The sequence below is a fragment of the Onishia taeanensis genome (genome assembly GCF_013349955.1).
Classification (GTDB): Bacteria; Pseudomonadota; Gammaproteobacteria; order Pseudomonadales; family Halomonadaceae; genus Onishia; species Onishia taeanensis_B.
In genome coordinates this window covers 114,581-168,840 of sequence record NZ_JABVXC010000006.1, presented here as the reverse complement: position 1 = coordinate 168,840, position 54,260 = coordinate 114,581, and the positions used below count along the sequence as shown (strand labels likewise).

Here is a 54,260-nt window from a genome sequence, read left to right as displayed (position 1 = left end):
GTGACGGATCGCCTGCCACTGCGTCATGCCGCAGGCGCGGGCAGCCACTATCTGGCCCTTTGGCACCGAGAGTACCGAGCCACGGAAGTACTCGGCCTGGTAGGCGGCACTGTTGAGGGTGATGGCGATCACTGCCGCTGTGAAGGCGTCGAAGACGATGCCCACCTGAGGGAGCCCCAAATAGATGAAGAACATCTGAACCAGCATCGGCGTGCCGCGAAAAAGCTCTACATAGACGGTACTGATCCAGTAAAAGAGCCGATTGCCGTAGACCCTTGCCCAGCACAGCGCCAAGCCGAGAAAGAAGCCCAGCGTGATGGCGATGATCCATAGCGACAAGGTGATGGGCACGCCCTTGAGCAGCTCAGGCAGCCACTGGATACCGAAGGAGATAAATTCCTGCATGGCTTAGCCGTGCTCCGCGATGACGTTGAGGAAGGCCCTTGTCCGCTCGTGGACGGAGTCGGTGAACATTGCGTCCGGTGTCCCCTGCTCGACGATATGGCCGTTCTCCATGAAGATGATTTCGTCGGCGGCCTGGCGGGCAAAGCTCATTTCGTGGGTCACCACCACCATGGTCATGCCCTCGGCTGCCAGCTGCTGCATCACTCGCACGACCTCGCCGGTCAGCTCGGGGTCCAGCGCCGAGGTCGGTTCGTCGAACAGCAGCACATCGGGATCCATGGCCAGGGCGCGGGCAATGGAGACCCGCTGTTGCTGGCCGCCGGAAAGCTCCGCCGGATAGGCGTCGGCCTTATCACCAAGGCCCACCCGTTCCAGCTCGCGCTTGGCGCGCTGGGTCGCGGCTTCCTTTGTGGCGCCGTTGACCTTGATCTGGCAGATACGCACGTTGTCGAGCACGGACAGATGCGAGAAGAGGTTGAAGTCCTGGAAGACGAAGCCCATACGCGCCCGCATCGCATCGATGTTGTCATCCAGCACCTCATGGCCGTTGAGGTAGATGCGCCCGGCATCCGGCACCGTGAGGTGGTTAATGCAACGCAGCAGGGTGCTTTTCCCCGAGCCGGAGGGCCCAATCAAGACCTTGGTGTCGCCCTTGCGTAGCCCGAAGCTGATGCCCTTGAGCACCTCCAGGCCGTCATAGGCTTTTTTCACATCCTGCACGTCCAGAATCAGATCGTCGGCCATTCTTGGCGTTCCTCTCGCGTTATTTTTCGAAGCCCGGCACGGCCAGCTTGCGTTCGAAGGCGTACAGCAGGCTGTTGCCCGCTCGATTGAGGATGAAATACAAAAGCGCCACGACGGCAAACACGGTCAGCACGTTGCCCTGGGTGCTGGTGATGATGTAGTGCGCCTGGCGGGTCAGCTCGACAACCCCGATGACATAGGCCAGGGAGGTCTCCTTGATTTCCGAGGAGAACTCGTTGGTCCAGGGCCCAATCGCATGCCGTGCCGCCTGGGGAAAGATAATATGGCGAATCGCCTTGACCTTGGACATGCCCATGGCCCTGGCCGCCATCATCTGGCCGGCGGGCACGGACTGGAAGGCGCTGCGAAATATCTGTGACTGGTAGGCCGCGGAACGCAGGCCCATGGCCAGTATCGCGGCGGTAAAGGCCGGGATATCGGCGATGCCGGAGAGACCGTAGAAGAAGATGAACAGCATGATGATAATGGGAACGCCACGGAAGACGCGCTCGTACACTACCAGCGGCCATTGCACCAAGCGTGTCTTGGGGCCATAGAGTGTTATCAGGCAGATCGCCATGCCCAGCAGGAAGCCAATCGCCAAGAGGGCGGCCAACAGCACGATGGCGACGCCCAACCCCTTCAGTAGGAAGGGGAAATCGCGAAGCAGTACGTCGTAGATATCCATGCCGATTTCCCTTGCGTGGCGGGCACCCTCCCTTGGCTGGAAGGTGCCCGCCGTCAGATCGGTTTATTCGTTGCCGAGCTCGGGAAGGCCAGCGACCGGTTTCTGGTAGGTGTCGACGAAATCTGGCATGTGGCCCGGGATGGCAGGCACCGTGACGCCAGGGATGTACTCTCCGACAATCTTCCCCCACTCTCCGGAGTCGTAGATGGCCATGATGCCCTGGTTCAGGTCGCCTAGGATGCCCTGAGGATCGTCCTTGGCCACGGCCAGCGCGAGCGGAGCGCGGATGTAGATCTTGCCGGCCATCTTCACGGCCTTGCCGGCGTTGATGTACTCCTGAGCGGACGTATCGTCGACGATAACCGAAGAGATGCGGCCGATCGCCATATCGTCCACTGCCGTGACGTAGTTGTCGTATTTGGCCAATTCAACGTCGATGTCACTGGAGTTCAGCACGTTCTCTTCCATCCACGCCTGCTGGGAGGAGCCACCCTGCACGCCGACCTTGGCGCCACAGCACACGGCGGTAAAGACGTTGAGGTCGGAATCCTCGGGTACCAGCACGACGTCGTTGGTTTCCCACCAAGGGATGGTGAAGTCGATGTTTTGACTACGTTCTTCGGTGACGGTAAGGCCGGTGGCGAGTATATCGATCTTCTCCGCTGCCAGAGCGGGGATCAGCGAGGGGAAGGGCATGTCCTGGAATTCAATCTCGATGCCCGCTTGCTCGGCAATCGCCTCCATCGCGTCGATGGCAATGCCCTTGAATTCTCCGCCTTCCACGTAAGCCCAGGGGGGGAAAGAGGCTTCGACGCCAACGGTGTAAGGGTCTTGTGCGTATGCAGTGGCCGCCAGACTGCTGCCGAGTACCATGGTGCCCACCATGACAGCAGGCAGGATTGATGTTGTTATTCCTTTCATGATCATCTCGCTTGGTGGTGAGTTTTTATTATTCCGCCGAGACAATATGAGCGCCCCGTTTCTAGGCTGTCAAATAAGAATGGGCCGCCCTTTGCGTGACTTTATCGTGAAATTCCCACCTCCCCTATACATAAGTAGATAAAATGACATAGCAAGTAATGCGCTTATTTCTAAGGGTAAGGTGTTGATTCATCTTGGCGAATGAGTTTTTCTATGTGTTTTATAAGATGCAGTTAATGTTGTTTTGCGCTGCTGTTATGCGCGAAGAGTCGGCCTCGAATGTCTCTCGCCTAATTGATACTGAGGTACCAGTCGGCAGCCATGTGAGGCATTATCATGCGTAGCAATACTGTCAGCACTCGTCGCTTTATCGATGTGTCATTATGGGCCGTTAAGGACTTGGCATGCTCCCTGATTACTCCGTTGTCGCCTGGCTATTGATCGTTTTTTCCGTTTATCTGACAGGCGTCTCGAAAGGGGGATTTGCCGGGGGCTTCGGCACGCTCTCGGTACCGCTGATGGCACTCGCCATCAGCCCGACTCATGCGGCAGGCCTGCTGCTACCGCTGCTGCTGGTCATGGATGTCTTTGCGGTGAAGGCCTGGTGGGGAAAGCAGGCAACGGCGGAAGTGTGGCGCTTCGTGCCGGGGCTGTTTGTCGGTGTGGGAGTAGGAGCGCTGCTATTTGGCAGCCTGAGTGAGCAGGGCGTGCGTCTGGTGCTCGGCGTAATCACCCTACTGTTCGCCGCTTATATGCTGTTAAAGCCCGTTGCCAAAAAGCCCATTTCTAGCCGCTGGGCCCTGCCTGCAGCGAGCGTCTGCGGTTTTACCAGCTTTATGGCTCATTCCGGCGCGCCGCCGATCAACGTCTACCTGCTGCCGCGCAAGTATCCTAAAAAGACCTTTATTGCCACTTGCGCCGTGTCGTTCGCGGTGGTCAACGTGATCAAACTAGGTCCCTACATATGGCTTGGCGAGGTGAACGTAACGAGCGCCTGGGCGTCGCTGTTGCTGGTACCTGTCGCCTGGGCCGGCGTACGCAGCGGTCTGTGGCTCCAGAGTCGCGTCAATGAAACGCTGTTCTTTCGGCTGGTCATTGTGGCGATGTTCATCGTCGGCCTTAACTTGCTGTGGCAGGCGCTGACCTAGTCGCCTGCCTGGCGATTAGCCAAACCGCGACTGCGTCGCTAGGCCGGTCTATTTAGCCATCCAGCGCGTGGCGACGCAGATCCTCGATCGTTACCACGTCCAGCGCTCGCTGATCGGTCGACGCCAGAAGGACAGGTGGAGCAAGTCCGACGGCAAGCGCTTCCTGCCAGCGACCGGCGCACAGGCACCAGCGATCGCCGGGCGTGAGGCCCGGAAAGCCGACATCCGGGCGCGGCGTGACCAGGTCGTTGCCCCGGGCGCGGCTGAAGACCAGAAATTGCTCGGTGACCTCGGCGCAGATAGCGTGCACGCCGATGTCCTCGGGGCCCACCCGGCAGAAGCCGTCACGGTAAAAGCCGCTGGCGTTCTCGTGGCAGCAGGGAGCCAGCGGTTCACCCAGTACGTTGCGCGGGCGCTGAGGTGTCGTCGGTGCGGTCATGGCATGTCCTCGGCGGGTAGCTCTCTTAAGTAGCTCTTTTAACAGGTCTCTCAAAAAGGCGCACCCAATGGCTTCGAGCAGGCTTCACCTGGGCGACGGGCTATCCTGTGCAACCTTACGGCATCTTCGCTCGAGACGTCACACCGCCCTTATACCTCCACCCACATTCGCAGCAGGTTGGCGTAGCTCTTGGAGAGCGTCTTGAAGGCATCGGTGTTGCCGCTCTCGTCGAAGAGCTGGCGACGGGTGGTGTCCAGGTCGAACAGCACTTCGCGCTGGCGTGGATCGCGCACCTGACTCTGCGCCCAACCCACCGCGGCGAGCCGCTCCCCGCGGGTGACTTCCTCGACCCGATGCAGGCTCGATGAGGGATAGAGCACCAGCGAGCCCGCCGGCAGCTTGAAGGTCTGCTCGCCGGCGGTGGACTCGATCAGCAGCTCACCGCCGTCATAGCTGGCGGGGTCTCCCAGAAACAGGGTATAGGAGATGTCGGTGCGCAGGGCGCCGCCGGGGCTGCCCATCACGGCATCATCGACGTGATTGCCGTAAGCCATGCCGACATCATAGCGGCTGAACATCAGCGGTTTCATGCGCGCCGGGCGCACCGCCATCTGGAAGAGTGGATGGCGAGTGAGCGCCTTGGTGAGCTCCTCGCGCAGCGCCGCCACCTCGGGGTTGCGGCCATCGGCCTGCTGGTTGCGCTTGACCGTGCGGGCATGCCAGCCGGCCGTCTCGCGACCATCCTTGAAGGGTACCTCGGCCAGGGTGGCGCGGGTCCGTTCAAGCAGCTCGGGCGTTAGGATGTCGGCGATACAGAGGATCACGGTGGGCTCCGGTGAGATGAGAAATCAGGACCAAATGTTAATCGTTTGTATTTCAGGATAATGGCCGGCATCCTACCAGCCTGGGCAAGGCAGGCGCACGTCACTCGTTGCTGCGGGCTGGCTGCCGCTTCTCACACAATACGATAGCGCAACAGCATGGAGATCATCATGTCCAACACGCGGACGAAGTTATGGGTCGGAATCGGAGCTAGTGTCTTTCTGGGCGCCAGCAGCGCCGCTTGGGCGAGCGGCGACGAAGAGGCCGTCGGCAATAGCGACGCCCAGCTGATGGAAAGCGCGGGAGAAGGCGGCGAAGGCCACGGTTCCCATCACGGCGGCGAGTCGGGAGAAGGCGGTGAAGGCCACGGCTCTCATCACGGCGGTGAGTCCGGCGAAGGCGGTGAAGGCCACGGCTCCCACCATGGTGGCGAGTCGGGTGAAGGTGGTGAAGGACATGGCTCCCACCATGGTGGCGAGTCGGGTGAAGGCGGTGAAGGGCATGGCAGCCACCACGGCGGCGAGTCGGGTGAAGGTGGTGAGTCAGGCGCCCATCACGGTGGTGAGAGCGGCGAAGGTGGAGAAGGCGGCGAAGGCGGTGAAGGTGGCGGCAACAGTGCCTTTAGTGTCTTCGATTACCTGAGTGCCGATGCCGGCGGTGAAGGTGGCGAAGGCGGTGAAGGTGGTGAAGGCGGTGAAGGCGGTGAAGGTGGTGAAGGCGGTGAAGGTGGTGAAGGCGGCAGCAGCTATTCCTCCACCAACCCGGGCGTCTACGTCACTACCCTGGCGCTGATGGAAGGCCACCTGCGGGTTGCCAGCGAGCTGTATCGTGACGGTGCCAAGGACAACGCCCTGGCGCACTTTTATCATCCCGTGGCCGAGTACTACACCTCGCTTGAAGCGGGTCTGGATGCCCGTGGCGTCGAGGGCCTCAAGCCGGTCTTGATGAAGGTGGCCGAAGAAGCTTCTGAAGGCGGCGCTTGGTCCGGTCTGGAAGACGACTATGAAGCGGCGCGCCAGGCGATCCACGACGCCCAGGCCGCGATCGACCCGTCTCTCAAGCAGGACGCTACCTTCCAGAGCCGGGTACTGCTGGCGCTGACCAACACCGCCCTGGCCGAGTACATCGAGGCCATCGATGGTGAGCAGTTCGTCAACGGTCCCGAATATCAGGACGGCCACGGCTTCATGCTGGTCGGTCGTGAGATGCTCACGGCTCAGGAAGCGACGCTGAGTGCCGCGAACGGCCCGGCCTACCCGGAAGTGGTCGAGGCCTACGAGGACATGATGACTGCCTGGCCTAGCGCTGCCGTGCCTGAAACCCCAGCGGTCAGCTTCGGCGAGCTGTCAGGCAACGCCTTTGCCCTCGAAGTACTGCTCAAGGACTACTGAGCCGGCACGCGACAACGACGGCAAAGCGAGTCCGGCATAAACTGCCCGGACAAACAGAAAGGCCCGCAACGCTAGACGTTGCGGGCCTTGTGCTGTCTGGGGTCAGGCATTCGAAGGAGGTAGGCCCCTCGCCCTCACCTCCAGGATCGTCGGTCAGGCGACCGTGGAGTTGGTGGCCTCCTGGGCACGGTGTGGTTGAGCAGGCGCTTCGATCCCTAGCCGGCGCAATTCGGCACGCCAGGCAAGCTTGAGACCGTAGTCGCTGTCGTTCCACTTGTCGTACTGGTTCGCTACGTGATCGCACAGCTCGAGGCTTGCCTGGCGCAGCGTCTGCCCGGTGGCCTGAGCCGCCAGTTGGGTCTGGCAGCTACGCTCGAGGTCGCGCATGCGCAGGAAAGCATCGCCCACCGAGTTGCCGCAGGTAAGCAGGCCGTGCTGGCGCATGATCATGGCGCTGTGCGCCCCTAGGTGAGCGACCAGCCGGCGCCGCTCATCCAGGTCCAGGGCAATGCCCTCGTAGTCGTGATAGCCGATGCGCTGGTGGAACTGCATGGCCCACTGGTTGAGCGGCAGCAGGCCCTCCTCCAGGCAGGATACCGCCACTCCGGCCACAGTGTGGGCATGCAGTACGCAGCCAACGTCCGGTCGTGCCGCGTGAATGGCACTGTGGATGGTGAAGCCGGCAGGGTTGATGCCAAGCCCGGTGGGGTCATCCAGCACCTCACCCTCGGCGTCCACCGTCACCAGGCTATCGGCGGTGACTTCCTCGAAGCGCAGCCCGAAGGCATTGAGCAGGAAGCGCTCGCCGGGCAGGCGTGCCGAGATATGGGTCGAGATACCGTCGTCCATGCCATCCCGCGCCATCAGCCGGTAGGCGGCGGCCAGGTCACGGCGGATGGTCTGCTCCTCGGCGGTGCGGGTCGATGCGCTCATTACAGGCTGGCCTCCACGGCGGGTAGGGCGGGCTTGCCGTCGCGCGTCGTCACGCCTTCGAGGAACTCGGCCACCTTCTCGGGATGTGCGACCAGCCAGTCATGGGCCACGGCTTCCAGTTCACGTTCTTTCAGGCTGTATTCGCGGATGAAGTCGCTTTGGTCGTCGGCGGAGAACGCAAACTGATCGAGCAGCCGGCGCATGTTGGGGTTGGCATCGCTGTAGGCCTTGGAAACGATGGTCTTGACGTCGTTGCGGCCGTTATTGGCGCCGTAGACGCTTTCCGGGTCGTCGAGGATGCGGCTGTCGTATTCGGGCACCATCCAGTGCGGCGTCCAGCCATAGAACACGATCCAGCGCTCGTCTCTCGCTGCGGCGTCGACTTCGCTGAGCATGCCGGGCGTCGAGGAGGACATGCCTTCCCAGTCGCCGAGGCCGTAGGTGTTGGCCTCAATGGCGCTGTTCAGCATGTCGGTCACGTTGGAGCCGCTCTCGATGCTGTAGACGGTATAACCGAAACGCTCGGCGACTTCAGGGTCCGCCAGCTGCTCGGCGCTGGTGATACCGGCCTCATAGACATAGCCCGGTACGGCGAAGCCCATGCGTGCGCCGCTGATATTGCTGCCCAGATCGACGATGTTGCCCTTGGCCATGGCGGCGTCGTAGATGGTGGTCTGAGACGGCATCCAGCCGGCCAGGAAGACATCGCTCTCGTTGGTTCCGAGCGTCTGATAAGCCACCGTCGAGCTGAGTTCCTGCTTGTCGGCGGTATACCCCAGCGGCTCGATGAGCTGGGAGAGCATCTCGCTCTTGACGGTGACACCGGGCCAGGGCGGCACGACGATCCGCAGGGTGTCGTCACGGTCGCCGGCGGCGGCCAGGGCCTGTCCGGCCAGGCTAAGCCCTGCTAGCAGGGTCAGGCTGAGGGCGGTCAATCGGAACATTTTCATATCGTTGAGTCCTTTTCGGTTGGCCGGCCGCCGGCTGGCGGTCACGGTGTCATCGGTTTTGCGAAGCCGGCCCTGGCCTCGCAAGACCGGGTTGGAGGTTATGCGCGTCTGGGGATCCACCCGTTAATCCACCAATTAATCCACCAGTTCGGGCAGGCCATCGAAGGGCGTCCGGGCCAGCACGCGCTCGACCATCGGCACGAAGGCATCGAGTGGCAGGGTGTCGTAGTCCTTATCGAAACTGGTCTGATCCCACTCGTCACAGAAGCGCACGGTGCGCTCGAACGCCGGGTGGTCGCGGTAGGCGTCGCGGGCGTGTGGGTCGAGCCCGAAGAAGTGGCGATAGTGATAGCCCTGGAAGAGCTCGTGGTGGCGAATCATCCAGGTGTTCAGCGGGTCGATGAACGGTTCGAGGATGCCGGCCGCGATCTCGGCATGATTGGCCGGCGACAGGTCGTCGCCGATGTCATGCAGCAGGGCACAGACCACCATTTCCTCGTCGGCGCCGGCCCGCAGGGCGCGGGTCGCGGTCTGCAGGCAGTGTTCAAAGCGGTCCACCGGGTAGCCATGGTGGTCGCCACGCAGGCGTTCCAGGTGCACAAGCACCCGGCGGCTGGCATCGGCCTGATAGGCCCTGAAGTGTGAATCGATCAGGGCCCATTCCTCGCGACGGCTCTCATCGAAGCGCCGAAAGCGGGCTTGAGCCATCGTGGCTGAGTGGTCGGCGGTATGGCTCATGCAGTGGCTCCTCGCGATGTGGACAGCTGGTCACGCAGCACCAGGCGACGGCTCGCGGTGCTGTCCTGGTCGACGTAGCCCTGGCGCATGTGACGGACGCCGTTTTCCAGATGGAAAGACGTGCGCCCGTGGAGCAGGCGGTAGTTGTCCATGATCAGCATCTGGCCGGCTTCGAGCTTGATGTTCAGGGTCAGGTCTTCGGACGTGATCAGCCGGTAGAAGGCCTGGCGCGCGGCGTAATAGCGGCGCAGTTCCGCGCCCGGCCTGGCCGAGACGCGCTCGGTACGGTTCGAGAAGCGTACTCGCATCAGGTGGTCCTGGCCGTCGAGCTCGATCAGCGGGCCTTCGCTTTCGAGGCGAGTGGTCTCGTCGTGATAGCAAAACTCCGGCGTCACGCGGGTCAGGCAGGCGAAGGCCTCCGGGTCTTCCTCGCGCAGGCGCTGCGCCGCGCTGAAACCGTCGACCAGGGTGTTATCCCCGCCGCCAGCGGCATTGGCCAGGCAGTGCAGCCAGACAAATCCCGGGATGGGATCGCGATACGGGTTATCGGTATGGGGTTCGAGCCCGCGCTGGGTCATGGTCAGGTCATAGGCATTGGCGACCGATTTGACGTCGGCGACGCCGCCCCAGTTGGTCCGCCGCAGCGGGCCGATACGCGCCATCAGAGTCTGCATGCCTTCCGCTTCGTCAGGCACCCCATCTACCCGCACGAAGCCGAAGCGATGTAGGTTTTCCAGCAGCTCGAGCAAGGCACCGTCATCGTTTACCGCTGCAGAAAAAGCGCTGTGGGGGATATCACTCAAGCGTGAATCCCACAGACGCCGCTCGGCGAATTCGTCGCTGGGCGTAACTTCTTCGTTCAGGGTCGTGAGAGAAAAGCAGCTTTGGTGACCGTCGCTGAAACGAATGTCGAGCCGGTCGCCTTCGGCGGTGGCTGTAAGGATCGCTAGGTCCAGCGGCAAGTCGGCGGCCTCGATCAGGCGCTGGCCTGTCTGTGGGTCGAGCGTGTCGGCATCAGGGGCGCGCTCTCGCAGCCACAGCGCGTCCAACTCGAGATCCTTCCCGTCGTAGTGGAGGTGAAGCTGCTGACCGTCGGCTGACTGGCTGAGGTGACCGCTGATGCTCATGACACTGGGTTCTCCGTTGTGGGCCCACTGGCCCCGTTGCTTGAGAGCGAGAGCCTTACCCTAACGCCGGCTGACGACGGCTATTTGATTTTTTTCGCCTTATTCATGATATAAATGGCCCCATGCCCGATAGCACTTGGCCCTATGTAAGGCCCGATTCGCCCCCGTTGCTGGCACCTGATGATGCTGAGCTCACCCTTAATGTGTGGCTGGTGCCCAAGTTCTCGATGCTGACGCTGTTCTGTCTGCTCGAGCCCCTGCGGGTCGCCAACCGGTTCGGTCGTGACCTCTTCGCCTGGCGGCTGCTGTCCTCTGACGGGCAGGCGGTGGTGGCCAGCAACGGCGTGCGTATCGATGTGGATGGGCGGCTCGATAGCTTGTGCCAGGATGCTCGGCGAGATCACCTGGCCTCGGAGAGTCGTTTGATGGTGGTGGCCTCCTATGAGCCGGAAGCCACCGTCGAGGCCGAGGATCGGGCGGTGCTGAGGCGGCTCGCGGCCCATGGGGCCTGGCTGGGAGGGCTCGACACGGCGCCCTTCATTCTGGCCCGGGCCGGGGTGCTGAATGGCTATCGGGTGGCCATGCACTGGGAGAGTGTGCCGGCCTTTCGTCAGGAGTTTCCCGAGCTTGCGGCAAGCTCGGCGCTCTACGAATGGGAGTATGACCGTCTCACGGGATCGGGGGGCGCGGCCGGCATCGACCTGATGCTGTCATGGGTCGAGCGGCGCTATGGGCCGTCACTGGCCGATGCCGTGGGGCGACAGATCGGCTACCAGCGAGGCGAGGGCATTGCGGCGAGCCGCGAGCGCCGCGGTGATCCGTCGCTGCCGCGCAGCGTGGTGCGCGCCCTGGCGGTAATGGAGGCAAACCTGGCGCAGGCGCTGGACATTCCTGAGATCTGTCGGCTGGCGGGCCAGTCTCAGCGTCAATTGACGCGCCAGTTCGCCGCCCACTTCGGTGAGACCCTCAAACAGTGCTATCTCGGCATGCGCCTGGACCTCGCCCAGCGCATCCTCGCCGATAGCTATTCCAGCGTGACCGAGGCGGCCTATGCGGCTGGCTTTTCGCATCAGGCCCATTTCTCGAGAGCTTACCGGCAGCGCTTCGGTGAGCCGCCCCGTGCCACGGCGCTGCGGGGACACAGGCTTGAACGTCAGGCCGATGGGGAAAGTCAATGATCTCGCGTCCAGCGTGTCCGGAGGCTGAGTAGAGCGATAGGTTAGGCTCATTCAATGACGGCGAGCGCAGAGGCTGAGCAGGTCGTCAGCGAGGTCGTCGGCAAGCTCATGGAGCTCGGCGGCGCTGATCGGCCGCTCGGCGTGGGCACGCAGGCCCATGACCATCGTCTGGTAGCGTCGCGCCAGGCGGGCCGGCTGCTGGGCTGAATGATCGTTCGCCTTGTGCTCGTTCAGTTCGCCGGCTTCGCGGGCGGCCTTAAAGGCTTGGGTGAATCGTGCCTCCATGGCGTCCAGCAGCTCTTGGGCGAGACGGGCGTTGGCGTCCTGTGCTCCGAGTTCCAGCAGCGTCTTCACCAGTAGGCAGGCATGGCAGGGCCGTGGCGTGTCACGAAGCCCGCCGAGGGCGCGCAGGTAGTCGGCCAGACCGCCCAGCGGCGAGGGATTGGCGGCCAGCGTGCGCTCGAGCTCCACCAGTCCCTGGCGGCCATAGCGCGCGAGCACCTCGCCAAACAGCCGCTCCTTGCTGCCGAAACTCGCATAGATGCTGCCTGGGCGCATGTCGAGGGCGCCTTCGAGGTCCTTGAGCGAGGCGGCGTGATAGCCCTTACGCCAGAACAGGGCAAGGGCCTGATCCAGGGAATGCTGGCGGTCGTGGCGAGTCTGGCGTGGCATGAAGCGTCCTTTCGACCGTGAGACGGCCGGATGAATCTTGAGTGAGCGCTCAAATTTTAACTTGAGTGATCACTCAAGGCCAGTTAGCCTGAGGGCACATCTACGGCAGGTAGTGCCATGCCTTGATTTGAGTGATCGCTCAAAAATGAGCTCGGCGCTTATTTGCTCCATCGATTCGTGACCCAAGGCAACGAGGTAATACATGAGTTCCTATACCCTGCATGACAAGACCACGGCCCCCGCGGAAAGCCAGCCGCTGCTCGAGAACTCCTTCAATGCCTTCGGCATGATCCCCAATCTGCACGCGGTGATGGCCGAGGCGCCGGGCCTGCTCGAGGGCTATCAGCAGCTACATCAGCTGTTTATCGACTCGAGCTTCGATGCCGACGAGCTGACCGTGGTCTGGCAGACCATCAACGTCGAGCATGAGTGCCACTATTGCGTACCGGCCCATACCGCCATCGCCAAGTCCATGAAGGTCGACGATGCCATCACCGAGGCCCTGCGCAACGAGACGCCGCTGCCCACCGACAAGCTCGAGGCTCTGCGGGTCTTTACCCTGGCCATGGTGCGCAATCGTGGTGAAGTCGATGCCTCCGCGGTCAATGACTTCCTGGCCGCCGGCTACACCCAGCGCCAGGTGCTGGAAGTGGTGCTGGGCCTCGCCCAGAAGGTGATGAGCAACTACACCAACCACCTGGCCGAGACGCCGGTCGACCAGCCTTTCAAGGCCTTCGAATGGCACAAGGTGAGCTGATCTGCGCCTGGGCGAAAACGTAACGCTCTGGATCAGGAACAAGAAAGGCCCGCTTCTTTAAGCGGGCCTTCTTTTATGGGCCGCCTTTTTCAGGAGTGGGCCTTTTGCGTGGGCGGGCCCTGGTCGGCCGCCCTTCAGCCACGGTCAGCCCGTTGGCTTGGCCCGGCTCAGGAAGCGTAGGCCCCTGCGGCATAGGTCAGCTCGTAGCTGTGGCTGTAGATCTCGAGGATATTGCCGAACGGGTCTTCCATGTAGACCATGCGGAACGGTTTCTCCCCCGGAAAGTACTCGCGTACCGGCATGCGCTGCTTGCCGCCGGCGGCGACGATGCGCTCGGCGAGACCTTCCACGTCCGGGTCCTGGACACAGAAGTGGAAGACCCCAGTCTTCCAGTACTCGAAGTTGTTCTCCGGGTTTTCCTGGCCCTTGAACTCAAAAAGTTCGACCCCGACCCGGTCGCCGGTGGACATGTGGGCGATGCGAAACGAGCCCCAGCCTGGGCCGAAGACGTCTGTGCACATCACGCCGATGGCGGAGTCGTCTTCAACGATAGTGGTGGGCTCCATGATCACGTACCAGCCGAGTACCTCGGTGTAGAACTTAAGGGCGGCCTCGACGTCGGGAACCGAGATACCGATGTGGGAAAAGGTGCGAGGGTAGACTTGGCTCATGGCTGGCGCTCCTGTTGTGTTGAGTGAACGCCTTGCATGCTAGGCCTCTACCGCCATAATCAGAACCACCATGCGATTATGATCACGATAAGAGATGCTTATGCTTCAGCCCCAGTGGTTGCGCACCTTCGAGGCGCTGGTGGAGCTTGGCAACTTCACCCGCGCCGCCGAGCGCCTGGACCTGACCCAGGCCGCGGTCAGCCAGCACATCAAGCACCTGGAGGCCCGGCTCGGGCCGCTGCTGCTGCGCCAGCCGCGCAGTCTGGAACTGACCCCGGCAGGGCATGCCCTGCTCGACTATCAGCGGGAAATGCAGGCCGCCGACCAGCGCCTCCGGCAGCGTCTGGCCGGTGATGATGCCAGTCAGGGCGAGCTATCCCTGATCACCCCGGGCAGTATCGGTCTGGCCATCTATCCCCATCTGTTGGCGCTGCAGCACGAGGCGCCGGGGCTCGCCATTCGCCATCGCTTCGCTCCCACTGCCGAGGTCATCGACGCCGTGTTGGATAATCGCGCGGAACTGGGGCTCGCCACCCAGCGCCCGGAGGACCCGCGTCTGGCGGTGTCGCTGTTTGCCAAGGAGGCGCTGGAGCTGGTGGTGCCGGCGGGCGCCGAGGTCGCAGGCTGGGATGATCTGGTCGGGCTCGGCTTCATCGACCACCCCGATGGCCATGACATGGCCACCCGGCTGTTGAGCCGGCGCTTTCCCGGCAACCCAGGCGTTGGGCGTCTGCCCCGTCACGGCTTCACCAACCAGATCGGCCTGATTCTCGAGCCGGTGGCCCGAGGGCTAGGCTTCAGCGTGCTGCCGCGCTTCGCCCGGGAGGCCTACCCGCATCCCGAAACGATCCGCGTCGTCGAGGGGGCGCCTGGCGTGGTCGATACCCTGTGGCTCCTGCACCGGGCCGAGTGGCCGCTGTCGGCGCGGGCCCAGCGTGCCGTCGAACGGCTCAAGGCCCGGCTAGTCAGCGCGCCATCAGCCTAGCGGCGAGAAGTCGATGCCTTCGACCAGGCCCTCGAGGGCATGGCGGCCAGCAATCGAGTTGCCGTAGCCGTCCAGGCGCGGTGACCATACGCAGATGCTCATGCGCCCGGGCAGAATGGCGATGATGCCGCCGCCCACACCGCTCTTGCCGGGCAGTCCGACCCGCCAGGCGAAGTCGCCAGCGGCATCATAGAGACCGCAAGTCAGCAGCAGGGCATTGAGCTGGCGCGTCTCTACCGGTGAGACCACCCGGCTGCCGTCCAGTGGATTGACACCTCGGTTGGCCAGGAAGGCCACGCTGCGGGCCATTTCCACGCAGTTCATGGCCACCGAGCAGCCATGGAAGTAGGTGTCGAGCACCGTCTCGACATCGGCATGCAGGTTGCCGTAGGCCTTCATCAGATAGGCCAGCGCCGCGTTGCGGGCCTTGTGATCCATCTCCGAGCGGGCGACCCGTTCGTCGAAGCCGACGTCGTCGCTGCCCGAAAGCCGCCGCAGATGCTCGCGCAGGGTGTACTGGGTCGACACGATGCGCGATACCAGCAGATCGGTGACCAACAGCGCACCGGCGTTGATAAAGGGGTTGCGCGGCACGCCCCGTTCGACCTCGAGCTGCACCATCGAGTTGAAGGCCTGGCCTGAGGGCTCGCGGCCGACCCGCGACCAGATCTCCTCTGGGGCCAGGCGCTGCATGGCCAGTACCAGCGCATGTACTTTGACGATCGACTGGATCGAGAAGCGCGTGTGGGCGTCACCTGCGACCTGTACCCGGCCGTCGACATGACAGACGGCGATGCCGAAGTGATCCGGGTCGACCTCGCCGAGGGCAGGAATATAGTCGGCGACCTTGCCCTCGTTGAAGCAGCGGGGGGCGTCCGTGCTGAGGCGGTCGAGCAGTGCCTGTAGAGCATCGTGATCGAGGTCGGCGGTCATGTGGCCAGGGCTCCATTGGTGACTAAAGCAGTGACAAGAAGATGCGTGAAACGCAGCACAAGGCCGCGCAGTCTAGCCGATCCGGCAAGGCTCCGACATTGAGCGGGCGTTCAGTGATGTTTGAAGACCGACCGACGCGTCGTTATACTGCGCGGTTTTTTCCAATCGGCTACCCGATTCCCGCTGGCCCTTGCAGGCCACTTCATCCGCCCCCTCGCCACGTCAGGAGGCTCCGTGAACGAAAGCCCCCTCTCGCTCGCGAACACGTAACACTGCTCTGACATCGTCATCCCCGATCGTCTATCTGTGATCGCCCTTCTGACGTCGTCGGCGTTGAAATGCTCGCGCATCCTGAATGCCATGCTTGCGGCTCCCGCTCGCCGGCCGACGTGATGACATCCCAACTAAAGGCTTCCCATGACCCAACCTGATCATTCCTCTCCATCAGAGACCAGCACCACCGGTTCGCGCCTGGGCGACCCGGTGGTGCTGGTCCTGAGCGTCGGCTTCATCGTCGCTTTCGTTGCCCTGTCGCTGTATGACATCGACATGGTCGCCAACGGCATCAGCGCCGGTTTTGCCTGGACCGCTCGTACCCTGGGCTCCTATTTCCAGCTGCTGCTGCTGCTGACATTCTTCATCGGCATTGGCGTTGCCATGTCGCCGGCCGGTGCCGCCAAGGTAGGCAACCTCCAGACCCCTGAGATCAGCACCTTCAAGTGGCTGTCGATGATCATGTGCACCTTGCTCGCGGGCGGTGGCGTATTCTTCGCCGCCGGTGAGCCGGTCTATCACTTCGTGGTCACGCCGCCGGCCTTCGACACCGAGGCGGGTACCGTCGATGCCGTCGCCGGCGCCCTGGCCCAGTCCTTCATGCACTGGGGCTTTCTGGCCTGGGCGGTGCTCGGCACCTTGACCGCCGTGGTGATGGCGCATGCTCACTACGTGAAAGGCCAGCCGATGCAGCCGCGCACCCTGCTCACGCCGGTACTCGGCGAGCGTCTGATGAGCGGCCCGCTGGGTGGGCTGGTCGACGCCCTGTGCGTGATCGCCGTGGTTGCCGGTACCGTGGGCCCCATCGGCTTCCTGGCCACTCAGGTCAGCTTCGGCCTGCATGAGCTGTTCGGCCTGCCGCAAGGTTATGGCTCTCAGCTGGCCGTGCTGGCCGTGCTTGGCGCGATCTACGTCACCTCCGCGATGACCGGCATCCATCGCGGCATCCAGATGCTCAGCCGCTTCAACGTCTTCCTGGCGCTGGCCATTGCCGCGGTGATCTTCGTCTTTGGTCCGACCCTGTTCCTGACCGATGCCTTCACCCAGGGCTTTGGCACCTACCTGACCTCCTTCTTCTCGATGGCCACCATGACCGCCGAGACGGCACCGGCTTGGTGGATGAAGTGGTGGACGGTGTTCTTCTTCGCCTGGTTCATCGGCTACGGCCCGCTGATGGCGATCTTCGTTGCCCGCATCTCGCGCGGCCGCACCATCCGCCAGATGATTCTCGCCGTGGCGGTGATGGCCCCGGTGGCCACGACCGTGTGGTTCACCCTGCTGGGTGGCTCGGGCATCTTCTACCAGCTCAACGGCGTGATCGACCTGACCGAAGCACTGAACAACTTCCAGTTCGACGTCGCGACCCTGACCGTGGCGCAGGCGCTGCCGGGTGGCTCGCTGATGGCGCTGGCGATCCTGTTGCTGACCACCATCTTCGTCGCCACCACCGGCGACTCGATGAGCTATGCGATCTCCGTGGTGGGGGCCGGCCATGATGCGCCGAACCCGCTGATCCGCGCCTTCTGGGGCATCGCCATGGCGATCATGGCGGCGATCCTGCTGTACATGGGCGCCGGCCAGATCAGCGCGCTGCAGCAGTTCATCGTGATCACCGCCATCCCGGTGTCGCTGGTGCTGCTGCCCTCGCTGTGGACTGGCCCGAAGGCCGCCTACGCGATGGCTCGCGAGCAGGGGCTGATCGACCAGCCGCGCAAGCGCGAGGCCTGAAGGCGGGCGCGTCGCTACTTAGACGCTGCTGTTTACCACGGCGTTTGTCAGCGAAGCGTGAACAAAAGCCGGCCCCACGGGGGCCGGCTTTTTTATGGCCGCCATTCGGGGCCTTGGCCTGTGTAACGGTCACTGGGGGCAGGGACTTAAGAGAGGGGCTCGAGAGGGACTTAAGAGGGAGGGCTGAAGAGAGGCTTCCGGCGCTAGGGTAGCGGCTGGCAGTGAGTCGCAGCGGCGGGTCTTGGTATAGTGGTTAGCCTCTTTAGCCACCGGACGGCGACCATGCCCTTGCTAGACCTGCTCTCTCCCTTGCCTGGCGGGCTCAACCTGAGCCTGGTGGCACTGTCTGTTCTGACCTCGATGATCTCGGCGAGCGCCGGCATCGGCGGCGGCACCCTGCTGATTAGCGCCATGGCGCAGGTGATGCCGGCGGCGGCACTGATTCCGGTTCATGGCATGGTGCAACTGGGCTCCAATGCCGGCCGCGCCAGCATGACGTGGCGGCATATCGACCGCCGGGTAATCGCCGCCTTTCTGCCTGGAGTGCTGCTTGGCGCCTTGCTGGCCGCCTGGCTGCTGGTGCGCCTGCCCTCGGGCGTGCTGGAGCTCACCATCGCCGGCTTCGTGCTGTTCTCTTGCTGGGGACCGGCGCCATCGGCCCGGGCGCTGGGGCGCGTTGGCACCATGCTGGCTGGCGCCCTGACGACCCTGCTGTCGAGTCTGGTGGGCGCCAGTGGCCCACTGGTCGGCTCCTTCATCAAGCATTCTCAGTCCGAGCGAATGGCGCGGGTGGCGACCTTTTCCGCCTGCATGAGCCTTCAGCATCTCACCAAGGCGTTCGTGTTCGGGGTGGCCGGCTTCGTCTTCCACGACTGGCTGGGGCTGATGGCGGCCATGATCGCCGCGGGGCTCGCCGGCACCTGGCTGGGCCTGCGCCTGCTCAAGCGGCTCAGCGATGCGCGCTTCGATGGGCTCTTCAAGTGGGTGCTGACCCTGCTGGCGCTACGCCTGGCTTGGCTCGGTATCGACCGGCTGCTGGGGTGAAGCGTCTTGCGCTCGGGGGGCTGGCTTCGATGTATAGCTTGGATGTCTAGACCGGGACGTCCAGGTGTTAGCTGCCCCGGGCATAGACACAGCGGCCTGCCACATAGGTCTGCTGTGGGGTGAGGGTGGGATCGATCAGGGTCACATCGGCATCGAAACCTACGGCCAGCCGGCCCTTGTGACCGTCGAGCCCCAGCACCCTGGCCACGTTGCCCGAGATCAGCCCCAGCGCCCGATCCAACGTCAGAACCTGCTCCTGTACCAGGCGCTGCCAGTCGGCGATCAGGGTGGCGTTGCCCGCCACTCGCATGCCGATATAGCCGCCCTGGGCGTCGAACTCGGGCAGGCTACCGTTGCAGTCGGAGCTCATGGTGATGCGCTCGACCGGCACGCCACGCTGCAGCAGTCGCGCCACCGCGCCGAAGCCGGTGAGGTCGTCTTCATCGGCATCGTCGAAGGCGGTGACATCCACGCAGGCCTTGAAGGTCAGCGCATAGTCGGCGGCCTCTTCTAAGAGGTCGCGATGGCGATTTACATGGGTGGGAATTACCTGCTCGGCGGGAATTTCGGTCTCGCTGAGCAGCCGGCGCAGTGGCTCGAGCCCTCGCGCGCCGTCGCCGATATGGAAGTGGCAGATGCCGCGCTTGCCGGCCAGCATGGCGCCGACTCTCACCTCGCTGACCAGCCGTTCGAGCTCATCCTGCCGGGGCTGACTCGAGCGGTGATCCGAGATCGCGATTTCACCCAGGCCGATGATCTCGGGTATCCAGGCCAGGTCGCGCTGCAGGTCGCCGGTGAGGGTCGGCGGCGGCACGCGATAGGACCCGGTGTACATGTAGGCGGCGATACCCTCGGCGCGCAGCCCACGCACCTTGGCCAGCAGGTCCGCCGGCGAACGGCTGATGCCGTCGGTGCCGAGCACTCCCACCACGGTGCCGATGCCCCGGGCGGCGATCGCGTGAGCGGTGATTTCTGGGCAGCGCGACCCGCAGCCGCCTTCGCCGCCCCCGCCGGTCACGTGCACATGCTGATCGATGAAGGCGGGTACGGCGATCAGTCCCGGCGCCTCCACGACCTGCACTGGCCAGCCCGCCGGCACGTCCAGGTCACGTCCCAGCGCAGCGATGCGGCCGCCGGCGATCAGGATCTTATTGGCTTCGAGCAGCTCAGGGGCCTGGATGCTGTCCACGCGCAACAGGGTCAACAGCCCCGCTTGCGGGGAAGGGCGGGTCAGCATGGGCGGTTGCCGGTAGGGAGGGTATGGGGTTTCGGGCCATCCGCTGGGCTGACGCTTTGCTCTGAGGGGGCCTTGGAAGGTGGGGGCTGTGAAGGGGCCTTGGAATAGTCCTTTGAAGGCCCCTTGAGACGTTCCTTGAGCCGCTCCAGTGTCCCGTCGATATCGTCGATCAGCAGCACCAACAGGTCGCCTTCGCTGGCTTCCTCGAAGGCTCGGCCGATGGCCTGCTCTTCGTCCATGATGAGTTCGGTATGACATGCCCTCGGCACTGAAGCAGCGCCGTCGCGCATCAGTGCGCCGACCTCACCCTGAGGACGGCCGCGGGCGTCGGTCTCGCAGAGGATGACGACATCGAGCATGGCGGCCAGCCGTGCGCCCAGCTCGAAGAGATCCTCATCGCGGCGATTGCCCGGGGCGCTGGCCACGCCGATGCGTCGCTTGGCGGGTAGTGCGCTGACCAGCTCGGCCAGGGCATCGAGAGCCGGCACGTTGTGGCCGTAGTCGATCAGCACCTTGAGGCCGGCGGCCTCGATCAGGTTGGTACGCCCGGGGTTCTGGCCGGGCGTGGGGTGAAAGGTGGCCAAGCCCTGGCGGATATCGGCAAGCGACACCCCCAGGGCGAAGGCGGCGGCACTGGCGGCCAGGGCGTTGGCGACGTTGAAGCGGGCGTGGCCCGCGAAGGTGATTGGCACGTCGGAGACGGGGATGATCTCGACTTCGACCCGGCCCTGACGCATCACCAGGTTGCCTTGGTGAACGGTGAAGGCCACACCCTGGTTGTGAACATGCTGGCGAATGGCCCGGGAATCCGGGCTCAGGGTAAAGAGAATGCTGTCGCCCCGGGCCCATTCCTGAGCGGCCAGTACCCTTGGATCATCGGCATTGATCACGGCGGTGCCCTCCGGGCGTATGGCATCGATCACCACCGACTTGCAACGCGCCAGTTCGTCGAGAGTATGAAGGTCATGCTCGCCGAGATGGTCGCTTGCGATGTTGAGCAGAACGCCCACGTCGCAGGCATCGAAACCGAGCCCGCGGCGCATGATGCCGCCCCGCGCCACTTCGAGCACCGCACACTCCACCGTGGGCTCGCGCAGCACGGTCGCGGCGGCCAGGGGGCCGCTGTAGTCGCCGCGCATGATGACGTGGCTGTCGATCTCGATGGCGCCGGTGCAGGCCATGCCCACCTTGCGGCCCACCTGGCGCAGCAGATGCGAGAGCAGGCGTACCGTGGTCGTCTTGCCGTTGGTGCCGGTGACCGCGACGATAGGAATGCGCGCATCGCTGCCGCTATCCGGGAACAGCATGTCGATGACCGGCTGGCCGACATCCCGGCCCTGGCCGTGGGTGGGCGACAGGTGCATGCGAAAGCCGGGCCCGGCGTTGACTTCGACCACGGCGGCAGACTGCTCATCCAGCGGGCGGGTCAGGGTCTCGGCGAGCAGGTCGATGCCGATGATGTCGAGCCCGACCAGTCGCGCGATGCGCTCCGCCGCATAGCGCACTTCCGGGTGCACGTCGTCGGTCACGTCGGTGGCGGTACCGCCGGTGCTCAGGTTGGCGGTAGGCTTGAGGAAGACGATGTCGTCTGCGGCAATCACGCTCTCAAGGGTCAGGTGTTGCTGACCGATCATCCGCTGCGACTGCTCGTCGAGCTCGATCTGGGTAAGCAGGTTCTCGTGGCCGACGCCGCGTCTCGGGTCGGCGTTCTCCCGGTCGATCAACTCCTTGAGCGTGGCCTTGCCATCGCCGATCACATGGGCCGGGCGGCGCCGGGCGGCGGCCACCAGCTGGCCGTTGATGACCAGCAGGCGGTGATCCTCGCCGCTGATGCACTGCTCGACGATCACCGAAGAATGGCGGCGAGCGGCGATGTCGAAGGCGTCGCACAGCGCTTGGTCGTCCTCGACGCTGGTGCTCACGCCGCGACCATGGTTGCCGACCAGCGGCTTCACCGCCAGGGGATAACCGATGCGCCGTGACACCTCCAGCGCCTCATCGATGGTGGAGCACACCTCGCCTCTGGGTACCGGGATACCGGCATCGCCGAGCAGCTGCTTGGTCCATTGCTTGTCGTCGGCGATGCTGTAGCCGATCAGGTCCGTCTGGCAGGTCACCGTCGCTTGGATGCGCTGCTGGCGATAGCCATGGCCCAGCTGTATGTAGCTACTGTCGTCGGTGAGGCGCATATAAGGAATGCCACGACGCTCGGCGGCCTCGATGATTGAGGCCGTAGAAGGGCCCAGCATATGCGCATCGCGCACCGCCTTGAGACGGTCGATAATCGCCGGCAGGTCGATCTCCTGGCCATGAAAGAGGCGCCGGACCAGCTCGACGGCCTCCACGCCGGCCGCTAGGCCACTGGCCTCGTCGCGGTAGCGGTAGACGACGTTGTAGATCCCGGCCTCATAACTGTCGATGGTCTTGCCGTAGCCCACCGAGAAACCGATCAGGTTTTGCAGCTCGATCGCCACATGCTCGACCACATGACCGGCCCAGGTGCCCCGGGCCAAGCGCTCCAGGAAGCCGCCGGGGCGGCCGAGCGAGCAACGATGCTCCTGCAGAGTCGGCAGTAGCTCGCTGAGTCGCTCGACGATACCGGGCACGGTATCGCTGGGGCGCTGCTCGAGCTCGCCGATGTCCAGGCGCATGAAGATGGTCAGGTAGCGGCTGTAGTAGTTGGGGCCCCGCAGGGCCCGGTGCTCGAGAATCTTCATATCGCGTTTGCCAGCACGGCGGCGAGCGCCTCGGGAATCAGGTAGCGACGCGCACCGAGATCGAAACCGTGGCCGCTGACCAGGGCATGCAGAATCATGTGCTCGATGGCTACCGGCTCTCCCATCGACAGCTCGGCGATGTTGGAACTCGCGAGATCACGGCTGTCGATGAGGATGACGTGCCCCGAGCCGATCGCCTCGAGGATGCCGTGAGGGTGGATGATCACGCCGGCATCCTCGCCGATGCCCACGCCCAGGTGTTCGGGGTTGCTAGCCGCGACCTCCATCAGGCGCGTGAAACGCCCGCGCTCGAGGAAATGGCTGTCGATGATCAGCCCCTCGACGAGCCCGAGGCCGAAGGTCATGTTGACGGCGCCTTTGCGAAGCGCATCCGCGGCGGCACCGTTGTAGATCATGGTGCCCGGCATCGCCGCGGCGCCGGCACTGGTGCCCGCCACCACCGCACCGGCCGCCAGGCGTTCGCGGATGGCCTGCAGCGTGGGCGAACCGCCCATCACATGGGTCAGGCGCAGCTGGTCGCCGCCGGTGAAGAAGATGACGCCGCTCTGCTCGATCAGCCGCACCGTCTCCGGGTCTGCCGCCTGCTGGCGGTCCTTTATGTCCAGCGAATGAATGCGGCTCGCCCCCAGACGGGTGAAAGCCGCCTCGTAGTCGGGCAGCACCTGGTCGGGGATGCCGCTCGCCGTAGCGATGACCGCAACCTCAGGGTTATCCACCGGCGCCAGGGCAAATACCCGTGTCAGTATTTCAAGATCCGAGGTTCTGTCCTCGGCCCCCCCGATGGCCACCAAGTGGCCGGATACCGAGCCGAGACAATCCGTCATGGTCCCTTCGCCGCCTAGCGACGCATTTGAGAAAACACTGAGGTAGACGGCCCTGAAGCAGAAGGTGCTCAAGGAGTGGCCGTGGTCAAACCCAGCGGCGCCATCACTGGGGCCGGGTATGTTCTCTCAGCATAGTCGCCGTGAGGCGTCACACACCTTTATGATGTCCTTCGACGCTCGGTGATGGGCGCCTTTCGATGACTTGCCACCCGCGATAGCGCTCGCCAGCATGATCGGCTAATGCGTCGGCTCGTCCATTCATCTGCCTTGTCTCCTGGCCAGCCCTTGATTGCCATGCCTCCCGATTCCGCTTTATCTGCTACTCCAGGCAGCGCTCCTCCAAGCTCCGGGCCCGAACGCCTCGGCTTTCTGTTGCTGCCGCGCTTCTCGATGATGGCCTTCTTCGCGGCCGTCGAGCCGCTGCGCATCGCCAATCGCATCAGCGGCCGGCCGCTCTACGACTGGACGCTGATCAGCGAGGACGGCGGCCCGGTGACCGCCTCCAACGGCATGACGCTGCTCGCTGACCAGTCCATCGAGGCCGTCAATCACTTGCCGGCGCTGGCGGTGTGCAGTGGCTTCGACCCCGAGGCGCATCAGAGCCGCGCCATCACCCGCTGGCTGAATCGTCTGGCTCAGGCCGGGTGTGTACTCGGTGGGCTGGATACCGGCTGTTTCGTGCTGGCCGCAGCAGGCTTGCTGAAAGGCGAGCGAGTGACCCTGCACTGGGAAAGTCTGCCGACGTTTCGCGAGCGCTTTCCGTCGATTGCCACCAGCGATGAGCTGTTCGAGCTTGGCCCACGGCGCTTTTCCTGTGCCGGCGGTGCCGCGGCCATGGACATGGCGCTGGAAGTGATTGCTCGCCGCCACGGCCAGGCGTTGGCCATCGACGTCTCCGAGCAGCTGATCCATGAGCGCATGCGCACCCGCCGCGACCAGCAGCGCATGACTCTGGCACGGCGGCTGGGCACCCACCGGCGGCATCTGGTCGATGCCGTGGCGCTGATGGAGCGCCACCTGGAAACGCCGCTGACGCTTGCGACGGTGGCCGAGCGCAGCGGTATTTCCTCCCGCCAGCTACAGCGCCTCTTCGAACAGGAGCTGGGCTCGACGCCACGCCACTGGTACCTGCGGCTGCGCCTCGAACGCGCCCGGCAACTGCTGGCCGAGACCGACATGGATATCCTTTCCGTGGGGCTGGCCTGCGGCTTCACCAGCGCCTCGAGCTTCTCGCGGGCCTTTCGCCAGCACTTCGCCAAGACCCCACGGCAGATGCGAGGGGGGTGAGGGGCGCTATTTCTTAGGTCTTGGCCTTCTATCTGCCACCCGCCACATCAAGCAGGGCGCCAGTCGAGTAGGAAGCCTCATCCGAAAGCAACCATAGGATGGCGTTGGCGACTTCTTCGGCGGTACCACCACGCTGCATGGGCACGGACCCTTTCACTCGATCTACCCGGTCCGGCTCACCGCCGCTGGCATGAATATCGGTATAGATAACGCCTGGGCGCACGGCGTTGACTCTGATCCCCTCGGCGGCGACCTCCTGTGCCAGACCAAGAGTAAAGGTGTCGATGGCCCCTTTTGAGGCGGCATAGTCCACATACTCGTTGGGAGAGCCAAGCCGGGCGGCGGCTGAGGAGACATTGACGATCGCACCGCCCGCACCACCATTCGAGCTAGACATGCGGCGGACCGCTTCACGTGCACAGATAAAGCTGCCGATGACGTTGGTGGATAAAACACGGCTGAGGCGGCCTGCATCCATCTGCGCTACGCGCATGTGCTCCTCCAAGACGCCGGCATTGTTGACCAGTGCCGTGACCGGGCCCAAGGCTTCATCGACCTGTTCGAACAGGCGCACCACCTCGGCTTCAACACTCACGTCGGCTGCAAGCGCCATCGCTTCTCCACCGGCTTGGTAAATTTCATCGACAACGGCGGAAGCGGCGTCCTTGTTACGCAGATAGCTGATGCAAACCGCATAGCCAGATTGCGCCGCCAGGCGCGCCGTGGCGGCGCCAATTCCGCGACTACCGCCGGTAATGATCAGCACCTTTTTCAATGAGCTCTCCTCCATGATCGGCATTTTTTCCCTGTGATACCTGACGCTTCGGGGCTAATGCTGATGGCTCGCGATGACAGCACCATGGGTTGCGGAATGGAGACGAAGTCGCCCTTCAGTTGCCATCGTTTTTCCCGTGATGGTTACCTGGCCATCATGCCATGGCTTTGAAATTCGGCAATGCAGCTACTCTGGCAAGCCATGCTTTTACAGCGGGATAGGCTGCCAGATCGAAGCCGCCTTCGTGAGCCACATGCGTGTAGGCATATAGCGAAATGTCTGCGGTGGTGACGTTGTCTCCCGCTAGAAATGGCGTTTTCTGAAGCTTCTGCTCCATCACTTTTAGCGCCTTGTGCCCGCCAGCTTGCTTGGATTCATACTCCTCTACCTTGTCGTCAGGCAGGCCGAGATATTTGTTGATAAAACGTGCGACGGCGATAAATGGCTCATGGCTGTATTGCTCGAAGAACTGCCATTGCAGCACCTGAGCTTGCGCCCAACGTTCACTCGGGTAGAGGGTCGACCCACTGGCCAAGTAGTTGATGATGGCGTTTGACTCAGCAAGGGTTTTTCCCTGTTCCAACTCAAGCAAGGGGATTTTTCCATTGGGGTTTCTTGCCAAGAATTCATCATTCTTGGTCTCGTTAGCCAGGATATCGACATCGATCCATTCGTGGTCAATATTCAGAAAATCACAAGCTAACTGAACTTTGTAGCAGTTGCCCGATTGTCTATCGCCGTAAATTTTCATGCACTCCCCTTGGCATGTAACCGTTACTAGATGTGCTACCGGCCTTTGCTTGAGCCACCAAGGAAAGATAGTGGCGAATTCCCCCAGACTGCACAACCACGTGGATTGCTGGCGGGTGAGGACGAGGTGTGTGCTGAATGAGCGACAGGATCAGAAAGGTGGTCCGGGCATTGAAGCCCGGGCAGGTTCCTGAGAGCGGTTCACCTCAGGCGGGACGGGTGACGTAGCGGGTCTCGAGGTAGGCAACGAGGCCTTCTTCCTCGGCAATCGCCAGGTAGGCTTTCACCCGGTCACGCCAGGCGGCGATCCCCGCGGCTCGCGACCCAGCGGTTGTCGATGAAGTGGTGCATCAGTTCTTGCATGGGGCCTGCTCCTTGCCGCGAATCGGCAGCCAGCGGTGGCGCGTCGGCTGCATGCCGGGGAAGTGGCGCTCCACCTGGCGCAGCACGACGGTCAGCACCAAGGTCATCGCCAGATAGATGCCGGCGATCAGCATCAGCGGCTCGTACACCAGGAAGGTCTCGTCGCGAATGATATTGGCGGCCTGCAGCAGGTCCATCAGCGCAATGGTCGAGACCAGCGGCACGGACTTGAGCAGCAGGATCATCTCGCCTGTGAGCGTCGGCAGGCATAGCTGAACGGCGCGGGGCAGCCACAGCCTGAAAAAGACCTGGAAAGGCGACATGCCGAAGGCTCGGCCGGCCTCGCGTTCGCCGGGCGGTACGCTGAGCAGGGCGCCGCGCAGCACTTCGCCGGAGTAGGCGCCAACGCTCAGGATGAAGGTCAGTGCACCGTAGAAGAAGGGGTCACGCAGGATCGGCCAGATGAGGCTGTCCTGGATCCCGGGGATGCCTTCGAGCAGGCGGCCGACGCCGTAGTAGAAGAAGAACAGCTGAACCAGCAGCGGCGTGCCACGCATCACGGTGGTAAAGCCATGGGCGAACCAGGCCAGCGGACGAGGCCCCTTGAGGCGTGCCATGGCGACGGCCACGGCCAGAATCAGGCCGCCTACTGCCGAGACGGCGACCAGCCACAGGGTATTGACGAAGCCTTCGAGCAGATACTCCTGATAGAAGGGATCGGCGAGCCATGAAAAGTCCATCTCAGGCCTCCTCTTGTGCGGGTTGGCCTCGGCGCACGTAGCGCTCCAGGCGAGCGAACAGCGCGGTGGAGGTCAGGGTCATCAGCAGGTAGATGGCGCCGGCGGCGGCGTAGAACAGGAAGTGGGCCCGAGTGCTGGCGGCGGCCTGCTGGATGGTGAAGAACAGCTCGCTGAAGCCGATCACGCTGATCAGGGCGGTGTCCTTGATCAGAATCAGCCACAGGTTGGACATGCCGGGCAGAGCGTTGGGCAGCATGGCGGGAATCACGATGCGATGAAAGCGCGCCCAGGTGGAGAAGCCGAAGGCGTCGGCCGCCTCGAGCTGGCCCTTGGGGATGGCCAGGATGGCGCCGCGCAGCACCTCGGTCATGTAGGCGCCCTGGACGAAGGCCAGCACGCCCACGGCGGTAACGAAGCCATTGATGGCGACCTGGCCAGGCAGCCCCATGGCGTGGATCAGCGCGGTGAGCGCCTGGGAGCCGGCGTAGTAGAGCAGGATGATCAGCAGCAGTTCGGGGACGGCGCGAACCGCCGTCGAGTAGGCGGTGGCCAGGCCGCGCAGCGGGGCCCAGGGGCTCAAGCGCGCGCTGGCGCCGATCAGGCCCAGCACCAGGCCGATGGCATAGGCCAGTACGGCGATCTCGAGGGTCGTCAGGGCACCCTGGAGAATGGGGCCGGCCCAGTCGAGCAACCCTTCTTGGGAAACCGTGTTCATGGTGTGTTGCGTCCTTGATGAGACAGGGCGAGGCCGGCAGGCGGCAATGGCCACCTGCCGGGCGAACGTCGTCGAGGACCGGGATCAGGTGCAGATGTCGGTGCCGAAGTATTGCTCGGACAGGGTGCTGCAGGTGCCATCGTCACGGACCTGGGTGATGGCGGCATCGATCTTGGTCTTCAGGGCGTCGTCGCCCTTGCGGATGCCGATGCCCACGCCTTCGCCGTAAGCCTCGTGGCGAGGGGCGGTGGCCTTGATCTCGTAGCCGTCGGCCTCGTCGCGCTCCAGGAACTCGGTCATGGCGATCTCGTCGGCCAGAATCACGTCCAGGCGGCCGGCCAGCAGATCACGGTTGACCTGTTCGGCCTGATCGTAGAGGCGGATGTCGCCGACGCTGTCGCGCAGGGCGCGGCGGGCATAGGTGGCGTTGGTGGTGGCGGACTGCACGCCAAGCACCAGGCCGTCCAGGCCCTGCGGCACCTCGAGGGCGAGATCGTCAGCGGCCACGAAGGCGCCCGGTGTGAAGTAATAGGGCTGGCTGAAGTCGATGACCCGCTGACGTGCCTGGGTGATCGACATCGAGTTCATGATCATGTCGATGCGGCCGGCCTTCAGCGATGGGATGATACCGCTCCAGCCGGTAGGGGCGATCTCGCATGTGGCGTCCATGGCCTCGCAGATGGCCATGCCCAGCTCGACCTCGAAGCCGGTCCATTCGCCCTCGGAAGAGGTGTAGGTGAAGGGCGGGTAGGGCTCGGCAGAAATGCCGATCTTCAGTGGCTCGGCGGCTTGGGTCGTCAGGCTCAGGCCGAGCGTCAGGGCAGCGGCGGTCATTATCAGGGTATGTTTCACAGTGATCTCCTTGGCTTTTTAAAGCTCTTGTGTAGTGCGTCTGCGGCTAATGCATTGGTTATCTATGCATCTGGGTCTTGCATCAGGGGGTGTGACATCGGCGCTGCTAGCAAACGGCCGGTGCCACGAAGTGACGACAGCGCTCGTGCTCGCTGTCCTCGAAGACGTCTTGCGGGGTGCCGGCGACGCCGACGACACCGCGATCGAGAAATACCACCTGGTCGGAGACATCTCGGGCGAAGGCCATCTCATGGGTCACCAGCACCATGGTGCGTCCTTCGTCGGCCAGGCCGCGGATGACGCTGAGGACCTCACTGACCCGCTCCGGGTCCAGCGCCGAGGTCGGCTCATCGAACAGCAGCAGTCGCGGCTCCATGGCCAGCGCGCGGGCGATCGCCACTCGCTGCTGCTGGCCGCCGGAAAGATAGGCCGGATAGCTGTCGCGCTTGTCGGCCATGCCGACCCGCTCAAGGTAGTGTTCGGCGAGGGCATTGGCGCGACGCCGGGAGAGACCCTTGACCCGCATCGGTGCCTCGGTGACGTTGCCCAGCACCGTGAAATGGGGCCAGAGATTGAACTGCTGGAAGACCATGCTGACCTTGGCGCGCAGCCGCTGCAGCTGGCGCCTGTCCAGGCCAACGACGTCGCCCTGGGGATTGCGGTCGAAGCGAATGGCTTCATCGGCAATCGCCAGTTCGCCGAGGTTGGGGCGCTCCAGCAGGTTGAGACAGCGCAGCAGGGTGCTCTTGCCCGAGCCGCTGGCGCCGATGATGGAGGTGACGCTGCCCTCGGGGACCTCGAGGGAAACGTCGCGCAGCACCTCGAGATCGCCATAGCGCTTGACGAGGTGGCGGGCCTCTACGGCGAGGGTGCTAGAGGCCGACGGAGTGGCGTGTAGCGATGATGTCATAGGCGATTCACTCTGCAGTGGAAAGAGCGGCGGCATCTTCCTGCGCCGCTGCGGCGCAGCGCGCTAGACGCTGGCTGGCCGTGCGCAGGCGGTCTGCGTCGACGGTCAGGCTCAGGCGCACGAAGCCGGCGGCGGAGGGGCCGAAGGCCTCCCCCGACAGCACCGACACGCCCTGCTCATCGAGCAGACGGTCGGCGAAGGCCTGGGAAGAAAGTCCGGTAGCGCGCACGTCGATCATCAGGAACATGCCTGCCGCGGGTTTGATGACATCGATGGCCGAGCAGCCGGCGAGGGCGTCGCATACGGCGTCGCGACGCGCCCGGTAGGTCTCGCGCATCTGGTCGCGCTCGGGCAGGTCCTGACTGAGGGCATCGCGAGCGGCGTCCTGGATGAACTCCGGGCAGCCATAGAGCATGCAAAGCGCCAGGTTGGCCATATGCTCTATCAGCGCCTGCGGGCCGAGCACCCAGCCCAGCCGCCAGCCGGTCATGGCATGGGACTTGGAAAGGCTGTCGACGACCACGGTGCGGTCGGCCATGACGGCTAGGCTCGCAGCACAGATGTGCTTGCCTTCGAAGACTAGCTCGGCGTAGACCTCATCGGAGATCAGCCATAGGTCATGGCGGTGGCAGAGCGCGGCAATGGCGGCCCAGGAGGCGGCGTCGATCAGTTGGCCGGTGGGGTTGTGGGGGCTGTTGAGCATGATCGCCCGGGTGCGCGGGGTGATCGCGGCCTCGATGTCGGCGACGTCCAGCCGGAAGTCGTCGTCGCCGCGCAGCGGAATGCGCACCATGCGGGCGCCGGTGGAGCGCAGCACGGCTTCATAGGTGACGTAGCTCGGCTCGGGGACGATCACCTCGTCGTCGGGGTCGAGCAGGCACTGGGCGGTGGCATAAAGGCCGCACTGGGCGCCCGCCATCACGATCAGCTGATCCGCTGTGGCATTCACACCCTGGGCGCGATACCGCGCGGCGATGGCCTCGCGCAGGTCTTGCTTGCCCTGAACGTCGGGGTAATGGGTGGCGCCGCCACGTAGGCTGGCCACGGCACTTTCGACGATCGCTGCCGGGGTCGCGAAGTCCGGGTCGCCCACCGACAGCACCGTGATGTCCTCGCCGGCGGCCTTGCGCGCCAGCGCCCGGTTGTGGATATCCCAGGCGGCGGCGCCTTCGCCGGCGATACGCTCGGTCAGTCGGGAGAAGCGCATCGTCGTCATAGGCTGGCCTCCACCGCCGTCAGGGCGTCGTTGCCGTCGCGGGTCTCGACGCCCTCGAGGAAGGCGGCCACGCGCTCGGGGTGATCGGCCAGCCAGTCATGGGCCACGTCCTTGAGCTCGTGCTCCTGCAGGCTGTAGGCGCTGATGAATTCGCTCTGTTCATCGGCCGAGAACTCGAACTGGTCGAGTAGTTGGGTAAGGTTGGGGTTGGCCTCGGCGTAGGCCTTGGACACGATGGTCTTGACGTCGCTGCGGCCGTTGTCGGGGCCGAAGACGCCTTGCGGATCGTCGAGAATGCGAGTGTCGTATTCCGGCACCATCCAGTGTGGCGTCCAGCCGTAGTACAGCACCCATTGCTCTTCGGCCACGGCGCCCTTGACCATGGACAGCATGCCCGGCGTCGAGGAGGCCGCGATATCCCAGTCGCCAAGACCGTAGGTATTGGCGCTGATGGCGCCGTCGAGCATATCGGTGACCGTGGAGCCGCTCTCGATGCTGAAGATGCGGTTGCCGAAGCGCTCCGCCACCTCTGGGTCGGCCAGTTGCTCGGCGCTGGTGATGCCGGCGTCATAGACGTAGCCCGGTACGGCGAAGCCCATGCGGGCGCCGTTGACGTTGTTGCCAAGATCGAGGATGGCGCCGGCCTGCATGGCGGCGTCGTAGCTCTCCTGCTGAGCGGGCAGCCAGCCGGCCAGGAAAGCATCGCTGTCGCCGGTTTGCAGGGTGTTGTAGCCCACCGTGGAACTGAGTTCCTGAGTTTCGGTGGTATAGCCAAGCGGCTCGACGAGCTGCGAGAAAATCTCACTCTTGACGGTCACGCCCGGCCAGGGCGGCACCACCAGGTTGAGAGTGTCATCCCGGTCGGTGTCGGCGGCGGCAAGGGCGGGGCCAGCCAGGGCCAGGCCTGCGAGCAGGGCCAGGGTGCTGCGTGGCGGCTTCATTGTTGGACGTCTCCTCTTATCTTGGGTCGACCGGCTCTGACGATGCGTTGTCATACAACGCAAGGCAGGTGCCGGCTGGGCTTGCCGGGCGACAAGCCTGCGCGAGGGCGCGGTAACCCCATCCATGGGCGCTACTTTTGCCTTCCCTGGTCAAAAGACCCTCGCGCCGATTTGTCCCCGGCGCATCTTTGCATCTTTCTTACACGGCAAACGTGCTGATGATCGGATCGCCTTGGCCCAGGCGCCGGCATCGAGGCCAGGATGTTGCCCGCGTAGACCGGGCCGTGGAATCGCCAACCACGATGGCGTCGGGCAACGCTGCGCGCAGGGCGACGAGTTGCTGGGCGCAGGTCATGGGGCTGTCGCCTCCTCGCGGATCGCCGGCAGACCGCCGAAGGGAGCTCGGTTCAGCACCCGCTCCACCATCGGCACGAAGTGCTCGAGCGGCAGGCTGTCGTAGTCCGGGTCGAAGCTGGCCTGATCCCAGTCGTCGCAGAAGCGCACCGTGCGTTCATAGGCGGGATGGTTCGAAAACTGTTCGCGTGCGTGGCGATCCAGGCCGAAGAAATGCCGGTAGTGATAGCCCTGGAAGAGTTCGTGGTGGCGAATCATCCAGGTGTTCAACGGGTCGATGAACGGCTCGAGAATCCCGGCCGCGATCTCGGCATGGTTGGCCGGCGACAGGTCGTCGCCGATGTCATGCAGCAGGGCGCAGACCACCATCTCCTCGTCGGCGCCGTCGCGTAGCGCCCGGGTGGCGGTCTGCAGGCAGTGCTCGAAGCGATCCACCGGGTAGCCGTGGGTATCGCCGGCCAGGCGGTGAAGGTGTTCGAGCACCCGCCGCGGAGCATCGGCCACGTAGTCGCGAAAGCGATCGTCGATCAGCGCCCACTCGTCGCGGCGGGCCTCACCGAAATGCCGGAAGCTGGCCTTTATCATGCTGCCTCCTCTTTGCTTGCCAGCTGCTGGCGCAGCACCAGGCGGCGGCTGGCGGTGCTGTCGCGATCCACGTAGCCCTGGCGCAGGTGGCGCACGCCGCCGGCCAGTTCGAAGGCGCGACGACCGTGCAGCAGGCGGTAGTTATCCATGATCAGCATCTGGCCCGGGTCGAGCTTTAGATTCAGGGTCAGCTCGTCGGAGCTGATCAGCTGGTAGAAGGCCTGGCGGGCGGCGTAGTAGCGGGCCAGCTCCTCGGCGGGCAGTGCCCCGACGCGCTCGGTGCGGTTGTTGTAGCGCACGCGGAAAATACGCCCCTGGCTGTCGAGTTCGATCAGCGGCCCCTCGCTCTCGAGCCAAGTGGTCTCGTCGCGGTAGCGAAAGCCCGGCGAGACCTGAGTCAGGCAGGCGAAGGCCGCCGGGTCGCGCTCACGAAGCAGTTGGGCCGCCCGATAGCCGTCGGCCAGGGTGCTATCGCCGCCGTCGGCGGCGTTGGTCAGGCAGTGCAGCCAGATATAGCCGGGAATCGGGTCGCGATAGGGGTTGTCGGTATGCGGTTCCAGGCCGCGCTGGGTCATGGTCAGGTCATAGGCATTGGCCACCGACTTGACGTCGGCAATGCCGCCCCAGTTGGTACGGCGCAGCGGCCCGACACGCTCCATCAGCGCCTGCATGCCGTCTTCTTCGGTGGGTACGCCGGAAACGACGACGAAGCCATTGCGATGCAGCCCCTCGAGCATTTCGAGCAGGGCGGCATCGTCGTCGATGGCGGCGGCGAAGTCGGCATGCTGCGGCTCGGCCAGTTGTGCATCCCATAAAAGGCGGCCAGGGGCGACGAGGTCATCGGTGTTGGCACCATCACGGTCTTGGCGACTGTCGTCGAGCAGCTCGCTCAGCGGGAAGTGAACCCGGTGACCGTCGCTGAAGCGCAGGGCCAGGGCATTCTCGGCCAGCTCGGCGCGCTCCAGGGCCAGGTCGAGCGGCAGCTCGGCGGCCTCGATCAGGCGCTGGCCGGTGAGGGGGTCCAGCGTCTCGGCGTCGGGCGCCCGCTCGCGCAGCCATAGGGCCGCGAACTCGCGGGGCTGGGCGTCGATGTCGAGTAGCAGGCGCTGCCCGTCGGCGGACAGCGTTGCCTTGGCGCTTGTGGTCATGGCGATGAATCTCCGGGTAATGCTGAGAGCCCGTTCCTGACAGGCCCCTGGAGCGATGTTCCGTGGGATGTTCTGTGGCAGATGCGCTAAGGCGTCATGAGGTCCGTGGCCAGCGGCACCGGTGACGCGACTCGCTTTACCCTAGCGGCAGACCGGCCATAGAATTGAACTAAATTAGCCATAAGATTGATATTTTTGGTCAATATGAATGACTACGCTGAGGCTTGGCCGTATCCGCGTCCGGATTCGCCACCGCTGCTCTCGCCCGAGCAGGCCGAGCAGACCCTGGATGTCTGGCTGGTGCCCAAGTTTTCGATGCTGACGCTGTTCTGCATGCTGGAGCCGCTGCGTGTCGCCAACCGTTTTGGTCGAGACCTGTTTGCCTGGCGATTGCGCTCGATGGATGGCCAGGGCGTGGTGGCCAGTAACGGGGTCTGCATCGAAGTAAACGGCGATCTGGCCTCGGTGCCTGACGATGCCCACCTGATGGTGGTGTCGTCCTACGAGGCGGAGGCGGTGGTAACGGCTCAGGAACGGGCCATATTACGCCGCCTGGCGGCCCATGGCGGCTGGTTGGGCGGCCTGGATACCGCGCCCTTCATCCTGGCGCGGGCCGGGGTATTGGAGGGGCATCGGGTGGCGCTGCACTGGGAAAGCGTGCCGGCCTTTCGTCGTGAGTTTCCACAGCTGCGGGTCAGCCGTGAGCGTTTCGAAGCCGATGCCACGCGACAGACGGGGGCCGGGGGCACCGCCGGCATCGACATGATGCTGGATCGCATCGCTCGCGATTATGGCCCGGCGCTGGCCGACGCCGTGGGTCGCCAGCTGGTGCACCATCGCCATGAGGCGTCGTCAGACGATCAACAGCAGGTGCGCTATGCGGGACTGCCGCGCAGCGTGGTCAAGAGCCTGGCGGTGATGGAGGCCAACCTGGCGCAGGCGCTGCCGATTCCCGAGATCTGCAGGATGGTGGGGCAGTCGCAGCGCCAGCTGGCGCGGTTGTTCCTGGCGCACTTCGGCGAGACGCCCAAGCAGTGCTATCTGGGTATGCGGCTGGACCGGGCGCAGCGCCTGCTCGCCGGCAGCCACTGCCGGGTCACCGAGGCGGCAATGGCCACCGGTTTCCAGCAGCTGACGCACTTTTCCCGCGCCTATCGCGCTCGTTTCAGCGAAACGCCCAGCCAGACCGCCGCCCGAGGGCCGGGCTGAGGCGCGTCAGGCCTCGGCGGTCACTTGCCGGCGCCGCCGGGCGCGCTGCACCATCCGGTAGCGCGAGCGGATCTCGTCGCGCTCCACATAGCAGCCCTGCAGCCAGCGATGGCCGCTGGCACCCTCGAAGGCGTCGCGGGCGTGCAGCAGCCGGCGGTTGTCGAAGATCACCAGGTCGCCGGGAGCGTAGGTGAAGCGGATGGCGAAGGCCGGGTCGCGCAGCAGCCGCTGCAGCACCATCAGCGCCTCATAGGCGGGCTCGATGTCCTCGAAGGCGGCATCCAGGGGGCCGCGCAGGAAGTCGGCGATGCGCACCTCGAGCAGCTCGCCCCGAGCATCCAGGCGAATCATCGGTTCGTGCCAGACGTAGTCGGTGGTCTTGGCGGTGTTGGCGTAGCGCCAGCGCACGCGGGTCAGGGTCGCAAAGGCCTCGGGATGACGATCGCGCAGCGCCTCGGCCACGGCGAAGCCGTCGAGCATCACCGCCTGTCCGCCTTCCACGCTGTTCTCCAGGCAGTGCAGCATCTGCAGGCCCGGATGATACTCGCGGGTCGGCAGGTCGACGTGCGGTGGCAGGGCGATGGACGTGTAGGCATTGGAGTCCGGGTCCGGCTTGGCCTTGACGTCAAACAGCGCGCCGAAGTTGGTGGGGCGTATCGGACCGATGCGCCCGGCGATGGTGGCAAGCGAGCCAGGCTCGGTGGGTAGGTTGCGCAACCGCACCAGCCCCTTGCCGAGCACGCTCTCGAGCGCCGGGGCGAGGATCGTCTCTTCCGCTTCGCTACCCGGTGTGGTTTCGAGCAGGCCTGATGCGTCGAGGGTATCGGGTCCGGTGTCCGGTCCACCCAACCAGGTGGTGACCGGCACCAGCGGGGCCTCGGGGTCGGTGGCCTTGTTATGCTGCTGGTCATAGTCGTTGGCGCGTAGCCAGCCAGGGTGGAAGCGCAGGCGGCGGTCCTCGGGGGCGAAGGTCACGCACAGCGCGCCGGCGGCGTCGATCTCGGCGGCCGCGACCTCCGGCCAGGCGGGCAGGCTGGAAAGATCCAGGATGCGCTCGCGGGTCGCCGGATTGATGGTGGTGTCGTCGGCGGCATTCTCGCGCAGCCAGATGCTGTGGTAGCGGCTGACGCGGCCGTCCTGCCAGTGCACGGTCAAAAGGCGCGGCGAGAAAGACACGGCCTCGAGGGCGACCTCGATGGGCCAGGCATCGTAATCGGGGGTGAGCGGCAGGTCGGTCATGGGGCTTCCTTGGCAGCATGTGGATGAGCGCTAGGATGCCAAGGTGGGCGGGCGAAGGAGCGTCCGGATTCGACGCCGACTATGCACGATTCGACAGTTCGAGGCTCGACGGTTCGCGATTCGACGGTTCGCGACTCGACAGTTCAGGGTCCGATGGAGCCTCCTGTAATGCCCGATCGGTGCCGCGGCGCCTGAGTGCGCTGGGGGTGAGGCCATGATGGCGGCGAAAGGCGCGGGTGAAGCTGGAGGCCGAGCCGAAGCCGCAGGCCAGCGCGATCTCCATGACGCTGTGCCGGGTCTCCCGCAGCAGCCGGTGGGCATGGTCCAGGCGCCGTGCGAGATAAGTGCGCTGGGGGGAAGTGCCCAGCTGGCGCAGGAAGAGCCGGTCCAGCCGCCGCCAGGACAGCCCCAGGGCCTCGGCCAACTCGCCGATGCAAAGCGGCGTGTCCAGGTTGGCCTCCATCATGGCGATGGCGCGGGTCAGCAGCGGGTCTTCAGGCATCAGGGGATCGCGCTGGCGGCTGGCCGGTCGGCGCCCCTGGTCGTGGAGCAACTGGGCGCACACCCGCTCGGCCAGGTCGTCGCCATGGCGGCGGCGAATCAGGTCGAGACTCATGTCGATGGCCGAGCTGCCACCGGCGCAGGAGAAGCCCTCCGGGGTCACCTCGTAGAGGGACTCCACGGCGTCGACCCGGGGAAAGCGGGCCCGGAACTCGGGCAGAGACTCCCAGTGCAGGGTGACGGTCTGATCATCGAGCAGGCCGGCGGCGGCCAGCACGACGCAGCCGGTATCCATGCCGCCCAGCATGCAGCCTTGCGCGGCGCGTTCGCGCAGCCAACTGACCAGCGTTGCGTCGATGGCATCGTCGGGGGCGAAGCTCGAGCAGACGGCCAGGCTCGGCGTCAGCGGGGCATCCTCGAGGCCATGATCGGCGTCTAGCGCCATGCCGTTGGAGGCCGTCACTGGTCGGCCGTCGCGACTGACCAGGTCCCACTCGAAGAGGGGCTCGCCGGTGAGTCGGTTGGCGATGCGCAGCGGTTCGATGGCGGAGAAGAAGGCCACCATGGCGAAGCGCGGCAGCAGCAGGAAGCCGATGGATTCGGGGCTTTGCGCGCTAGAGGTGAGTCGCATGGGGCAGGTCATCGTCGCAAGAGAGGCGTCGACGAGTGTAGCGCCCAGTCAAGCCGTTGCAACACGGTGAGTGACGAAGCGCGTCCGCGAAGACGGATGGCCCGGGCAGGCCGCACCTTCTAGCCACAAGGCCGGGTCGGCGCCGCAGGCGTCGCCGACCCGTATGACGTCCTGTGCCGGCAGTGTCAGCGTTTGGCCGACGGCAGGCCGATGCGGCGGCCGGCGAGTTCCGGCCAGCTGTCGGCTTTCGGCAGGGTGTCGATGGCCGCATCCACGGCGTCGGGAAAGGGCGCGGGGCGACCATTGACCGAGTCGATACCCATCAGCATCTGTTCGCTCGAGGCCAGCAGGTTGCCTGCCGTGTCCTGCATTGTGAACAGCACGTGCAGGCGTTTGGCATCGCGTTCGAGCAGCGCCACCTCGATGCACAGCGTCTGGCCCTGGTGAGCAGCGCGGCGATAGCAAAGATGCGTCTCGAGGGTATAGATGGTGTAGCCATGCCGCTGGCGACCTTCTGCACCCAGGTCGATGCGCTCCATCAGCGCTTCGACGCCCAGCGAGAAGGCGCGCGCGTACTCGGCGTCATTCATGTGGCCGTTGTAGTCGACCCACTCGCGGGGCACCGTGAGATCGAGCAGTGCCATCAGATGCGCCCCTCGAGGCCCTCGGCCTCCGGCCAGTACTTGCGGGTCAGGGCCAGCAGCTCGACCAGGAAATCATCGCGACGACGGTCCAGCTCGGCGACCGGGCGACCGGCGGCCTGGAACTCGCAGCCTTCCACCACCTTGTCGATCAGCTCATCGGTGAGCTCCGGTGCTTCGAGCTTGGTCCAGGGCAGCTTCAGCGCCGGGCCGAACTGCTCGAGCATATGGCGCATGCCCTGCTCGCCCCCGGCCAGGTGGAAGGTCAGGAAGGTGCCCATCAGCGACCAGCGCAGGCCACAGCCGTAGACCACGGCGGCATCGATCTCCTCGGTGGTGGCGACGCCATCGTTGACCAGGTGCAGGGCCTCGCGCCACAGCGCCTCCATCAGGCGGTCGGCGATATGGCCTTCGATCTCGCGACGCACGATCAGCGGGCGCATGGCTAGGCGCTGGTAGTCCTCGCGGGCGCCGGCGAGCAGTGCCGGCGAGGTGTGCTCGCCTCCCACCAGCTCGACCAGCGGCAGCAGATAGACCGGGTTGAAGGGGTGGGCGACGATCACGCGGCCCGGCGCCTTCCGGCAGTCCTTCTGCAGATCGGTTGGCTTGAAACCGGACGTCGAGGAACCGATGACGACGTGTTCGTCAGCGGCGGCGTCGATAGTGGCCAGGATCTCCTGCTTGAGCGCCAGGCGCTCCGGCACGTTCTCCTGGATCAGGTCGGCGCCGACGACGGCCTCCTCGAGGCTCGATGCAAAGCGCAGGCGCTCCTTGGATGCGCCCTCGGCCAGGCCGTCTTTCTCGAGCGATGCCCAGGCATTGTCAACGAAGGCGCGGGTACGGGTCTCGGCGCCCTCGGCCGGATCGAAGGCGACCACGCCCCAACCGTTGGCGAGTGCTCGGGCGATCCAGCCGTTGCCGATCACGCCGGTGCCGATGACGGCCAGTTGCTTGGTCGAAGGTGGCTGGCTCATGCCTCACCTCCAGCGGCTGTCTCGACGGTCAGACCGGTCTTGGGGTCGCGCAGCTTGAGGTGGGCGCGGGTCTCGGCCGGGGTCATGACGCGACCGCCGAGGTTGTCGATGATGCCGGCGGCCTTCTCGACCAGGCCGGCGTTGGTGGCCGGCACGCCCTTGCTCAGATAGAGGTTGTCTTCCAGGCCGACGCGGACGTGACCGCCGAGCAGCATCGCCTGGGCGACCATCGGCATCTGGTGACGGCCGATGCCGAAGGCGGCCCAGTTGGCGGATTCCGGCAGCTTGTTGCGCATGGCAAGCATGGTTTCGGTGTCGGCCTCGGCGCCCCAGGGAATGCCCAGGCACAGCTGGAACAGCGGGTCGCCGTCGAGCAGGCCTTCCTTCTGCAGCTGGCGGGCAAACCAGACATGACCCAGATCGAAGCACTCGAGCTCCGGCTTGACGCCAACGGCCTGCACCAGACGGGCGTGTTCGCGCAGCCAGTCGGCGGTGTTGATGTAGACCATGTCGCCGAAGTTGAGGCTGCCGCAGTCCAGGGTGCACAGCTCGGGCAGCAGCTCGCCGACCGGGGCGTGACGCTCGGCCGGCGTCTGCATGTCGGTGCCCGGGCCGCCATGGGTCGGGTCCGCGGCGTCGGGAATCCAGTCGCCGCCGCCGCCGGCGGTGATGTTCATGACGATGTCGGTGTCCGCCTCGCGTACCCGCTCCATCACCTCGCGGAAGTGTTCGGTGGAATGGCTGATGCCACCGGTCTCGGGGTCGCGGACGTGGATATGGGCGACGCTGGCGCCGGCCTTGGCGGCGGCGATGCAGTCGTCGGCGATCTGCTTGGGCGTGACCGGGACGTTGGGGTTCTTGTCGGCGGTGTCGCCAGCGCCGGTGATGGCACAGGTCATGATGACGTTAGGGTTCATGGTCATCGGCTCCGTTGTGGAATATGCCTTAAGTCTCGACGATGTTTGGCGCAGGCTATGTACGCAAGGCGCCATATAATTGACGAAGAGCGCCAGTTGTGGCGCTCTTATATGCTTGGCGCTAGTGCGGTATGCGAACGGCTAAACTGAGCTCGGACAGCCTGAGAGGCGCGGCGCGTCATTGGTCATCGAAAGACGTTAAGAGGAGGCGGCGATGGGCATGCGGGGTGAGCGGCGGCGAGGACGGGGCCTGGTGTCTCGGCGGTGGCCGGTACCTGCGGGCCGGCCCGCGCTGGGGTGGGGGCTGGTGGCGCTTGTCCTGATAGGCATGATCGCGGGCTGTGCCACGCCCGCGACCCGTGAGGCGCAGGCCATCGAGCTGCTACCCGGTGAGTCGCGCGACGGCTGGCTGGGGCCGGGCGTGGATGTCTATGTCTTTACGCTCACGGCCCCGGCGCGGGTGCGGCTCGAAAGCGGGACGCCGGCCAGCGGCTGGACGCTCGACCCCGACGCCACCCTGTTCGATGCCAAGGGCCAGGTGGTGGCCCGTGACTGGCGCAGCGGCGAGGGAGAGAACTTTCGCCTGACCCGCTCGCTGCCGGCAGGCCGCTGGTATCTGGAGGTCAGCGACGGCGGCGGCTGCACGATCATGTCAGAGGACTGCGAGGCCCACCGTCGCTATTCGGTGCGCCTGGACCTCGAGCCTGTAACGCCTGAACCCGGAACGCCCTGAACCCGGAACGCCCTGAACCTGAAACGCCATGAGCACTCAATGTCAGGCGTTCTTTAGCCTCGGAAAGGAACGCGGCCGGCAGATCGGCTTCTCGCACCAGCCGCCACCGTGTACCGTGAGAGCAGATCATCGGCCAACCAGACGGGGAAGCGAACCAACCATGCAAGCCACTCTCGGGGTTACCCCCTATCGGATCGCCTGGCGTTCGGCGTTCCTGCTGCTCGTTGCCATGCTGCTGACGGGCTGCGGCGTGAACAACCTGCCGACCTATGATGAGCAGGTCAAAGCGGCCTGGTCGCAGGTGGAGAACCAGTATCAGCGGCGAGCCGACCTGATTCCCAACCTGGTGGAAACCGTCAAGGGATTCGCTCGCCAGGAGCAGGAGACGCTGACGGCGGTGGTAGAGGCCCGCGCCAAGGCGACGTCCATTCAGGTCGACGAGAGCATCCTCAACAATCCCGAGAAGTTGCGCCAGTTCCAGCAGGCGCAGGGCGAACTCTCCAGTGCGCTTAGCCGGCTGATGGCGGTCTCGGAGCGCTACCCGGATCTCAAGTCCAACCAGAACTTCCTGGCGCTGCAGTCCCAGCTCGAAGGCACAGAGAACCGTATCGCGGTGGCGCGCCGCGACTTCATCGCCGCGGTCGAGCGTTACAACACCGAGATTCGCACTTTCCCGGGGCGTCTCTGGCATAGCCTCCTGTACAGCGACATGGAACTGCGCGAGACCTTCGAGGCCACCGCGACCGACGCCGATCAGGCGCCGGAGGTGTCCTTCTGATGCGGCTGTTTCGGCAACTTCCCGTCGTCCTGTTGCTGCTGGTGGCGCTGGGCGCTCAGGCACAACAACCCGAATTCCCGGAGCTCAGCGGTCGTGTCGTCGACCAGGCCGACATGCTCGATGCCGCTGACGAAACGCGCCTGACCAAGATGCTGGCGGCGCATGAGCAGGCCACCACCGAGCAGGTAGTGGTGGCCACGCTGCCCAACCTCCAGGGCCGCACCATCGAAGAATACGGCTATCAGCTGGGCCGCCACTGGGGTATCGGCCAGGAGGGCAAAGACAACGGCGCGCTGCTGATCGTGGCTCGTGACGAGCGCAAATTGCGCATCGAGGTGGGCTATGGTCTCGAAGGGCGTCTGACCGATGCGCAGTCCTCGGTGATCATCAACCAGGTGATCACGCCGGCCTTCCGGCAGGGGGATTTCGCCCGCGGCATCCTCGAAGGCACCCAGGCGATGATCCAAGTGTTGGGGGGCGACCCGCTCGCCACCTCGGCCCCGGCATCTGCACAGGACAAGCAGGGCCCGGACGGCCCGAAGTCGGTGCTGTTCTTCCTGCTGCTGCTCGCCGTCACCGGATTCCTGCGCGGCGGTCGTGGCGGTCGCGGACTGCTGGGCGGGCTGCTGCTGGGGGCCGCACTGGGCGGTCGAGGCGGCCACGGTGGCGGCGGCGGTCTCGGCGGTGGCGGAGGCTTCGGCGGCGGTGGTGGCGGTTTCGGGGGCGGTGGCGCCTCCGGCGGCTGGTAAATCCTTTCAAGCGAGTACAGATACCCCATGGCGTTACTGAGCGACAGCGAGCAGCGTAAGGTGGCCGAGACGATCCAGCGAATCGAGCGGGAGACCGATGCCGAATTGGTCACCGTGCTGGCTGCCCAGGCCGATGACTACGCCTATATCCCCCTGCTATGGGCCGGCATTCTGGCCCTGGTGGTCCCCGGCGCGATCAACTACTTCCCTGGCTGGTGGGATGCCACCACGCTACTGCTGGTCCAGTGGGCCACCTTCGTGGTGGCGGCCCTGGTGTGCCGGAGGCCCGCCGTCACCACGCGGCTCATTCCCCGCAGGGTACGCCACTGGCGCGCCGCGAACCTGGCCCGCCGCCAGTTTCTCGAACAGAACCTGCACCACACCGAGGCGGGCACCGGGATGCTGATTTTCGTCTCGGAGGCGGAGCGCTACGTGGAGATCCTGGTCGACCGAGGCATTTCCGAGCGTCTCGGTGACGATACCTGGCAGGACATCGTCGCCGACTTCACCCATCACGTCCGCCAGGGGCAGACGGCACAGGGGTTCGTGGAATGCATCGAGTCATGCGGAAAGCACCTCCAGCGTGAGTTGCCCGCTACCCACCTGCGCAATGAGCTGCCCAACCGTCTGGTGATCCTCGACTAGCCGGCGGCTCGCCGCCCGCGCTCCTCTCGTTCCCCTTCATTCCCCATTCACCCACATATCCCCATTCAAAAGTAGGCGCTGGGCGGTTGCTCGGCGTCGTCGTCTGGCGTAACCGACTCATGGCATTGCCGCGCCGCCCGGTCGAGGGCGATGGCCGCTCCCGGTAGCTGAAAGTTCAGGTACCAGGGCTCGCTGCCGTTCTCGATCTGGAGGCGCAGGGTGTCGCCCACGTGCAGTTCGTGCAGCAATCGATAGGGAGCGGCATTGGTGAAGCTTACGTAGGCGCCGTTATCGCCGCGCTCCTTGGCAAGCGTTGCCGGCCCCGCGTGAGCGGTGAAGCGGTCGATGCGCAGGGCGGCGTCGGCGCTGACGGTCTCGTCGCGGCTTGCCACTTCGCCCATGTCGACGCGCAGCTCCAGCCGCGGCCGGCATTCGGGCGGCGCGAAATCCACGGAAAAGGCGGTGCCCGGCATGTCGTAGCTGTTGCTGGCCCGGTAGGTGCGTTCCTCGCCGAGCACCAGCGTCATCGATGCCCAGTGGCCTGCCGTCTCGGTATCTTGCTGGTTGTACATCAGCGCCATGGCCGGCGTCGAAAGCCCGACCGTTAGAGCGATCAGCGCCAGGGTTCTCGCGTTCAGCGCCGTCAGCGTTCGCGTTGTCAGGGGCTGCGTGGCGCGCATCCTTTCGGTCATTCCCGTCTCCAGTCCAGCTCATATGCGGTCGATCGTGCGGCCAAGCATACGATATTGCCACGCAGGGCGGCAGCCCATGCCCGGGGTGCGATGGCTTCGCAAGCCGGCGGCCTTCGGCAACAAATCTCGATGGCGATTAAAGCCGGCGGCGCTTATGCCGATAGTTTGTTTGTTGCCCGTTATTGCATCGTGCGCAAAGGAATTGATGGCAAGGAAATCATTGTACAAAGATTTTATATTATTTAATGTTTGTACATGTTGGCCTTGTGACTGGGCAAAAGGTTGTCCACGGTGCATGCGCTTTCTTCGACACGCCAGTATAGGAACAGCACTGTGAAAACCATATTTTCGTGGCTGCGGGGAACGACGATTCGCGCCCGTATGACCGCCGGCTTTGCCAGCGTCCTCTTGCTGATGGTCATCCTGACCGCTGAAGGGGTGCGTGAGGTCAACATGATTGACCACAGCATGAAGGTCATCAACGACGTCAACAGCGTCAAACAGCAGTATGCGGTCGACTACCGGGGCAGCGTTCATGACCGCTCCGTCGCCCTGCGCGACGTGGCGCTGATCAACGACGATGCCAAGCTCGAACCGGTGATCGCCGATATCAGGCGCCTTGCAGGAAACTACCGTGAGGCCGCCGCCGGGATGCAGGAGCTCTTCGCCTCGCGGGATGACATCACCGCCGAGGAGCGTAGTGGCCTGGCCGATATCCAGGCGATCGAAGCCAAGACCATGCCGCTGATCGATAAGGTGATCGAGCTTCGCCAAGCCGGTGATACCGATGCCGCTGAACGAGTGCTGCTCGATCAGGCTGCCCCGGCCTTTACCGCCTGGCTCAATACGATCAACGCCTTCATTGACCTACAGGAGCAGCTCAACGAGGCCGAGACCGGCTTTGCTCGTAACATCGCCGAGAATTTCGAGATCACCATGCTGGCGCTGTGCTTCGGTGCCCTGGTGATCGGTGGCCTGGTCGCCACTCTGCTGACCAGCCTGCTACTGCGTGAGTTCGGCGCCGAACCCTATAAGGTCAAGGCCTTCGCAGAGGCCGTGGGGCGTGGCGACCTAACGCGTAAGGTGACGCTCAAGCCGCAGTATCGCCACAGCATCATGGCATCCCAGATGGAAATGGCGGAACGGCTGCAAAATACCGTACTGGGGGTGCGTCAGTCTGCCGAGTCGGTAGCCACCAATAGCGAGCAGATCGCCGAAGGCAACAACGAGCTGTCGGCACGCACCGAGCAGCAGGCCAGCTCTCTGGCCGAGACCGCTTCGGCCATGGAGGAGCTTGGCAGCACCGTTCAGCAGAACGCCGATAATGCCGTGGAAGCGCGCAAGCAGGCGGCCAACGCCTCGAAGGTGGCCGAGGATGGCGGCGAAGTCGTTGCCAAGGTGGTGCAGACCATGCGCGATATCGACGGCAGTTCCAACGAAGTGGCCGATATCATTTCGATGATCGATGGCATCGCCTTCCAGACCAATATCCTGGCGCTCAACGCCTCCGTTGAGGCGGCACGCGCCGGCGAGCATGGCCGAGGTTTCGCCGTGGTCGCCCAGGAAGTTCGCGAACTGGCCAGCCGTTCCGCGGCGGCCGCCAAGGAGATCAATACGCTGATCACCGCTAACCGCGAGCGTGTCGTTGAGGGCACCGAGCTGGCCTCTCAGGCGGGCAAGACCACCGAGCAGATCGTCGCCTCCGTCAAGCGGGTCACCGAGCTGATGGAAGAAATCAGCAGTGCCACCGCCGAGCAGAGTGATGGGGTGCAGCAGGCCGGCGAAGCCGTGACCCAGATGGACCAAGTGACCCAACAGAACGCTACCCTGGTTCAAGAGAGTGCCACGGCGTCCAACAATCTCAAGGAGCGCGCGCATCGGCTGATGGATCTGATGTCGACCTTCCAGCTTGGCGAGGTCTCGCCGCAGGCTGTTCGTCAAACGTCGGATCGTGCCTTGCCGGCAGCCTCGAGCCAGTCAGGCCAGTCAGGCCAGTCACGGGCATCGTCTCATCGTCTGCCGAGTGCCGGTAATCACGCTCAGCAACGCGAGACCGAGTGGGAAGAGTTCTAACGCTGTTGCTGTTCGCTGCAGGTATCACCCAACGACCGCCTTCGGGCGGTCGTTTTTATATGGGTAAGAGCGGGCTGATCATCGCCATTGTTAGACAAAGGCGAGGTCATGGTGCGCTAGGCGGATTGCCCCGCAGAGATGGCTTGCCGGCGCTTGACCCATTCCCAGGCCTTCTCGTGAAAGAAATAGGCGACGGTGTTAACCGCAGGTTCGGTCAGGGCGATGACGCCACCCAGTACCCAGCTGCCGGTCAGCAAGTAAGTCACCGTGAAGGCCACGGAAAAATGGACGATAGCGAAGGTAGCGGTCTTGATCATGTCGGGGACTCCGTCAAGAGCTCTGGTAAGCGTTAGCCTTAATATAGGAGAGTGATTCTCATTTATAAAAACAGTTGAGGTTATTCTTTTCATAGCTCATGGCTATCGATGCTTGCCATGAGCTGGCAAGAAGGGGCTCGCGACAGTGGACAGGCCGACTGCGATCGGCATACTGAGACAAGAAGCGATAACAGCTTGGAAATGGCAGGGAACTCAGGGGAAAACGACGATGCGGGATATAACAACAAGGCGACCCGCCACCCGGACACGGCCGGCGCGTGCCACGGTACCACTCATGATGGCTGTCGGTATGGGCATGTTGCTGATGCTGATAGGGGGCATTGCCCAGGCCGACAATCCACGTTATGCGGGGCTCGTCGCCGACGCGGCGAGCGGTGAAGTGGTTTATGCAGAAAACGCCGAGGCCCGTCGCTATCCGGCCTCGTTGACCAAGATGATGACCCTCTATCTGCTGTTCGAGGCCATCGAGCAGGGGCGGCTGAATATCGATGATGCCCTGCCGGTCTCCACCCATGCGGCCTCGATGCCGGCCTCGAAGCTGTGGCTGCGGGCCGGTGATAGTATCCGGGTGGGCGACGCCATTCCTGCCCTGGTGGTGCGCTCGGCCAACGATGTGGCCGTGGTAGTGGCCGAGGCCCTGGGGGGCAGCGAAACGGCCTTCGCCCAGCTCATGACCGTTCGAGCACGCAGGATGGGAATGGAGTCGACGCATTTCCGCAACGCCTCCGGACTGCCTGACGACGCCCAGGTGACTACCGCGCGGGACATGGCCACCCTGGCCGTCGCCCTGATGCGGGACTTCCCCGAATACTACGGCGAATTCTCGCGCACCGAGTTCGTCTTTCGCGGCAAGCGCCAGCGCGGCCACAATCGGCTGTTGAGCCACTATCCCGGCGCCGATGGCCTCAAGACGGGTTTCATCCGGGCCTCGGGCTTCAATGTGGCGACCTCGGCCGTACGTGACGATCGACGCCTCATCGCTGTGGTGATGGGCGGCTTCACCTCGCGCTCGCGGGATAAGCACATGGCGGATCTGCTCGATCGCGGCTTCGCCCGTCTGGGCCTGCAGGAGCGCACGGACTGGCTGGCGGATACCGACATTTCCGGCCCCATTGCCTCGCTGCCGCCCCTTGCCGTCGACCCGAGCCGGGCCAACATGCCGGCGCTGCTAGCCGCGGTGAAGGCCGAGCCTGCCGCTCGCCTGGCATCCAACTCAGCCGATCCGATCCGGGCGCTGCTGGAACGTAATGCCCAGGGGGATGGCGGCAGTGACTGGGGGGTGCGTAATGCCAGCCAGGACGTGGCCCGCTAGTCCATTAACCGAGCTAGGCAGCCCTGCAAGATAGCTCTGCTAATAGCCCAGCCAACGCGTTTAGATCGTCACTGGCTCGCTCTCAGGGCGCTGCATGAAACGATTATTCTCCGCGCAACGCCCCCGTCATGTGAACACGGCGGGGGCGTTGCGCTCTTATCGGGAGGTATCGATCAGTTCTCCGGGAAGGGATGAATGGCCTCCTGTGGCAACACGACCCTGACCCTCAGGCCGCCTTGGGGAGCGCTTTCCAGCGCCAGTTCACCGCCATGACGCTGCACCAGGCGATCGACGATGGAAAGCCCCAGACCCGCTCCCGCACCTGGGCCGGCGCGATGGAAGCGTTCGATGACCTTGCGACGCTCGGCGGCGGGTATGCCGGGGCCTTGGTCGTCGACGATCAGCGTGAAGTGCCGCGAGGCATGGCGTCGGCCAATGCCTTTATCGGTGCCGTTCCCCGGTTTCGGGGTGGCGCGGTGCCTAGCGTCGGGTTCGGCAGCCGAGGCGGTGCTGGGCTCGACGCTTAGCGCGACGCGCACCGTCGAGCCCGCCGGGGCATGATGCAGGGCGTTGCCGACCAGGTTCTGCACCAGGGTATCGACGCAGCCAGGCTCGGTGGTGAGTCGCCAGTCCTGGCTCTCGTCGGCGTCGAGCTGAAGTTCCAGCGACGCTTCGCCAGCCAGCGGGGAGAGCTTGGCCAGGGCCTCGCGGGTTTCGCTGAGCAGATCAATCCGCTGGCGCGGGTGGTCGGCGTCCTGGTCGGGGTCGAGCCTGGCCAACGTCAACAGCTGTGAGACCAGTCGGGTCGCCCGCTCGACGCCGGCCTGCAGCTGATCCAGCGACTCCCGGCGGTCCTTGGGCTGGGTGGTGTCGCGAGCGTTCTGGGCATGCAGGCCAAGCACCGCAAGCGGCGTGCGCAGCTCATGGGCGGCATCGGCGATAAAGCGCTTCTCGCGGGTGCGCAGGCCGCGAATCTGATCGAGCAGCCGGTTCAGCGCGCCGGTAATGGTGGCCAGCTCCTGCGGTAGAGGGGCCAGCATCAGCGGCTGCAGGTTGTGTGGGTCGCGCTCTCGGATCTGCTGCGCCATGCGCGATAGCGGTTTCAGCCCCCAGCCGATCGCCCACCACAGCAGCAACGTCAGAATCGGCAGGCCAACCAGGTCGGGGATCAGGGTACGCAGGGCGATCAGGGTCACCAGTTCGCCGCGCACGTCCTCACGTTCCGCCACCACGACGCGAAGCCCCGGTGAGGTGGAGTCGTCGGGCGCGGTGAGGGCGAAGATCCGCCACTCGAAGTTACCGAGTTTGGCGCTGCCATAGCCGTCACGATTGACTTCCAGGGGGGATTGCGGGGCCCGCGCCGAGCGCAGCAGCAGTTGGTCCTGCTGCCAGACCTGGAACACCAGCTTGCTCTCGTAGCGGTGTCCAGCCACGTTCATGTCGGCGTTGTCGGCGCGCGCCAGGGCCCGGTCCAGGCTTTCGAGCAGGCCGGCGCGCTGTTCCTGGACCAGCGGTGCCTGCATCAGCCCCTGAATCAGCCGGGCGTTCTGCGCCAGGCGAGCATCGAAGAGTTCCTCGACCTCGTGGGTGGCATCCCGATAGCTGGTGATGCCGATGACCAGCATGCTGATCGCGAACATCAACAGCACCAGGCCGAGAGTGCGGCGTCGAATCGAGGTCATGAGGCGCCGTTACCGGAGGTGTCATTCGGTTTGTCGAGCACATAGCCGATGCCGCGCACGGTGCGAATCAGCCCCGGAAACAGCTTGCGGCGCAGGTGGTGCACGTGGACCTCGATGGCATTGCTCTCCACATCCTCGTCCCAGCCATAGAGCAGGCTGGCCAGGGTATCGCGGGTGAAGACGCGGCCCGGATGGCTCAAGAACTCCTGCAGCAGGGTGAATTCGCGTCGGGAAAGATTGACCGGCGCTCCCTGGTGACTGACCTGGTGTTCGGCGGCATCGAGACGGATGCCGTGAATCTCGATGGCACTGTTCACCTGGCCGTGGCTGCGCCGCAGCAGCGCGCGCAGGCGGGCCTTGAGCTCAGCGACCTCGAAGGGCTTGATCAGATAGTCGTCGGCGCCGGCATCCAGCCCGTTGATGCGATCCTCGATGCCGTCCCGGGCGGTCAGCACCAATACCGGCACCGGGTTGTCGCGCCCGCGCAGCTGCTTGAGCAGGCTCATGCCGTCGAGCTTGGGCAGCCCCAGGTCGAGAATCACCACGTCGAAGGGTTCGCCATCGTTGAGAGTCGCCAGGGCCGAGCGGCCATCGCCCAGCACATCGACGGTGTAATGTTCGGACTTGAGCGCCAGGCGAATGCCCGAGGCCAGGCTGGGGTCGTCCTCGACCAGCAGTACTCGCATGCCTGTTCCCTGTAGATCCTGTGAATGATGTGGCGTTCCACGCCGGCCGCCAACGACGACGCAGCCCTCGTCTCTCGAGGGCCGCGCTCAGTGCCCGCTCGCCTCTGCGTGCAGTCTAAGGTAGCTGGTCGAGAAGCGCTTGGATCTCCTCGCGACGCCCGCGATCGGCGAGCTCGCGTCCGGGCCGCGGCGGTGCCTCGAGGGCCTGTTCCAGGGCCTGGCGGGCCTCGGCGTCGCGGCCCTGCTGGTGCAGATAGTCGCCCCAGAAGTACAGGCTGTCGATCCCATCGGGATTGAACTTCAGCGCCTGTTGCAGGTGCCACTCGGCCTTGTCGTCGTCACCAAAGGCCAGTGGCCAGCCCGGCACCTGATAATAGAGCGCGCCGAGGCTGGTATAGGCCGAGCCTTCGAGGGCCGCCGGGTCCAGGTCGATGGCGGTTTCCAGGTCGTCTCGCGCGGCCTTGACCAGTGACAGGGCGCCGAGCCCGCCCTGGGCGCCGGCCTCGGTCGAGCGCACGATGCCAGCCCAGATATACAGCTCGGCGGCTTCGGGGTAGCGGGACAGATAACCGTCAGCCTGGTGTTCCAGATCCTCGAGAGCCTTGGCTTGGGCGTCTTCCGGCATCTGGTAGTGAATCTCGGCCCAGCGCTGCTGGAGGTTGTGTACGGCATCTTCGACGTCGGGCGTCATGGCCAGGGCGGGCAGGCTGACGAGGGCCAGCAGACCGACGGCCAGGGCGCGGCAGGCGACGGCTGAGAACGCCGCAGTGACGCCAGCGGCGCGTCGGGCTTGGCGCGCATGCGGTCGAGCTTGATTGGCTTGAGTGTTCATGGCGTCTTCCTCAGGGCTTGCCGACGAAGCGGCGAATGATCGGCAGTTGGCGATGCAGGGCGCGATCGACCAACCGCGGCACGATGGCGTTGAGCCGCACGAAGAGGCTTTCCGGCCACCCCACCTGGGTCTCCTCGCGCTGTCCTTCGATGGCTCGGCGAACGGCTCGCGCCACCCGCTCGGGCGTGTCCATGGTGGTGCCCAGCGCCTCGTTCATGGCGTCCACCTTCGGGCTGTTCATGGCGGTGCGGGTCGCGCGCGGGGCGACATACAGCACCCGCACCCGGGTATCGGCCAGCTCACGGCGCAGCGCCTGGGAAAAGCCGCGCAGCGCGAACTTGGTGGCACAGTAGCTGGCCTGGGACGGATAGCCGATGGCGCCGAAGGTCGAGCCCACATTGACCAGCTGACCCTGGCGGGCCGCCATCAACTGTGGCAACAGCTGATGAATCAACTGCAGGGTGGCGGTCAGATTGACGTTGATCAGCTCGGCGATGCTGTCTTCCGCCTCGTTCTCGAACAGGCCGACATGATTGATGCCGGCCGCGTTGATCAGCACATTGCAGTCGGCACGCCGCGCCGCCTCGGCCAGACGCGCGCGGTCGTCGGCGTCGGTCAGGTCGGCGGCTTCCACGCTGATGTGTTCGGGGTTCTCGGCCGCCAGCGCGGCCAGGGCCTGACGGTTGCGACCGCTGGCCAGCACATGGGCGCCGGTGGCGGCCAGCTCCTTGACCAGGGCACGGCCGATGCCGCCGCTGGCACCGGTGACCAGGATGCGCTGAGCCGGCCAGCCGCCCTCCAGGGAGGGCTTTCGCGACCAGGGAAACTTAGCAGAGGGCATCGGCGAGCTCCCGGCTGACATCGCCATCGCCACAGGCGGCTTCGACGCCGCGGAACATGGCGCCGTACAGGCGATAGACCATGGCGGCGGTGTCGATCACCGCGGCCAGGTCGTCTTCGTCGAGAGTGTCGATGAGCTTCTCAAAGAAGGCCATGTGGCCGATATCCAGGCTGCCGTGGGAGAGCAGGTAGCGAAAGGCCTCCTTGGGCAGGCCGAGGCGCTGCTGGAGCGCCTCGGCGGCCTGGGTGGCCAGCGCCGTACTGGTGCCTTCCAGTACCAACACCATGCCGAAGAAGCCCACCGGGTTGTCGTGGGTAATCACGTCGCGCACATGGCCGACCATCAGTCGGGTCGCCGGCGCCGGCATGGCCGCCGCCACGGCATCGGGGTCGCCGCCCGCGACGCGAATGTCGTCGAGAATCCACTTCTCGTGGCCATGCTCCTCGTCGATGTACTCCACCAAGGCATCGCGTAGCCACCCCTTGGTGGCGGGCAGCCTGGCGCCGCAGGCCATCATCAAGGGCACGGTGAAGCGCACGTGGTGATAGGCCTGGCCGAGAAAGGCCAGGTATTCGGCGTGGCTGACCTCGCCACGCTGAGCCCGCTGCAATAGCGGGATGGAAAGCATGGCCTCGCGCTCGGTCTGGGTCTCGGCAAGCAGGCGTTGGTAGGCGCTCATGAGGCGGCTCCTGTGGTATCGAAAGAAGGGGATGCAGGCGTCGGCGTGACGGTCGATTCGGTCTCGGCGCTCAGCCAGTCACGGTAGGCCTCGAAGACGCTCGCGCGCCGCAGGCGTCCATTGGCCGTGAGTTGATCATTGGCGGGCGTAAAGGGCGTCGTGCGCCGCCAGGCGTGCACCCGTGCATAGTCAGGCAGCCGGGCATTGGCGGCGCTGATGGCCGCGGCCAGGGTGGCATCGTCGCTGCTCGGGTCCCGAGGCACGATCAGCGCCCGGTTGTGGTCCAGCGCTTCGCCATGCACCAGGGCCTGGGCGATCATCGGCTGCAGAGTGAGTTCGGACTCGACCCACTGTGGGTCGACGTTGCGACCGTAGGCGGTAATGAAGACCTCGCGGCGGCGGCCGTCGAGATGCAAGCGCTCGCCGTCCGGGTAAGACACCAGGCGGCCCAGGTCATCGCTTGAATACCAGTCGCCGATGGGGGCTTCGCCAAGATAGCCGAGCATGGTGGCGCCGCTGATCTCGACGTCACCGTCGGCGGAGAGGCGCACCTTGGCATGGGCCAGCGGGCGGCCGACGCCGTGAGCCGGCTCGCCGGGGCGGTTCAGGCAGACCACCGAGGCGCACTCCGATAGCCCGTAGCCTTCGAAGACCGGCCAGCCGCGCTCTTCCGCCTGGGCAAGCAGCACCGGGGCCAGGCGGGCCCCGCCGGCCGCGACGAAGGACAGACTCTCCGGCGCCTCCGGGGCTAAGGCCAGCAGGGCCTGGAGCAGCTGCGGCACCAGGATCAGGCTCTGGGGCTTCACGGACTCGATGACCGACATCGCGGTGCGCGGGCAGAAGCCGCTGGCGCCCTGCCAGCCGAGCGTCGCCATGTTCGGAAGGTGGCAGCTCGCACCGAGCCATAGCGGCACATAGAGCCCGCCGATATTCTCGAGCAGGGTGGCCAGCGGCAGCATGGCCAGGTGGCGACGGATGTCGAGGGGCGCGACGAGAGTGGCAATGCTTTCGGCGACCCGCAGCATGGCCGTGTTATCGAGACACACGCCCTTGGGCGCGCCGCTGGTGCCGGAGGTGAAGGTGATCTTGGCGGTGCCCGCATGCATCTCGGGAGGCCGGCTGACCGTTCGGCAGGCGATGGCGGCATCGTCGCTCGGGGCGAAGCCGAGTGCGGTCGCTTCAAAGCCGGCGCCGATCCAGCCATCCAGCCCTGCGCTGGCGACCAGGTGCTTGCGCTGTGAGGCGGAGAAGAAGCCCGGCACCGGGACGGCCACTCGCTCATCGCTGAGCAGGGCGAGATCCCACAGCGCCCACTCGAGTCCGTTATCCAGCGCCAGGCCAACGCGCCGGGCATTCCGCGCCGCCAGCCGTTCGCGCCGCCGGTCGACTTCGGCGAGCAGCTCGGCGTAGCTCAACCGTGCCTGCCCGTCGTCCAGGGCGATGTGGTCGGGCCGGGCCCGGGCATGCTCCGCGATGGCCGCCAGGAAGCGCTTGCGTTCAGCGGACATGGCGGCCCTCCCGCTGGCGGCTGGGCAACATCCCCTGGGCCTCGAGGTTGGCATAGGCAAGCGTCAGCGAGCCGCCCATCACCCAGGGCACCAGCTCGTAGTAACTGCCCCAGGCCTCGCGGCTCTGGGCTGAGAGGCGTGCCGGGTCGGCCAGCGCCAAGGGGCTGGCGGAAAGCCCCAGTCGGCGAAAGCCATTGCGCACCGCAGGAGTCGCGGTGAAGACCAGCCAGGCATAGCCCTCGTCGTGCAGCTGCTCGACCAGGTTCAGAATCAGCGCGCGCTGCAGCCCAGGGCGCTTGCAGGCCAGGTTGCCGATCTCGACGATGCTCGAGCGGTCCACCGGCTGGCCGAAGGATTCGCTAAGGGTCCGCTCGATGGAGGTATCGAGATAGGCTTCGAGAAACAGGGGTGCATCGTCGGCGCACTGGGCGCCGACGGCCGCCTGAGCAAGCTCGCCCTGCCAGAGGCCCAGCAGACGAGGCAGGAAGTGGCTGATCCGGGCGCCGTGGTCGCCAGCGAAGCGCTCCCGTATCAGCGTCTCGAGGGCGGACCGCTGATGGCGGTTTTCGGCGATATGCCAGGAGAGCGGTGCGCTTGTTCGCAGCCCCGTTCGCAGCC

General features: G+C 64.8%; 56 protein-coding genes (2 of these 56 running past the window's edge). 15 read left to right on the top strand and 41 right to left on the bottom strand.

Translation table 11 applies throughout. The annotated features are described in order from the left end of the window. The 4 genes from HUS66_RS09640 to HUS66_RS09625 all read right to left on the bottom strand — a co-directional run. Nucleotides 1–405: the 5' portion of an amino acid ABC transporter permease gene (locus HUS66_RS09640; protein ID WP_175070687.1), read on the bottom strand. Its footprint begins 264 nt before the window's first position; 405 of the gene's 669 nt are visible here — the first part of the coding sequence; its start codon is at nucleotides 403–405; its stop codon lies beyond the left edge, outside the window. A gap of 3 nt (nucleotides 406–408) precedes the next feature. Then, a complete protein-coding gene (locus HUS66_RS09635; protein ID WP_175070686.1) occupies nucleotides 409–1,149 on the bottom strand; it encodes an amino acid ABC transporter ATP-binding protein in 741 nt (246 codons plus the stop codon). Between the two features lie 19 nt (nucleotides 1,150–1,168). Beyond that, a complete protein-coding gene (locus HUS66_RS09630; protein WP_175070685.1) occupies nucleotides 1,169–1,837 on the bottom strand; it encodes an amino acid ABC transporter permease in 669 nt (222 codons plus the stop codon). A 63-nt stretch (nucleotides 1,838–1,900) separates the two neighbouring features. Further along, on the bottom strand, nucleotides 1,901–2,758 hold the full coding sequence (locus tag HUS66_RS09625) for an ABC transporter substrate-binding protein (RefSeq protein WP_175070684.1): 858 nt from the start codon (nucleotides 2,756–2,758) through the stop codon (nucleotides 1,901–1,903). Nucleotides 2,759–3,162: 404 nt separating this feature from the next. Here HUS66_RS09625 and HUS66_RS09620 point away from each other — a divergent pair, with 404 nt between their 5' ends. Next, nucleotides 3,163–3,906: a sulfite exporter TauE/SafE family protein gene (locus HUS66_RS09620; protein WP_175070683.1), complete on the top strand. Its 744-nt coding sequence runs from the start codon at nucleotides 3,163–3,165 to the stop codon at nucleotides 3,904–3,906. A gap of 52 nt (nucleotides 3,907–3,958) precedes the next feature. Here the strand turns inward: HUS66_RS09620 and HUS66_RS09615 are convergent, their stop codons facing one another. Both HUS66_RS09615 and HUS66_RS09610 read right to left on the bottom strand, forming a co-directional pair. Continuing rightward, complete coding sequence (locus HUS66_RS09615; RefSeq protein WP_175070682.1) at nucleotides 3,959–4,345, bottom strand: DUF2237 family protein; 387 nt, start codon at nucleotides 4,343–4,345, stop codon at nucleotides 3,959–3,961. A 149-nt stretch (nucleotides 4,346–4,494) separates the two neighbouring features. Next, nucleotides 4,495–5,169 carry a Fe2+-dependent dioxygenase gene (locus tag HUS66_RS09610; protein ID WP_092528635.1) on the bottom strand — a complete coding sequence of 225 codons (675 nt, stop codon included), beginning with the start codon at nucleotides 5,167–5,169 and terminating at the stop codon, nucleotides 4,495–4,497. Nucleotides 5,170–5,337: 168 nt separating this feature from the next. Between HUS66_RS09610 and HUS66_RS17955 the strand changes: the two genes are divergently transcribed. Further along, nucleotides 5,338–6,558 (top strand): hypothetical protein, encoded by a 1,221-nt coding sequence (locus tag HUS66_RS17955; RefSeq protein ID WP_175070681.1) that lies wholly within the window; start codon nucleotides 5,338–5,340, stop codon nucleotides 6,556–6,558. A gap of 153 nt (nucleotides 6,559–6,711) precedes the next feature. Here the strand turns inward: HUS66_RS17955 and HUS66_RS09600 are convergent, their stop codons facing one another. The 4 genes from HUS66_RS09600 to tmpA (HUS66_RS09585) all read right to left on the bottom strand — a co-directional run bounded on the left by HUS66_RS09600 (nucleotide 6,712) and on the right by tmpA (HUS66_RS09585) (nucleotide 10,306). Continuing rightward, entirely contained in the window at nucleotides 6,712–7,491 is a 780-nt protein-coding gene (locus HUS66_RS09600; RefSeq protein ID WP_175070680.1) for a class II aldolase/adducin family protein, read from the bottom strand. Continuing rightward, nucleotides 7,491–8,435, bottom strand: a complete 945-nt coding sequence (locus HUS66_RS09595) for an ABC transporter substrate-binding protein (protein ID WP_425340082.1) — start codon at nucleotides 8,433–8,435, stop codon at nucleotides 7,491–7,493. Before HUS66_RS09595 ends, HUS66_RS09600 begins: the two co-directional genes overlap by 1 nt. 141 nt (nucleotides 8,436–8,576) lie before the next feature. Next, nucleotides 8,577–9,149 carry an HD domain-containing protein gene (locus tag HUS66_RS09590; RefSeq protein ID WP_175070717.1) on the bottom strand — a complete coding sequence of 191 codons (573 nt, stop codon included), beginning with the start codon at nucleotides 9,147–9,149 and terminating at the stop codon, nucleotides 8,577–8,579. A gap of 26 nt (nucleotides 9,150–9,175) precedes the next feature. Beyond that, nucleotides 9,176–10,306: a 2-trimethylaminoethylphosphonate dioxygenase gene (gene tmpA / locus HUS66_RS09585; protein WP_175070678.1), complete on the bottom strand. Its 1,131-nt coding sequence runs from the start codon at nucleotides 10,304–10,306 to the stop codon at nucleotides 9,176–9,178. A gap of 122 nt (nucleotides 10,307–10,428) precedes the next feature. Here tmpA (HUS66_RS09585) and HUS66_RS09580 point away from each other — a divergent pair, with 122 nt between their 5' ends. Beyond that, complete coding sequence (locus tag HUS66_RS09580; RefSeq protein ID WP_175070677.1) at nucleotides 10,429–11,484, top strand: GlxA family transcriptional regulator; 1,056 nt, start codon at nucleotides 10,429–10,431, stop codon at nucleotides 11,482–11,484. 51 nt (nucleotides 11,485–11,535) lie between these two features. Here HUS66_RS09580 and HUS66_RS09575 read toward each other — a convergent pair whose 3' ends face one another. Then, nucleotides 11,536–12,156, bottom strand: a complete 621-nt coding sequence (locus HUS66_RS09575) for a TetR/AcrR family transcriptional regulator (protein WP_175070676.1) — start codon at nucleotides 12,154–12,156, stop codon at nucleotides 11,536–11,538. A gap of 202 nt (nucleotides 12,157–12,358) precedes the next feature. On the opposite strand from HUS66_RS09575, the gene HUS66_RS09570 reads away from it, so the two are divergent. After that, entirely contained in the window at nucleotides 12,359–12,913 is a 555-nt protein-coding gene (locus HUS66_RS09570; protein ID WP_175070675.1) for a carboxymuconolactone decarboxylase family protein, read from the top strand. Between the two features lie 167 nt (nucleotides 12,914–13,080). Here the strand turns inward: HUS66_RS09570 and HUS66_RS09565 are convergent, their stop codons facing one another. After that, entirely contained in the window at nucleotides 13,081–13,584 is a 504-nt protein-coding gene (locus tag HUS66_RS09565; protein WP_175070674.1) for a lactoylglutathione lyase family protein, read from the bottom strand. Nucleotides 13,585–13,684: 100 nt separating this feature from the next. Here HUS66_RS09565 and HUS66_RS09560 point away from each other — a divergent pair, with 100 nt between their 5' ends. Further along, on the top strand, nucleotides 13,685–14,569 hold the full coding sequence (locus tag HUS66_RS09560; RefSeq protein WP_175070673.1) for a LysR family transcriptional regulator: 885 nt from the start codon (nucleotides 13,685–13,687) through the stop codon (nucleotides 14,567–14,569). Here the strand turns inward: HUS66_RS09560 and glsB are convergent. Then, on the bottom strand, nucleotides 14,561–15,502 hold the full coding sequence (glsB, locus tag HUS66_RS09555) for a glutaminase B (RefSeq protein ID WP_175070672.1): 942 nt from the start codon (nucleotides 15,500–15,502) through the stop codon (nucleotides 14,561–14,563). The two genes, HUS66_RS09560 and glsB, sit on opposite strands and share 9 nt — an antisense overlap. 417 nt (nucleotides 15,503–15,919) lie before the next feature. Here glsB and HUS66_RS09550 point away from each other — a divergent pair, with 417 nt between their 5' ends. Then, complete coding sequence (locus HUS66_RS09550; protein ID WP_175070671.1) at nucleotides 15,920–17,503, top strand: BCCT family transporter; 1,584 nt, start codon at nucleotides 15,920–15,922, stop codon at nucleotides 17,501–17,503. Between the two features lie 282 nt (nucleotides 17,504–17,785). Beyond that, nucleotides 17,786–18,547 carry a sulfite exporter TauE/SafE family protein gene (locus HUS66_RS09545; protein WP_175070670.1) on the top strand — a complete coding sequence of 254 codons (762 nt, stop codon included), beginning with the start codon at nucleotides 17,786–17,788 and terminating at the stop codon, nucleotides 18,545–18,547. Nucleotides 18,548–18,614: 67 nt separating this feature from the next. On the opposite strand, the gene iadA is transcribed toward HUS66_RS09545, so the two are convergent. Genes iadA through HUS66_RS09530 form a run of 3 tightly spaced genes read right to left on the bottom strand, consistent with a single transcriptional unit; the run spans nucleotide 18,615 to nucleotide 23,346 of the window. Next, the gene (gene iadA / locus HUS66_RS09540) at nucleotides 18,615–19,784 is read right to left on the bottom strand and encodes a beta-aspartyl-peptidase (protein ID WP_175070669.1); all 1,170 of its coding nucleotides are present in this window, start codon (nucleotides 19,782–19,784) and stop codon (nucleotides 18,615–18,617) included. Next, nucleotides 19,778–22,501 (bottom strand): cyanophycin synthetase, encoded by a 2,724-nt coding sequence (gene cphA, locus HUS66_RS09535; protein ID WP_175070668.1) that lies wholly within the window; start codon nucleotides 22,499–22,501, stop codon nucleotides 19,778–19,780. The genes iadA and cphA overlap by 7 nt, the downstream gene beginning before the upstream one ends. Then, a complete protein-coding gene (locus HUS66_RS09530; protein ID WP_175070667.1) occupies nucleotides 22,498–23,346 on the bottom strand; it encodes a cyanophycinase in 849 nt (282 codons plus the stop codon). Before HUS66_RS09530 ends, cphA begins: the two co-directional genes overlap by 4 nt. A gap of 294 nt (nucleotides 23,347–23,640) precedes the next feature. Between HUS66_RS09530 and HUS66_RS09525 the strand changes: the two genes are divergently transcribed. After that, nucleotides 23,641–24,633, top strand: a complete 993-nt coding sequence (locus tag HUS66_RS09525) for a GlxA family transcriptional regulator (protein WP_175070666.1) — start codon at nucleotides 23,641–23,643, stop codon at nucleotides 24,631–24,633. A 28-nt stretch (nucleotides 24,634–24,661) separates the two neighbouring features. On the opposite strand, the gene HUS66_RS09520 is transcribed toward HUS66_RS09525, so the two are convergent. From HUS66_RS09520 to tmpA (HUS66_RS09475), 10 genes are all read right to left on the bottom strand, one after another. Next, nucleotides 24,662–25,432, bottom strand: a complete 771-nt coding sequence (locus HUS66_RS09520) for an SDR family oxidoreductase (RefSeq protein ID WP_425340080.1) — start codon at nucleotides 25,430–25,432, stop codon at nucleotides 24,662–24,664. Nucleotides 25,433–25,562: 130 nt separating this feature from the next. Next, nucleotides 25,563–26,159 carry a glutathione S-transferase family protein gene (locus HUS66_RS09515; RefSeq protein ID WP_175070665.1) on the bottom strand — a complete coding sequence of 199 codons (597 nt, stop codon included), beginning with the start codon at nucleotides 26,157–26,159 and terminating at the stop codon, nucleotides 25,563–25,565. 349 nt (nucleotides 26,160–26,508) lie between these two features. Then, nucleotides 26,509–27,261 (bottom strand): ABC transporter permease, encoded by a 753-nt coding sequence (locus tag HUS66_RS09510; RefSeq protein ID WP_175070664.1) that lies wholly within the window; start codon nucleotides 27,259–27,261, stop codon nucleotides 26,509–26,511. A 1-nt stretch (nucleotide 27,262) separates the two neighbouring features. Further along, nucleotides 27,263–27,976 carry an ABC transporter permease gene (locus tag HUS66_RS09505; protein WP_175070663.1) on the bottom strand — a complete coding sequence of 238 codons (714 nt, stop codon included), beginning with the start codon at nucleotides 27,974–27,976 and terminating at the stop codon, nucleotides 27,263–27,265. A gap of 84 nt (nucleotides 27,977–28,060) precedes the next feature. Further along, entirely contained in the window at nucleotides 28,061–28,828 is a 768-nt protein-coding gene (locus tag HUS66_RS09500) for a transporter substrate-binding domain-containing protein (RefSeq protein WP_282848563.1), read from the bottom strand. Between the two features lie 106 nt (nucleotides 28,829–28,934). Further along, nucleotides 28,935–29,738, bottom strand: coding sequence for an amino acid ABC transporter ATP-binding protein (locus tag HUS66_RS09495; RefSeq protein ID WP_175070662.1), 804 nt, complete (start codon nucleotides 29,736–29,738; stop codon nucleotides 28,935–28,937). 7 nt (nucleotides 29,739–29,745) lie between these two features. Next, nucleotides 29,746–30,954, bottom strand: coding sequence for a pyridoxal phosphate-dependent aminotransferase (locus tag HUS66_RS09490; RefSeq protein WP_282848544.1), 1,209 nt, complete (start codon nucleotides 30,952–30,954; stop codon nucleotides 29,746–29,748). Next, nucleotides 30,951–31,895, bottom strand: a complete 945-nt coding sequence (locus HUS66_RS09485; RefSeq protein ID WP_175070661.1) for a glycine betaine ABC transporter substrate-binding protein — start codon at nucleotides 31,893–31,895, stop codon at nucleotides 30,951–30,953. The genes HUS66_RS09490 and HUS66_RS09485 overlap by 4 nt, the downstream gene beginning before the upstream one ends. 351 nt (nucleotides 31,896–32,246) lie before the next feature. Then, complete coding sequence (locus HUS66_RS09480) at nucleotides 32,247–32,834, bottom strand: HD domain-containing protein (protein ID WP_175070660.1); 588 nt, start codon at nucleotides 32,832–32,834, stop codon at nucleotides 32,247–32,249. After that, nucleotides 32,831–33,982, bottom strand: a complete 1,152-nt coding sequence (tmpA, locus tag HUS66_RS09475) for a 2-trimethylaminoethylphosphonate dioxygenase (RefSeq protein WP_175070659.1) — start codon at nucleotides 33,980–33,982, stop codon at nucleotides 32,831–32,833. Before tmpA (HUS66_RS09475) ends, HUS66_RS09480 begins: the two co-directional genes overlap by 4 nt. A 204-nt stretch (nucleotides 33,983–34,186) precedes the next feature. On the opposite strand from tmpA (HUS66_RS09475), the gene HUS66_RS09470 reads away from it, so the two are divergent. Continuing rightward, complete coding sequence (locus tag HUS66_RS09470) at nucleotides 34,187–35,191, top strand: GlxA family transcriptional regulator (protein WP_175070658.1); 1,005 nt, start codon at nucleotides 34,187–34,189, stop codon at nucleotides 35,189–35,191. Between the two features lie 6 nt (nucleotides 35,192–35,197). On the opposite strand, the gene HUS66_RS09465 is transcribed toward HUS66_RS09470, so the two are convergent. The 5 genes from HUS66_RS09465 to HUS66_RS09445 all read right to left on the bottom strand — a co-directional run bounded on the left by HUS66_RS09465 (nucleotide 35,198) and on the right by HUS66_RS09445 (nucleotide 40,094). Then, complete coding sequence (locus HUS66_RS09465) at nucleotides 35,198–36,430, bottom strand: TauD/TfdA family dioxygenase (RefSeq protein WP_175070657.1); 1,233 nt, start codon at nucleotides 36,428–36,430, stop codon at nucleotides 35,198–35,200. A gap of 79 nt (nucleotides 36,431–36,509) precedes the next feature. Continuing rightward, on the bottom strand, nucleotides 36,510–37,562 hold the full coding sequence (locus tag HUS66_RS09460) for a GlxA family transcriptional regulator (protein WP_175070656.1): 1,053 nt from the start codon (nucleotides 37,560–37,562) through the stop codon (nucleotides 36,510–36,512). Nucleotides 37,563–37,747: 185 nt separating this feature from the next. Continuing rightward, a complete protein-coding gene (locus tag HUS66_RS09455; RefSeq protein WP_175070655.1) occupies nucleotides 37,748–38,206 on the bottom strand; it encodes a thioesterase family protein in 459 nt (152 codons plus the stop codon). Continuing rightward, complete coding sequence (locus HUS66_RS09450; RefSeq protein WP_175070654.1) at nucleotides 38,206–39,177, bottom strand: L-carnitine dehydrogenase; 972 nt, start codon at nucleotides 39,175–39,177, stop codon at nucleotides 38,206–38,208. Before HUS66_RS09450 ends, HUS66_RS09455 begins: the two co-directional genes overlap by 1 nt. Continuing rightward, nucleotides 39,174–40,094, bottom strand: a complete 921-nt coding sequence (locus HUS66_RS09445) for a 3-keto-5-aminohexanoate cleavage protein (protein WP_175070653.1) — start codon at nucleotides 40,092–40,094, stop codon at nucleotides 39,174–39,176. The genes HUS66_RS09450 and HUS66_RS09445 overlap by 4 nt, the downstream gene beginning before the upstream one ends. Before the next feature lie 214 nt (nucleotides 40,095–40,308). Between HUS66_RS09445 and HUS66_RS09440 the strand changes: the two genes are divergently transcribed. From HUS66_RS09440 to HUS66_RS09425, 4 genes are all read left to right on the top strand, one after another. Beyond that, nucleotides 40,309–40,827 (top strand): PPC domain-containing protein, encoded by a 519-nt coding sequence (locus HUS66_RS09440; protein WP_217487975.1) that lies wholly within the window; start codon nucleotides 40,309–40,311, stop codon nucleotides 40,825–40,827. 160 nt (nucleotides 40,828–40,987) lie between these two features. After that, a complete protein-coding gene (locus HUS66_RS09435) occupies nucleotides 40,988–41,605 on the top strand; it encodes a LemA family protein (protein WP_175070651.1) in 618 nt (205 codons plus the stop codon). Next, the gene (locus HUS66_RS09430; protein ID WP_175070650.1) at nucleotides 41,605–42,354 is read left to right on the top strand and encodes a TPM domain-containing protein; all 750 of its coding nucleotides are present in this window, start codon (nucleotides 41,605–41,607) and stop codon (nucleotides 42,352–42,354) included. The genes HUS66_RS09435 and HUS66_RS09430 overlap by 1 nt, the downstream gene beginning before the upstream one ends. 27 nt (nucleotides 42,355–42,381) lie before the next feature. Then, on the top strand, nucleotides 42,382–42,999 hold the full coding sequence (locus HUS66_RS09425; RefSeq protein ID WP_175070649.1) for a TPM domain-containing protein: 618 nt from the start codon (nucleotides 42,382–42,384) through the stop codon (nucleotides 42,997–42,999). A gap of 65 nt (nucleotides 43,000–43,064) precedes the next feature. On the opposite strand, the gene HUS66_RS09420 is transcribed toward HUS66_RS09425, so the two are convergent. Beyond that, nucleotides 43,065–43,691, bottom strand: coding sequence for a hypothetical protein (locus HUS66_RS09420; RefSeq protein WP_175070648.1), 627 nt, complete (start codon nucleotides 43,689–43,691; stop codon nucleotides 43,065–43,067). A gap of 18 nt (nucleotides 43,692–43,709) precedes the next feature. Further along, nucleotides 43,710–43,988, bottom strand: a complete 279-nt coding sequence (locus HUS66_RS09415; RefSeq protein WP_175070647.1) for a hypothetical protein — start codon at nucleotides 43,986–43,988, stop codon at nucleotides 43,710–43,712. A 36-nt stretch (nucleotides 43,989–44,024) separates the two neighbouring features. Here HUS66_RS09415 and HUS66_RS09410 point away from each other — a divergent pair, with 36 nt between their 5' ends. Further along, complete coding sequence (locus HUS66_RS09410; protein WP_282848539.1) at nucleotides 44,025–45,764, top strand: methyl-accepting chemotaxis protein; 1,740 nt, start codon at nucleotides 44,025–44,027, stop codon at nucleotides 45,762–45,764. A 116-nt stretch (nucleotides 45,765–45,880) separates the two neighbouring features. On the opposite strand, the gene HUS66_RS09405 is transcribed toward HUS66_RS09410, so the two are convergent. Next, on the bottom strand, nucleotides 45,881–46,081 hold the full coding sequence (locus HUS66_RS09405; protein ID WP_175070646.1) for a DUF2061 domain-containing protein: 201 nt from the start codon (nucleotides 46,079–46,081) through the stop codon (nucleotides 45,881–45,883). 295 nt (nucleotides 46,082–46,376) lie between these two features. On the opposite strand from HUS66_RS09405, the gene HUS66_RS09400 reads away from it, so the two are divergent. Next, a complete protein-coding gene (locus HUS66_RS09400; RefSeq protein WP_340162753.1) occupies nucleotides 46,377–47,414 on the top strand; it encodes a D-alanyl-D-alanine carboxypeptidase family protein in 1,038 nt (345 codons plus the stop codon). 173 nt (nucleotides 47,415–47,587) lie between these two features. Here HUS66_RS09400 and HUS66_RS09395 read toward each other — a convergent pair whose 3' ends face one another. The 7 genes from HUS66_RS09395 to HUS66_RS09365 all read right to left on the bottom strand — a co-directional run. Further along, complete coding sequence (locus HUS66_RS09395; protein ID WP_175070645.1) at nucleotides 47,588–49,096, bottom strand: ATP-binding protein; 1,509 nt, start codon at nucleotides 49,094–49,096, stop codon at nucleotides 47,588–47,590. After that, a complete protein-coding gene (locus tag HUS66_RS09390; RefSeq protein ID WP_175070644.1) occupies nucleotides 49,093–49,782 on the bottom strand; it encodes a response regulator in 690 nt (229 codons plus the stop codon). Before HUS66_RS09390 ends, HUS66_RS09395 begins: the two co-directional genes overlap by 4 nt. 115 nt (nucleotides 49,783–49,897) lie before the next feature. Beyond that, nucleotides 49,898–50,614, bottom strand: coding sequence for a hypothetical protein (locus HUS66_RS09385; protein WP_254628770.1), 717 nt, complete (start codon nucleotides 50,612–50,614; stop codon nucleotides 49,898–49,900). A gap of 10 nt (nucleotides 50,615–50,624) precedes the next feature. Beyond that, nucleotides 50,625–51,455, bottom strand: a complete 831-nt coding sequence (locus HUS66_RS09380) for an SDR family oxidoreductase (protein ID WP_175070643.1) — start codon at nucleotides 51,453–51,455, stop codon at nucleotides 50,625–50,627. Next, nucleotides 51,442–52,134, bottom strand: coding sequence for a TenA family transcriptional regulator (locus tag HUS66_RS09375; protein ID WP_175070642.1), 693 nt, complete (start codon nucleotides 52,132–52,134; stop codon nucleotides 51,442–51,444). The genes HUS66_RS09380 and HUS66_RS09375 overlap by 14 nt, the downstream gene beginning before the upstream one ends. After that, complete coding sequence (locus HUS66_RS09370; protein ID WP_175070641.1) at nucleotides 52,131–53,642, bottom strand: AMP-binding protein; 1,512 nt, start codon at nucleotides 53,640–53,642, stop codon at nucleotides 52,131–52,133. The genes HUS66_RS09375 and HUS66_RS09370 overlap by 4 nt, the downstream gene beginning before the upstream one ends. Beyond that, nucleotides 53,632–54,260: the 3' portion of a thermostable hemolysin gene (locus HUS66_RS09365; protein ID WP_175070640.1), read on the bottom strand. 214 nt of this gene lie beyond the right edge of the window; 629 of the gene's 843 nt are visible here — the last part of the coding sequence; its start codon lies off the right edge, out of view; the stop codon is at nucleotides 53,632–53,634. Before HUS66_RS09365 ends, HUS66_RS09370 begins: the two co-directional genes overlap by 11 nt.

Bases quoted from the DNA above. Each gene is read 5' to 3' on its own strand.
- HUS66_RS09635 (WP_175070686.1), bottom strand. From the start codon at position 1,149: ATGGCCGACGATCTGATTCTGGACGTGCAGGATGTGAAAAAAGCCTAT.
- HUS66_RS09630 (WP_175070685.1), bottom strand. From the start codon at position 1,837: ATGGATATCTACGACGTACTGCTTCGCGATTTCCCCTTCCTACTGAAG.
- HUS66_RS09625 (WP_175070684.1), bottom strand. From the start codon at position 2,758: ATGAAAGGAATAACAACATCAATCCTGCCTGCTGTCATGGTGGGCACC.
- HUS66_RS09620 (WP_175070683.1), top strand. From the start codon at position 3,163: ATGCTCCCTGATTACTCCGTTGTCGCCTGGCTATTGATCGTTTTTTCC.
- HUS66_RS09615 (WP_175070682.1), bottom strand. From the start codon at position 4,345: ATGACCGCACCGACGACACCTCAGCGCCCGCGCAACGTACTGGGTGAA.
- HUS66_RS17955 (WP_175070681.1), top strand. From the start codon at position 5,338: ATGTCCAACACGCGGACGAAGTTATGGGTCGGAATCGGAGCTAGTGTC.
- HUS66_RS09600 (WP_175070680.1), bottom strand. From the start codon at position 7,491: ATGAGCGCATCGACCCGCACCGCCGAGGAGCAGACCATCCGCCGTGAC.
- HUS66_RS09595 (WP_425340082.1), bottom strand. From the start codon at position 8,435: ATGTTCCGATTGACCGCCCTCAGCCTGACCCTGCTAGCAGGGCTTAGC.
- HUS66_RS09590 (WP_175070717.1), bottom strand. From the start codon at position 9,149: ATGGCTCAAGCCCGCTTTCGGCGCTTCGATGAGAGCCGTCGCGAGGAA.
- tmpA (WP_175070678.1), bottom strand. From the start codon at position 10,306: ATGAGCATCAGCGGTCACCTCAGCCAGTCAGCCGACGGTCAGCAGCTT.
- HUS66_RS09580 (WP_175070677.1), top strand. From the start codon at position 10,429: ATGCCCGATAGCACTTGGCCCTATGTAAGGCCCGATTCGCCCCCGTTG.
- HUS66_RS09575 (WP_175070676.1), bottom strand. From the start codon at position 12,156: ATGCCACGCCAGACTCGCCACGACCGCCAGCATTCCCTGGATCAGGCC.
- HUS66_RS09570 (WP_175070675.1), top strand. From the start codon at position 12,359: ATGAGTTCCTATACCCTGCATGACAAGACCACGGCCCCCGCGGAAAGC.
- HUS66_RS09565 (WP_175070674.1), bottom strand. From the start codon at position 13,584: ATGAGCCAAGTCTACCCTCGCACCTTTTCCCACATCGGTATCTCGGTT.
- HUS66_RS09560 (WP_175070673.1), top strand. From the start codon at position 13,685: ATGCTTCAGCCCCAGTGGTTGCGCACCTTCGAGGCGCTGGTGGAGCTT.
- glsB (WP_175070672.1), bottom strand. From the start codon at position 15,502: ATGACCGCCGACCTCGATCACGATGCTCTACAGGCACTGCTCGACCGC.
- HUS66_RS09550 (WP_175070671.1), top strand. From the start codon at position 15,920: ATGACCCAACCTGATCATTCCTCTCCATCAGAGACCAGCACCACCGGT.
- HUS66_RS09545 (WP_175070670.1), top strand. From the start codon at position 17,786: ATGCCCTTGCTAGACCTGCTCTCTCCCTTGCCTGGCGGGCTCAACCTG.
- iadA (WP_175070669.1), bottom strand. From the start codon at position 19,784: ATGCTGACCCGCCCTTCCCCGCAAGCGGGGCTGTTGACCCTGTTGCGC.
- cphA (WP_175070668.1), bottom strand. From the start codon at position 22,501: ATGAAGATTCTCGAGCACCGGGCCCTGCGGGGCCCCAACTACTACAGC.
- HUS66_RS09530 (WP_175070667.1), bottom strand. From the start codon at position 23,346: ATGACGGATTGTCTCGGCTCGGTATCCGGCCACTTGGTGGCCATCGGG.
- HUS66_RS09525 (WP_175070666.1), top strand. From the start codon at position 23,641: ATGCCTCCCGATTCCGCTTTATCTGCTACTCCAGGCAGCGCTCCTCCA.
- HUS66_RS09520 (WP_425340080.1), bottom strand. From the start codon at position 25,432: ATGCCGATCATGGAGGAGAGCTCATTGAAAAAGGTGCTGATCATTACC.
- HUS66_RS09515 (WP_175070665.1), bottom strand. From the start codon at position 26,159: ATGAAAATTTACGGCGATAGACAATCGGGCAACTGCTACAAAGTTCAG.
- HUS66_RS09510 (WP_175070664.1), bottom strand. From the start codon at position 27,261: ATGGACTTTTCATGGCTCGCCGATCCCTTCTATCAGGAGTATCTGCTC.
- HUS66_RS09505 (WP_175070663.1), bottom strand. From the start codon at position 27,976: ATGAACACGGTTTCCCAAGAAGGGTTGCTCGACTGGGCCGGCCCCATT.
- HUS66_RS09495 (WP_175070662.1), bottom strand. From the start codon at position 29,738: ATGACATCATCGCTACACGCCACTCCGTCGGCCTCTAGCACCCTCGCC.
- HUS66_RS09490 (WP_282848544.1), bottom strand. From the start codon at position 30,954: ATGACGACGATGCGCTTCTCCCGACTGACCGAGCGTATCGCCGGCGAA.
- HUS66_RS09485 (WP_175070661.1), bottom strand. From the start codon at position 31,895: ATGAAGCCGCCACGCAGCACCCTGGCCCTGCTCGCAGGCCTGGCCCTG.
- HUS66_RS09480 (WP_175070660.1), bottom strand. From the start codon at position 32,834: ATGATAAAGGCCAGCTTCCGGCATTTCGGTGAGGCCCGCCGCGACGAG.
- tmpA (WP_175070659.1), bottom strand. From the start codon at position 33,982: ATGACCACAAGCGCCAAGGCAACGCTGTCCGCCGACGGGCAGCGCCTG.
- HUS66_RS09470 (WP_175070658.1), top strand. From the start codon at position 34,187: ATGAATGACTACGCTGAGGCTTGGCCGTATCCGCGTCCGGATTCGCCA.
- HUS66_RS09465 (WP_175070657.1), bottom strand. From the start codon at position 36,430: ATGACCGACCTGCCGCTCACCCCCGATTACGATGCCTGGCCCATCGAG.
- HUS66_RS09460 (WP_175070656.1), bottom strand. From the start codon at position 37,562: ATGCGACTCACCTCTAGCGCGCAAAGCCCCGAATCCATCGGCTTCCTG.
- HUS66_RS09455 (WP_175070655.1), bottom strand. From the start codon at position 38,206: ATGGCACTGCTCGATCTCACGGTGCCCCGCGAGTGGGTCGACTACAAC.
- HUS66_RS09450 (WP_175070654.1), bottom strand. From the start codon at position 39,177: ATGAGCCAGCCACCTTCGACCAAGCAACTGGCCGTCATCGGCACCGGC.
- HUS66_RS09445 (WP_175070653.1), bottom strand. From the start codon at position 40,094: ATGAACCCTAACGTCATCATGACCTGTGCCATCACCGGCGCTGGCGAC.
- HUS66_RS09440 (WP_217487975.1), top strand. From the start codon at position 40,309: ATGGGCATGCGGGGTGAGCGGCGGCGAGGACGGGGCCTGGTGTCTCGG.
- HUS66_RS09435 (WP_175070651.1), top strand. From the start codon at position 40,988: ATGCAAGCCACTCTCGGGGTTACCCCCTATCGGATCGCCTGGCGTTCG.
- HUS66_RS09430 (WP_175070650.1), top strand. From the start codon at position 41,605: ATGCGGCTGTTTCGGCAACTTCCCGTCGTCCTGTTGCTGCTGGTGGCG.
- HUS66_RS09425 (WP_175070649.1), top strand. From the start codon at position 42,382: ATGGCGTTACTGAGCGACAGCGAGCAGCGTAAGGTGGCCGAGACGATC.
- HUS66_RS09420 (WP_175070648.1), bottom strand. From the start codon at position 43,691: ATGACCGAAAGGATGCGCGCCACGCAGCCCCTGACAACGCGAACGCTG.
- HUS66_RS09415 (WP_175070647.1), bottom strand. From the start codon at position 43,988: ATGCACCGTGGACAACCTTTTGCCCAGTCACAAGGCCAACATGTACAA.
- HUS66_RS09405 (WP_175070646.1), bottom strand. From the start codon at position 46,081: ATGATCAAGACCGCTACCTTCGCTATCGTCCATTTTTCCGTGGCCTTC.
- HUS66_RS09400 (WP_340162753.1), top strand. From the start codon at position 46,377: ATGATGGCTGTCGGTATGGGCATGTTGCTGATGCTGATAGGGGGCATT.
- HUS66_RS09395 (WP_175070645.1), bottom strand. From the start codon at position 49,096: ATGACCTCGATTCGACGCCGCACTCTCGGCCTGGTGCTGTTGATGTTC.
- HUS66_RS09390 (WP_175070644.1), bottom strand. From the start codon at position 49,782: ATGCGAGTACTGCTGGTCGAGGACGACCCCAGCCTGGCCTCGGGCATT.
- HUS66_RS09385 (WP_254628770.1), bottom strand. From the start codon at position 50,614: ATGAACACTCAAGCCAATCAAGCTCGACCGCATGCGCGCCAAGCCCGA.
- HUS66_RS09380 (WP_175070643.1), bottom strand. From the start codon at position 51,455: ATGCCCTCTGCTAAGTTTCCCTGGTCGCGAAAGCCCTCCCTGGAGGGC.
- HUS66_RS09375 (WP_175070642.1), bottom strand. From the start codon at position 52,134: ATGAGCGCCTACCAACGCCTGCTTGCCGAGACCCAGACCGAGCGCGAG.
- HUS66_RS09370 (WP_175070641.1), bottom strand. From the start codon at position 53,642: ATGTCCGCTGAACGCAAGCGCTTCCTGGCGGCCATCGCGGAGCATGCC.